Annotated in this window: 46 protein-coding genes and 1 pseudogene; 22 read left to right on the top strand and 25 right to left on the bottom strand. The window is 66.6% G+C overall.

Annotated features, from left to right (window positions below; genetic code table 11):
* Positions 1 to 13: 13 nt before the first annotated feature.
* Together MWU77_RS07775 and MWU77_RS07770 are read right to left on the bottom strand one after the other, a co-directional pair.
* Positions 14 to 829: an alpha/beta fold hydrolase gene (locus tag MWU77_RS07775; protein WP_247273346.1), complete on the bottom strand. Its 816-nt coding sequence runs from the start codon at positions 827 to 829 to the stop codon at positions 14 to 16.
* A complete protein-coding gene (locus MWU77_RS07770) occupies positions 826 to 2412 on the bottom strand; it encodes an ATP-binding cassette domain-containing protein (RefSeq protein WP_169687293.1) in 1587 nt (528 codons plus the stop codon). Before MWU77_RS07770 ends, MWU77_RS07775 begins: the two co-directional genes overlap by 4 nt.
* Positions 2413 to 2651: 239 nt before the next feature.
* Between MWU77_RS07770 and MWU77_RS07765 the strand changes: the two genes are divergently transcribed.
* The 3 genes from MWU77_RS07765 to MWU77_RS07755 all read left to right on the top strand — a co-directional run bounded on the left by MWU77_RS07765 (position 2652) and on the right by MWU77_RS07755 (position 7009).
* Entirely contained in the window at positions 2652 to 4451 is a 1800-nt protein-coding gene (locus tag MWU77_RS07765) for a penicillin-binding transpeptidase domain-containing protein (protein WP_374229825.1), read from the top strand.
* An 84-nt stretch (positions 4452 to 4535) separates the two neighbouring features.
* Positions 4536 to 6209 (top strand): NTF2-like N-terminal transpeptidase domain-containing protein, encoded by a 1674-nt coding sequence (locus tag MWU77_RS07760; protein ID WP_169687291.1) that lies wholly within the window; start codon positions 4536 to 4538, stop codon positions 6207 to 6209.
* A 62-nt stretch (positions 6210 to 6271) separates the two neighbouring features.
* On the top strand, positions 6272 to 7009 hold the full coding sequence (locus tag MWU77_RS07755; protein ID WP_169687290.1) for a sulfite exporter TauE/SafE family protein: 738 nt from the start codon (positions 6272 to 6274) through the stop codon (positions 7007 to 7009).
* Positions 7010 to 7026: 17 nt separating this feature from the next.
* Here MWU77_RS07755 and MWU77_RS07750 read toward each other — a convergent pair whose 3' ends face one another.
* The 5 genes from MWU77_RS07750 to MWU77_RS07730 all read right to left on the bottom strand — a co-directional run bounded on the left by MWU77_RS07750 (position 7027) and on the right by MWU77_RS07730 (position 12278).
* Positions 7027 to 8493, bottom strand: a complete 1467-nt coding sequence (locus MWU77_RS07750; protein ID WP_247273345.1) for a peptide MFS transporter — start codon at positions 8491 to 8493, stop codon at positions 7027 to 7029.
* Between the two features lie 108 nt (positions 8494 to 8601).
* Positions 8602 to 8982, bottom strand: a complete 381-nt coding sequence (locus MWU77_RS07745) for a DUF3054 domain-containing protein (RefSeq protein WP_247273344.1) — start codon at positions 8980 to 8982, stop codon at positions 8602 to 8604.
* A gap of 43 nt (positions 8983 to 9025) precedes the next feature.
* Positions 9026 to 9580, bottom strand: coding sequence for a YceI family protein (locus MWU77_RS07740; protein ID WP_169687287.1), 555 nt, complete (start codon positions 9578 to 9580; stop codon positions 9026 to 9028).
* A 103-nt stretch (positions 9581 to 9683) separates the two neighbouring features.
* The gene (locus MWU77_RS07735; RefSeq protein ID WP_374229824.1) at positions 9684 to 10688 is read right to left on the bottom strand and encodes a YbhN family protein; all 1005 of its coding nucleotides are present in this window, start codon (positions 10686 to 10688) and stop codon (positions 9684 to 9686) included.
* A 114-nt stretch (positions 10689 to 10802) separates the two neighbouring features.
* Positions 10803 to 12278 (bottom strand): adenylate/guanylate cyclase domain-containing protein, encoded by a 1476-nt coding sequence (locus MWU77_RS07730; RefSeq protein WP_169687471.1) that lies wholly within the window; start codon positions 12276 to 12278, stop codon positions 10803 to 10805.
* A 170-nt stretch (positions 12279 to 12448) separates the two neighbouring features.
* Here MWU77_RS07730 and macS point away from each other — a divergent pair, with 170 nt between their 5' ends.
* From macS to MWU77_RS07715, 3 genes are all read left to right on the top strand, one after another.
* A complete protein-coding gene (macS, locus tag MWU77_RS07725; protein WP_169687286.1) occupies positions 12449 to 13618 on the top strand; it encodes a MacS family sensor histidine kinase in 1170 nt (389 codons plus the stop codon).
* Positions 13619 to 13628: 10 nt separating this feature from the next.
* Positions 13629 to 14252: a response regulator transcription factor gene (locus tag MWU77_RS07720; RefSeq protein ID WP_169687470.1), complete on the top strand. Its 624-nt coding sequence runs from the start codon at positions 13629 to 13631 to the stop codon at positions 14250 to 14252.
* An 80-nt stretch (positions 14253 to 14332) separates the two neighbouring features.
* Positions 14333 to 14983, top strand: a complete 651-nt coding sequence (locus MWU77_RS07715; RefSeq protein ID WP_169687285.1) for a DUF1707 domain-containing protein — start codon at positions 14333 to 14335, stop codon at positions 14981 to 14983.
* Between the two features lie 7 nt (positions 14984 to 14990).
* Here MWU77_RS07715 and MWU77_RS07710 read toward each other — a convergent pair whose 3' ends face one another.
* From MWU77_RS07710 to trmB, 3 genes are read right to left on the bottom strand one after another with little or no spacing between them, the layout of a single operon-like run.
* Positions 14991 to 18176 carry an MMPL family transporter gene (locus MWU77_RS07710; RefSeq protein ID WP_247273343.1) on the bottom strand — a complete coding sequence of 1062 codons (3186 nt, stop codon included), beginning with the start codon at positions 18174 to 18176 and terminating at the stop codon, positions 14991 to 14993.
* Positions 18177 to 18185: 9 nt separating this feature from the next.
* Positions 18186 to 18878, bottom strand: a complete 693-nt coding sequence (locus MWU77_RS07705; protein WP_169687283.1) for an NYN domain-containing protein — start codon at positions 18876 to 18878, stop codon at positions 18186 to 18188.
* The gene (trmB, locus tag MWU77_RS07700) at positions 18875 to 19657 is read right to left on the bottom strand and encodes a tRNA (guanosine(46)-N7)-methyltransferase TrmB (protein ID WP_206039750.1); all 783 of its coding nucleotides are present in this window, start codon (positions 19655 to 19657) and stop codon (positions 18875 to 18877) included. Before trmB ends, MWU77_RS07705 begins: the two co-directional genes overlap by 4 nt.
* 113 nt (positions 19658 to 19770) lie before the next feature.
* Between trmB and MWU77_RS07695 the strand changes: the two genes are divergently transcribed.
* The 4 genes from MWU77_RS07695 to MWU77_RS07680 all read left to right on the top strand — a co-directional run bounded on the left by MWU77_RS07695 (position 19771) and on the right by MWU77_RS07680 (position 24282).
* Entirely contained in the window at positions 19771 to 20403 is a 633-nt protein-coding gene (locus tag MWU77_RS07695; protein WP_169687281.1) for a hypothetical protein, read from the top strand.
* A complete protein-coding gene (locus tag MWU77_RS07690; protein WP_169687280.1) occupies positions 20400 to 21785 on the top strand; it encodes a hypothetical protein in 1386 nt (461 codons plus the stop codon). The genes MWU77_RS07695 and MWU77_RS07690 overlap by 4 nt, the downstream gene beginning before the upstream one ends.
* A 41-nt stretch (positions 21786 to 21826) precedes the next feature.
* Positions 21827 to 22177 (top strand): DUF6802 family protein, encoded by a 351-nt coding sequence (locus tag MWU77_RS07685; protein ID WP_169687279.1) that lies wholly within the window; start codon positions 21827 to 21829, stop codon positions 22175 to 22177.
* A gap of 272 nt (positions 22178 to 22449) precedes the next feature.
* On the top strand, positions 22450 to 24282 hold the full coding sequence (locus tag MWU77_RS07680; RefSeq protein WP_169687278.1) for a phosphoenolpyruvate carboxykinase (GTP): 1833 nt from the start codon (positions 22450 to 22452) through the stop codon (positions 24280 to 24282).
* Positions 24283 to 24369: 87 nt separating this feature from the next.
* Here the strand turns inward: MWU77_RS07680 and MWU77_RS07675 are convergent, their stop codons facing one another.
* Positions 24370 to 24846 carry a VOC family protein gene (locus MWU77_RS07675; RefSeq protein WP_169687277.1) on the bottom strand — a complete coding sequence of 159 codons (477 nt, stop codon included), beginning with the start codon at positions 24844 to 24846 and terminating at the stop codon, positions 24370 to 24372.
* 130 nt (positions 24847 to 24976) lie between these two features.
* On the opposite strand from MWU77_RS07675, the gene cysK reads away from it, so the two are divergent.
* Both cysK and epsC read left to right on the top strand, forming a co-directional pair.
* On the top strand, positions 24977 to 25912 hold the full coding sequence (gene cysK / locus MWU77_RS07670; protein ID WP_169687276.1) for a cysteine synthase A: 936 nt from the start codon (positions 24977 to 24979) through the stop codon (positions 25910 to 25912).
* Between the two features lie 8 nt (positions 25913 to 25920).
* Entirely contained in the window at positions 25921 to 26499 is a 579-nt protein-coding gene (gene epsC, locus MWU77_RS07665) for a serine O-acetyltransferase EpsC (RefSeq protein WP_169687275.1), read from the top strand.
* A 119-nt stretch (positions 26500 to 26618) separates the two neighbouring features.
* Here epsC and MWU77_RS07660 read toward each other — a convergent pair whose 3' ends face one another.
* Positions 26619 to 28067, bottom strand: coding sequence for an aldehyde dehydrogenase (locus MWU77_RS07660; protein ID WP_169687469.1), 1449 nt, complete (start codon positions 28065 to 28067; stop codon positions 26619 to 26621).
* Positions 28068 to 28207: 140 nt separating this feature from the next.
* Between MWU77_RS07660 and MWU77_RS07655 the strand changes: the two genes are divergently transcribed.
* A complete protein-coding gene (locus MWU77_RS07655; protein WP_169687274.1) occupies positions 28208 to 28552 on the top strand; it encodes a hypothetical protein in 345 nt (114 codons plus the stop codon).
* Here MWU77_RS07655 and MWU77_RS07650 read toward each other — a convergent pair.
* The 3 genes from MWU77_RS07650 to MWU77_RS07640 all read right to left on the bottom strand — a co-directional run bounded on the left by MWU77_RS07650 (position 28543) and on the right by MWU77_RS07640 (position 30730).
* Positions 28543 to 28971 (bottom strand): CBS domain-containing protein, encoded by a 429-nt coding sequence (locus MWU77_RS07650; protein ID WP_169687273.1) that lies wholly within the window; start codon positions 28969 to 28971, stop codon positions 28543 to 28545. The genes MWU77_RS07655 and MWU77_RS07650 overlap by 10 nt on opposite strands.
* A gap of 98 nt (positions 28972 to 29069) precedes the next feature.
* The gene (locus MWU77_RS07645; RefSeq protein WP_169687272.1) at positions 29070 to 29957 is read right to left on the bottom strand and encodes an ROK family protein; all 888 of its coding nucleotides are present in this window, start codon (positions 29955 to 29957) and stop codon (positions 29070 to 29072) included.
* A complete protein-coding gene (locus tag MWU77_RS07640) occupies positions 29954 to 30730 on the bottom strand; it encodes a class I SAM-dependent methyltransferase (RefSeq protein WP_169687468.1) in 777 nt (258 codons plus the stop codon). The genes MWU77_RS07645 and MWU77_RS07640 overlap by 4 nt, the downstream gene beginning before the upstream one ends.
* 160 nt (positions 30731 to 30890) lie before the next feature.
* Between MWU77_RS07640 and MWU77_RS07635 the strand changes: the two genes are divergently transcribed.
* Positions 30891 to 32105, top strand: coding sequence for a glycosyltransferase family 4 protein (locus MWU77_RS07635; protein WP_247273342.1), 1215 nt, complete (start codon positions 30891 to 30893; stop codon positions 32103 to 32105).
* Here MWU77_RS07635 and MWU77_RS07630 read toward each other — a convergent pair.
* On the bottom strand, positions 32031 to 33848 hold the full coding sequence (locus tag MWU77_RS07630; RefSeq protein WP_247273341.1) for a hypothetical protein: 1818 nt from the start codon (positions 33846 to 33848) through the stop codon (positions 32031 to 32033). The genes MWU77_RS07635 and MWU77_RS07630 overlap by 75 nt on opposite strands.
* A gap of 40 nt (positions 33849 to 33888) precedes the next feature.
* Here MWU77_RS07630 and MWU77_RS07625 point away from each other — a divergent pair, with 40 nt between their 5' ends.
* Positions 33889 to 35154: a polysaccharide biosynthesis protein gene (locus MWU77_RS07625; RefSeq protein ID WP_247273340.1), complete on the top strand. Its 1266-nt coding sequence runs from the start codon at positions 33889 to 33891 to the stop codon at positions 35152 to 35154.
* 29 nt (positions 35155 to 35183) lie between these two features.
* Here the strand turns inward: MWU77_RS07625 and MWU77_RS07620 are convergent, their stop codons facing one another.
* Positions 35184 to 36434 carry a DUF3068 domain-containing protein gene (locus MWU77_RS07620; RefSeq protein ID WP_247273339.1) on the bottom strand — a complete coding sequence of 417 codons (1251 nt, stop codon included), beginning with the start codon at positions 36432 to 36434 and terminating at the stop codon, positions 35184 to 35186.
* Positions 36435 to 36625: 191 nt separating this feature from the next.
* Here MWU77_RS07620 and MWU77_RS07615 point away from each other — a divergent pair.
* A pseudogene (locus MWU77_RS07615) lies at positions 36626 to 37663 on the top strand (acyltransferase family protein); the annotation flags it as partial.
* A gap of 23 nt (positions 37664 to 37686) precedes the next feature.
* On the opposite strand, the gene MWU77_RS07610 reads toward MWU77_RS07615, so the two are convergent.
* The 4 genes from MWU77_RS07610 to MWU77_RS07595 all read right to left on the bottom strand — a co-directional run bounded on the left by MWU77_RS07610 (position 37687) and on the right by MWU77_RS07595 (position 43886).
* Positions 37687 to 42015: an alpha-(1->3)-arabinofuranosyltransferase gene (locus MWU77_RS07610; protein WP_247273338.1), complete on the bottom strand. Its 4329-nt coding sequence runs from the start codon at positions 42013 to 42015 to the stop codon at positions 37687 to 37689.
* Positions 41996 to 42169, bottom strand: coding sequence for a DUF2613 domain-containing protein (locus MWU77_RS07605; RefSeq protein WP_169687267.1), 174 nt, complete (start codon positions 42167 to 42169; stop codon positions 41996 to 41998). The genes MWU77_RS07610 and MWU77_RS07605 overlap by 20 nt, the downstream gene beginning before the upstream one ends.
* Before the next feature lie 98 nt (positions 42170 to 42267).
* A complete protein-coding gene (locus MWU77_RS07600; protein ID WP_247273337.1) occupies positions 42268 to 43350 on the bottom strand; it encodes an isochorismate synthase MenF in 1083 nt (360 codons plus the stop codon).
* A gap of 68 nt (positions 43351 to 43418) precedes the next feature.
* Positions 43419 to 43886 carry a universal stress protein gene (locus tag MWU77_RS07595; RefSeq protein WP_169687265.1) on the bottom strand — a complete coding sequence of 156 codons (468 nt, stop codon included), beginning with the start codon at positions 43884 to 43886 and terminating at the stop codon, positions 43419 to 43421.
* Between the two features lie 120 nt (positions 43887 to 44006).
* On the opposite strand from MWU77_RS07595, the gene MWU77_RS07590 reads away from it, so the two are divergent.
* Positions 44007 to 45200: a glycoside hydrolase family 3 N-terminal domain-containing protein gene (locus tag MWU77_RS07590; protein WP_247273336.1), complete on the top strand. Its 1194-nt coding sequence runs from the start codon at positions 44007 to 44009 to the stop codon at positions 45198 to 45200.
* Positions 45201 to 45278: 78 nt separating this feature from the next.
* Positions 45279 to 45887 (top strand): TetR/AcrR family transcriptional regulator, encoded by a 609-nt coding sequence (locus tag MWU77_RS07585; protein WP_169687263.1) that lies wholly within the window; start codon positions 45279 to 45281, stop codon positions 45885 to 45887.
* Between the two features lie 77 nt (positions 45888 to 45964).
* Here MWU77_RS07585 and MWU77_RS07580 read toward each other — a convergent pair whose 3' ends face one another.
* Together MWU77_RS07580 and MWU77_RS07575 are read right to left on the bottom strand one after the other, a co-directional pair.
* A complete protein-coding gene (locus MWU77_RS07580; protein WP_169687262.1) occupies positions 45965 to 46828 on the bottom strand; it encodes a MaoC/PaaZ C-terminal domain-containing protein in 864 nt (287 codons plus the stop codon).
* Positions 46828 to 48174 (bottom strand): 3-oxoacyl-ACP reductase, encoded by a 1347-nt coding sequence (locus MWU77_RS07575; protein WP_169687261.1) that lies wholly within the window; start codon positions 48172 to 48174, stop codon positions 46828 to 46830. Before MWU77_RS07575 ends, MWU77_RS07580 begins: the two co-directional genes overlap by 1 nt.
* A gap of 94 nt (positions 48175 to 48268) precedes the next feature.
* Between MWU77_RS07575 and MWU77_RS07570 the strand changes: the two genes are divergently transcribed.
* The 4 genes from MWU77_RS07570 to MWU77_RS07555 all read left to right on the top strand — a co-directional run bounded on the left by MWU77_RS07570 (position 48269) and on the right by MWU77_RS07555 (position 54987).
* Positions 48269 to 49624, top strand: coding sequence for an acetyl-CoA C-acetyltransferase (locus MWU77_RS07570; RefSeq protein ID WP_374229823.1), 1356 nt, complete (start codon positions 48269 to 48271; stop codon positions 49622 to 49624).
* A gap of 871 nt (positions 49625 to 50495) precedes the next feature.
* Entirely contained in the window at positions 50496 to 52364 is a 1869-nt protein-coding gene (locus MWU77_RS07565; RefSeq protein WP_169687465.1) for a VanW family protein, read from the top strand.
* A 77-nt stretch (positions 52365 to 52441) separates the two neighbouring features.
* Positions 52442 to 53875, top strand: coding sequence for an aldehyde dehydrogenase family protein (locus MWU77_RS07560; protein ID WP_247273335.1), 1434 nt, complete (start codon positions 52442 to 52444; stop codon positions 53873 to 53875).
* Positions 53872 to 54987, top strand: a complete 1116-nt coding sequence (locus MWU77_RS07555) for an NDMA-dependent alcohol dehydrogenase (RefSeq protein ID WP_169687259.1) — start codon at positions 53872 to 53874, stop codon at positions 54985 to 54987. The genes MWU77_RS07560 and MWU77_RS07555 overlap by 4 nt, the downstream gene beginning before the upstream one ends.
* 84 nt (positions 54988 to 55071) lie before the next feature.
* Here MWU77_RS07555 and MWU77_RS07550 read toward each other — a convergent pair whose 3' ends face one another.
* The gene (locus MWU77_RS07550) at positions 55072 to 56907 is read right to left on the bottom strand and encodes an acyl-CoA dehydrogenase (RefSeq protein ID WP_169687258.1); all 1836 of its coding nucleotides are present in this window, start codon (positions 56905 to 56907) and stop codon (positions 55072 to 55074) included.
* A 95-nt stretch (positions 56908 to 57002) separates the two neighbouring features.
* Positions 57003 to 57611 carry a bifunctional 2-polyprenyl-6-hydroxyphenol methylase/3-demethylubiquinol 3-O-methyltransferase UbiG gene (locus MWU77_RS07545; RefSeq protein WP_169687257.1) on the bottom strand — a complete coding sequence of 203 codons (609 nt, stop codon included), beginning with the start codon at positions 57609 to 57611 and terminating at the stop codon, positions 57003 to 57005.
* Positions 57612 to 57671 lie beyond the last annotated feature (60 nt).

Raw genomic sequence — 57671 nt, 5'->3', positions numbered from 1 at the left:
ACCGCGCGAAAGTTCACGGCCCGGCATGCGCCGCGAGGAACGGTCCGATGACCGACAACACCTCGGGCGCGGCCGCGACCGTGCCCGCATGGTCGCGGCCGCGCAGGATCGCCAGTCGCGCACCCGGAATCGTGCGCGACAAGAATCGGGTGTCGTCCACCCGTAGGTGATCCTCGGAACCGGCGACCGCCATCGTCGGCACTTCGACTTCGCCCAGTGTTGCGTCGTCGATTCCCGGTTCGCGGTCGGACCGGCGGAAATACGCGACGAGTGCCTCGGTGTCGTTGGCGCGGAACGCCGCAGCGGTGACAGGGTCGACCGGCACCTCTCGGTGGTTACTCCACTCCGCGAGAAAGCTGTCCATTCCCTTCTGTGCGAGCACCTCCACACAGCCAGGGAAGAACAACGAGTCCATCGCCCCGCGTTGCGGACTCGCACTCCCGCCGAGCGAGATCAAACTGTGAAGCCGTTGCGGCGCGGTCACCGCGAGCGCCAGGCCTGCCCGTGCTCCGAACGAATACCCGAGGTAGTGCACCTGTCGCACGCCGACGGCATCGAGAACGGCCACCAGATCGCCGACGATCGACTCCATCGCGTACGCGTCCTCGTCGTGCGGAGTGTCGCTGCGCCCGTGCCCGCGCAGGTCGGGCAGGAGCAGTCGGTAGTGCTCCCGCAACGCGGCCACGTACCCGAGGCCGCGCCATACTGCCGACGACAGTGCGCTGCCGTGCACGAGCATCAACGCCGGTGCGTTCTCGTCACCCGATCGGGCGGGCAGAGACGAGAACGCGATGCGCGTGCCGTCCGCAGGATTGGTCGCATAGCTCACTCCTCCACCTTCACACACTCCTCCGGGATCTCCGCGTCTTCCGGAGCAACGGACCGCGTCACACCGATCTCGCCGAGGAACCGCTCGTCGTGGGACACCACCACGAGTGCGCCCTCGAACGCCTGCAAAGCCTGGGTCAGATGCGCGAGGCTCGGCAGATCCAGGTTGTTGGTCGGTTCGTCCAGGATCAGCAACTGCGGGGCCGGATCGGCCGCAAGGAGGATGGCCAACGCTGCGCGGAGTCGCTCACCGCCCGAGAGGACCCCGACGGGCACGTCGGCATCGGTCCCGCGGAACAAGAAGCGCGCCAGGCGTGCCCGCACCTCCTGCGGAGGCAGGTGCGGTGCGCGCAGTTCGGCATTGGCCACCACTGATGCCGTGTCGTCGAAGATGTCGAGGCGTTGGGGGAGTAGCGCATACGGCACCAGTGGCCCGGCGTCGACGATCCGGTTCAGGAGCGTGGTCTTTCCCGAACCGTTGGGTCCGCGCACCGCAATGCGCTCCGGCCCCACGATTTCGAGCGGGCCCGCAGTGATCCGCTGCCCGGGGTGCACCGAAGTGCCGGGCAGATCCACTCGGATCTCACGGTCGTTGCGCACCGCATCCTGTGCCTGATCAAGTTGAGTCCGAGCGGATTCGAGGTTTCCCTCGTGTTCGCGCCGATACTTCCCCGCGGACTCCTGTGCCTGCCGCTTGCGCATGCCCATGATGATCTTCGGCTCGCGCTTGTTCTCGAACATCTTCCTGCCGTAGCGTGCTCGCCGGTCGAGCGTGACGTGCGCGGCTGCGAGCTCGCGGGCCTGCCGGCGAACGTCGCTGCGCGCGTCCCGCACCGCGGCCCGAGCGGCTTCCTGTTCGGCTTCGATGATCAGCTCGTAGTCGCTGAAGCCGCCGCCGAACATGCGGAGACTGCCGTCGCGCAGTTCGGCGATCGTGTCCATCCGATCGAGAAGATCGCGATCGTGACCTGCGACGATCACAGTCCCCGGGAAGCGGTCGAGGGCGTCCTGCAGGCGTTCGCGAGCGGCCGAGTCGAGATTGTTGGTCGGCTCGTCGAGTAGCAGCACTCCGGGTTCGGAGAGCAGCCGCGCGGTGAGTCCGAGCAGGACGGTCTCGCCGCCCGAGAGTGTCCCTACGGTGCGATCGAAATCATTCTCGTCGTGCAGGATTCGATCGAGCCCGAGTCGGTGCACGGTCGCGAGCGCACGTTCCTCGACGTCCCAGCGGTCGCCGACGGTGTCGAAGTCGTCCCCGGTGCCGTCTCCGGATTCTATTCGTCGCAACGCTGTTCGCACTGCCTCGATCCCGAGGACGGTCGAAACCGACACAGCGGGATCGAGGGTGATGTCCTGCGGCAGGTACGCGACCCGGCCGGAGGTCGTCACCGATCCGTGCACCGGTCTGAGATCTCCTGAAATAAGCTGCAACAGAGTGCTTTTGCCGCTTCCGTTGCGCCCGACGAGTCCGGTACGTCCGGCGGTGAAGGTCGCGTCGAGCCCTTCGAAGACGGCTGTGCCGTCGGGGTGCTCGAATGCGAGCGCGGACAGCGTGACACTGCTGGAGGAAGAAATGGGTGTAGACATACGAACTCCTGGAGGTGGAAGACGGCCCGCACGTACTGCGCGGTGGTCGAGAACCTCTACAGGAGCAATGCCTTCTCCGAACGCCGGGAACAAATTCGGTCTCCACGATAAGTGCAACGGAGCGGGGAGTGCAAGCGAATTGACGGCTGTCGGGTCGCAGGCTTCGGTTGTCGCACAGTTCACCGGCTCGTGACGTCGGCCGACGGCGCTGTTCTCCGATCTCCGGCATGATCGTGGCCATGCATACAGGTCGACGAACGATCACGCTCGTGACGGCGGCGTCCCTCGCTCTCGGCGTGGCGAGCTGCGCGACAGGGCCGGATCAGCCCGACACGGTCGCGCAGGAGTTCGCCGCTGCCCTGGATACCGGCGACTCGGCGTCGGCCGCTGCGCTGACCACGGACCCGGCTGTCGCGGAAAAGATGATCTCGGGTCTGTTCGAGGGTTTGGGCAACGACGATCCGACCGTGACGGTCGCGGGTACCGGAGAAGGTGACACCTTCGAGCTGGACGTGTCGTGGAACTTCGGGGAGGGGCGCGACTGGTCGTATCGCACCATCGGCTCCGCGACCCCGGACGGTGCCGACGAGTCGGATGACGACGACGGGTGGAGGATCCGGTGGGACCCGGCGCTGCTGGCGCCGGAGCTGAGCCAGGACACGTCACTGCGCTACACCCCGACGACGGGCACGCCGCCGACGATCTTCGACAGTGCGGGACAGCCGCTGATGAGTGAGCAGATCGTGACCCTCGTGAATCTCGATTCGTCCGCCGACCCCGCGGTGGTGGCGCCCCTGCTCGCCACGGCTGCACCGACGATCACCGCGGCGTCCCTCGCTGCCGACCTGGAGAAGGCGGACGGCGCACCGGTGACCGCGGTGGTTCTGAGAGACGCCGATCTTGCCCCCATCGAAGAGCAACTCTCCGCGACGCCCGGCGTCACGCTCGCACCGCAACCACGGCTGCTCACCGCCGACCGTGATCTGTCGTCCCCGGTGTGGTCGGGTCTGGACGAGATGTGGCACGAGAATCAGGCCGCGACCGCGGGCTGGGCAGTGCAGTCGGTGGCCGCCGACGGCACCGTTCGATCGATCGCAGGAGTGGCCCCCACCGAAGCTCCCGACATGTACACCACGATCGATCCCGGTCTGCAGGCTCGGGCGGAAAGCACGCTCGCGTCGTTCGACCGGCCGGCCGTGATCGTCGGGATCGACGCCGAGACCGGTGCGGTGCGCACCGTCGCGCAGAACGCCGCGGCAGATCGGGAAGGCCCGGTCGCGCTCACCGGTCTGTACCCTCCGGGTTCGACGTTCAAGACCGTGACCACGTCGGCGGCGTTGCAGGCGGGGCTCGCCGAGCCCGACACGGTGCTTCCGTGCCCCGGGGTCGCGACGATCGGCGACCGGACCATTCCGAACGACGAGAGTTTCGACCTCGGCGAGGTGCCGCTGCACACCGCCTTCGCACACTCGTGCAACACCACGATGGCCGCACTCGCCGTGGACATGCCTCCCACTGCCCTGACCGATGCCGCATTGCAGTTCGGACTCGGCGTCGACTACATCACCCCCGGCCTCGTGACCGTCACCGGAAACGTCCCACCGATGGAGTCGGGCGCGGCACGTGTCGAGGGCGCGATCGGGCAGGGAGAGGTGACGGCCTCACCGTTCGGTATGGCACTCGTGGCCGCGTCGATCGCGGGTGGGAAGACACCGTTGCCGATGATCGTCGAGGGCCAGCAGGCAACCGCCGACCAGGATGTCGCACCCGCTCCGGAAGGCACGATCGCTGCACTCCGAACGATGATGCGAGAGACGGTAACCGAGGGCACGGCGAGCGCGCTGAGCGACTTTCCCGAACTCATCGGCAAGACCGGAACTGCGGAGTACGGTGGCAACAACGGGGCAGCCGGAGATGTGAGCGGGGCACACGGCTGGTTCATCGGCGCGCAGGATAACCTGGCGTTCGCAGTGTTCGTTGCGGGTGCCGACAGTTCGGCTCCCGCCGTGGGGGCGGCCGGGCAGTGGCTGGGGAGGTGACCTTCTCGGATGTAGCGCAATCGTGATCGCATCGTAGACGACTCGTGCTTGTGACCGATGTTGCTGGAGTGAAGGTTGGGGAGTATGGGATTTCGAGAGTGGCAGCGTCGGCGCGGCGTTCGCGCTGTCGCCCTCGGTGCTGCCGTGGCTGTCGTTGCCGCGGTGGGTCTGAACACATTCGTGTTCGATGACCCGCGCAGCGATGCACAAATCCTGGTCGACGATTTCGTCGAAGCGCTCAACGATCGCGAACCCGACGTCGCCTCCGAACTCACCTCTTATCCCAACGCCGCCGAGCCAGTGCTGGCGCAGATGTTCGACGGACTCTCCGACGGCAGCGTCGACTACGACGTCGCCCAGCTCGTCGAACTCAACGAAGACTCCGGATACTTCACCCTCACCGCCGACTGGAACTTCGGAGAGGGCAAGGACTGGCACTACCAGGTTGACGGATCCGTTCGGAAGCTGGCCGTCGGCTGGCGTGTGTCGTGGAGCCCCAATGCGGTCGTCCCCGACCTCGCAGGCCGAACCGTCCACCACGTGCGTACGGACGCCGCACCACCGAAGATCTTCGACCGCACGGGCAAGCCGCTGATGGAGGAGCAGACCATCAATGCGGTCGTGCTCGATCCCGCATTCATGCCCGATCCCGTCGCCAGCACGACACGGCTTGCCGAAGTCCTCGCTCCCGTCGCTCCCGTCATCACCTCCGAGCTCATGCAGGGGCGGCTCGCCGCAGATCCCGGAGCTCGCATCACCGCGGTCAAACTCCGCGACCAGGACTATCAGTTCCTCGAAGAGGACATCGTTGCTGTGCCAGGCGTCGAAGTCATCAAGACGCCGACGCTGATCAGCTCCGACCGCCGGGTCTCGACCCCGCTACTCGATTCGCTCCGCTCGGCGTGGCAGCTCGAACGCGACCGCACCGCCGGTTGGGCCGTGACACTCGAAGATCCCCAGCAGGGGCCGATTCAGGTTGCGGGGTTCCAGGGACCCCCGCCACCGGATCTGACGGCCACCGTCGATTCGCACGTGCAGCTCGCGGCCAAGGAAGCGGTCGTCACCGTCGGTACCCCCGCGGCGCTCGTCGCGATCCAGCCCTCGACCGGCGGGATCCTTGCCGCAGACGTCAACAACCAGGCCATGGAACTCGGCCCCGTAGCCACCCGAGGTCTGTATTCGGCGGGCTCGGTCTTCGATCCGGTGCGGTTGGCGGCAGGTCTCGACCGCGGTGTTGCTCCCGATTCGGTGAACACCGACGATCTGGCCGATACCGCACGTCGCCTCGGGCTCGGCGTGGAGTACTCGGTGCCCGGGTTCGAATTCGAGACGGCACAGATCGGGCACGGGCGGTCCGGAGTAGTGCAGTTCACCGGAGACGACGGTGACGAAACGCTCGTGAGTCCGCTCGGCGCCGCGTTGCTGGCCGCATCGATCGCGCGCGGCGAAGCTCCCGCGCCCATGCTCGTGCAGGGGCAGCCCGCGTCGGTCGCCGATGCACCCGAGCCGCTGCCGTCGCATGTGACCGACGCTCTGCGCGGACTGATGATCGACAACGTGCAGAACGGTCCCGCGTCCTTCTTGAAGGGGCACCCGGGTCTGGCCGGCATCGCCGCCTCCGCCGGCGACGACCGCTGGTTCTTCGGTTACACCGGCGACGTGGCGTTCGCGGTGTTCGTTGCCGACGCCGACGGCGGCGACCGCGCGGTGAAGATGGCCGACCGGTTCCTCACCGAATTGGCGAAGCCGCCCGCCTGACCCTTCGCGCGCACGGCGCCCACCGGGGCTCCCTGGCGAGGGGACCGGTACGTTCGATCATCGTGACGATTGTCGATGTACTGCTGCTCGTCGTCGCAGGGTTCTTCGCCGGCGTCGTCGGGTTCGTCACCGGTCTCGCGTCACTTGTGTCCTACCCCGCATTACTTGCGGTGGGGTTGTCGCCCGTCGCCGCGAACGTCACCAATACGGTCGCGATGGTCGGTGTCGGCGTCGGTGCTCTCAGCAACTCCGCTCGTGAAGTGGTCGACACGGGACCGCGGGTGTGGCGGTGGACGGCATACGCGGCGCTCGGTGGTCTCACCGGCGCTGTCGTGCTCCTCGTCGCGCCACCGGGGTCGTTCGAGGCCACGGTGCCTTTTCTCGTCGCGTTCGCGTCGCTGGCCCTGCTTCTGCAGCCGAGGATTCGTGAACTGGCCGGTGGCCGCGATCTTCCCCGCGTGTTCGCCGCCGCGCTGTTCGTCGTCGCGGTGTACGGCGGCTACTTCGGGGCAGGCGCGGGCGTCATCTTCCTCGCACTCACGCTGATCTGTACCTCCGAGTCGATCTGGCGCGCGAGCATCCTCAAGAGCTATCTGCTCGGCGTCGCCAACCTGGTCGCGGCGATCGGTTTCGCGTTCTTCGGACCGGTCCACTGGATCGCTGCGGCGGCCATGGCGGTAGGTGCGTTCGCCGGCGGCTGGTGCGGTCCTCCACTGGTCAAGCGGATCCCTCCGACCCTGCTGCGGGTTGCGGTCGCAGTGGCAGGGTTCGGTCTCGCCGCGTGGCTCGGCTTCGGCTGACTCGGCGCGACGCGTCGCTAGTGCACGCCGTGCATGAGCTTCCGGATCCGCGGGGTGAGTGCGATCAGGATCAGGCCGACGGCGATCGAAGCGCCGCCGATCCACAGGTAGTACGGCACTTCGTTGTTCTGGTCGTAGTAACCGGCTAGGGTGCCCGCCATTGCACTGCCCAGCGCGACCGACAGGTAGAACAGAGCCACCATCTGGGTGTGGAAGTTCTTGGGTGCGAGCTTCGTCGACAGGGACAGGCCCACCGGTGACAAGAACAACTCTGCCAGCGTGAACAGCAGCAGGATGCCGATGAGCCCGAGCAGCGGTGCACTGTTGGCGCCGCCCCCGGACATCGGGATGAAGCACAGGAACGCAATGCCCATGATGATGGTGCCGCACGCGAACTTGACGGGGGACGACGGTTGCCGAGGCCCGAGTTTCGTCCAGGCGGCGGCGAACACGCCGGCGAACAGAATGATGAAGACGGGGTTGATGGACTGGACCCACGACGGTGGGAACTCCCAGCCGAACAGGTTGCGGTCCAGGCGTGAATCGGCGTACACCGCGACCATGGTGAACTGCTGTTGGAACAGCGACCAGAACACGGCGCTCGCAAGGAACATCGGGATGAACGACCAGACCCGGCTGCGCTCGGTCGTCGTGATCTGCTTGCTGCTCAGAATGACGAAGAAGTAGACGACCGCCGCGACGACAGTCAGCGCGACCACGATGTCGGACATGTTGCCCGAGGTGATGACGCCGGTCGCCGCGAGGAGGCCGACAACGACGACGGCTGCCACCGCGCCACCAGCGACTCGCAGTCGCAGATCGGCCGGGAGTGGATGCGGCGGTGTACTGCCGATGTCGCCGAACTGCTTGCGATAGAGCGTGTACTGCGCGAGACCGAGGAACATGCCGATTGCTGCGAGACCGAAGCCCCAGTGGAAGCCGTACCGGGTCTGCATGAAGCCGGTGAGCAGTGGACCGACGAGTGCACCGAGGTTGATGCCCATGTAGAAGATCGAGAATCCGGCGTCGCGACGATCGTCGTTCTCGTCGTACAGGTCGCCGACCATGGACGTCGCAGTCGCTTTGAGCCCGCCACTGCCGAACGCGACGCAGATCAAGCCCACGCCGACTCCGAAGAGTCCGGGCAGCAGCGCCAACGCGATGTGGCCGATCATGATGAGCACGGCACTGTAGAACAGTGTGCGTTCAGCGCCGAGCAGGCGGTCGGCGATCCATGCCCCGACAATCGTCGACAGGTAGACGGTGCCGCCGTACGCGCCGACGATCGAGGTGGCGGAGACCTGGCTCAGACCCAGCCCGCCCTCTGCCGCCGAGTAGTACAGGTAGTAGATCAGGATGCCCTGCATGCCGTAGAACGAGAACCGCTCCCACATCTCGACACCGAAGAGGTTGGCGAGGGGGAGCGGTTGTCCGAAGAACCGGTGATCGGTTCTCGATTCGGCTGGGGGCACAGTGTCGCTCATGAGTGTCACTGTTGCACCGAGGAGCGGATGGTGTGGGTGATTCAAATCATCGAATGCGCGATCACCCGGTTGTGTCGATCGCCGTTGTCGATCCCACTGGCGTGAGGTTCATTGCGTGGTGATCCGGCGGCGGATCATCACCTGAGCGATCACACGCCATCCGACGAGGACGACTCCGAGGGACAGTGTCGCGACGATGATGAATGCGGTCGCGGTGCCTTGGCCGGTCAGCGCTCGCAGCAGCATTCCGCCGACGAGGGCGCTCACCCACAGAATCACTCCTGTGGGGACTGCGGCGTAGGCGTCGAACTTGTCGCGGTAGAGCCATGCGGTGAGGAACCACCCGATGGTCAGTCCACCGAGGAACGGCCAGGCCGTTCCGGCCAGACCCACGAGGTCGAGGGCTTCGTCATGGCTGGATCGTCCGATTATGGCGAAGACGATGACCAGAATGACGTCGAGAACCAGCGCGGGTGCGTACTTTCTCACCCGTCCAGGGTATCCCCGACGCTCGTGGGCCGAGCCGACGGTGTCAGGCCTGAGCGAGGGCCTCGATCTCGATGTTCAGGGTGATCTTGTCGCCGACGACTGCTCCGCCGCCTTCGAGGGGCATCTCGATGCTGATGCCGAAGTCCTTGCGGTTGATCACGGTGGTGGCTTCGAAGCCGGCAACAGCGCCCTGGCCCATGCCGGGGTTCACGCCGTTGAACTCGAGCTTCAGCTCGATCGGGCGGGTGACACCGTGCAGCGTGAAGTCGCCTGCGAGGATCAGGTCGCCGTTCTCGGCCCGCACGCCCGTGGTGGCAAACGTCGCGACGGGGTGGTTCGCGGTGTCGAAGAAGTCGGCGGATTTGATGTGCGCGTCACGGTCGGCGTTCTTGGTGTTGATCGAGTCGACCTGGATCTCGGCGTTCGCGCTGGCAGTTCCGTCCTCGGCGACCACGATCGTGCCGGTGAAGTTCTCGAAGGTGCCGCGGACCTTGCTGACCATGAGGTGGCGGACCGAGAAACCGACGCTGGAGTGGACGGGGTCGATGGTCCAGGTACCTGCGGTCAGGCCGGGGAAGACGGTGGTGCTTGCGGTCATGAGGTGCTCCTTGGATGTCCGGGTCGTTTGTTGAAACTTCAACTGCTGACATATTGAGGATGGCACAATCTAGTTGAGTTCGCAACTACTTTCTCGAAGGAGATCAGTCCGGCTGGAGAACGGTCCGTTCGGCGACGGGGTCGATGTCGGCCCCGGCGCTCACACCGCGGTACAGGACCGCCACGGTGATCCACCCGATCGCCGCAACGAAGACGACGCTCACCGCTCGATAGACGAACACTGCGGCGAGAGACTGAGATGCGCTCAATCCTGCTGCGGTGAGGGTGGCGATCAGCGTGCCGTCGACGAATCCGAGACCCGCAGGGGCAAGCGGGACACTGCCGACCGCCTTCGCGGCGGTGAACGCGATGATCAGACCGGCCAACGACGGTGTGCCGCCTACCGCCCAGCACGCGAATCCGAGACAGATCATGTCGAGTACGCGATTCAGACCCGACCACGCCGCCGCGGCCAGCATGTCCCGTCGACGGAGGTGCACCGCTTCGAGCTGGGACAGGGCGCGTTCGAACGCCTCGATCCCGGCGTCGGCCGACCTCCTGATCAGGCGGTTGAATCGCTCCAGATTCCACGTGACGAAAGTCTTGATCGACGACGGATTCTGCGCGACATACCGGAGCCCGATCAGTAGCGCACCGGCCGCAGTGATCGACAGGAGCAACGTGACGGGACTGATCGACGAGCCGACAGCGAAAGCGCCGACGGCACCCATAGCGGCAAGTGCGGCGGTGGAGACGACCCCCGACACCGCGAGCTGCCAGGATGCGACCATCGGTGTTGCGCCCCAGCGGCGCGTCTGCCGGTAGGTGAAAGCGGTGGAGAAGACGAGACCTGCGGGGAGGGTCACTGCCATCGCGGTACTCCCGTAGACCACCGAGGTCGACCGGGACAGACTCACCCGGACTCCGCCCGCACGGAGCACCTTGCGGAGGAGTCCGGCGAACGCGCTCAGTGACAGCAGTTGTGCGACCACCGCCGCCGCGGCCCACCCCCAGTGCATCTCCGTCAGGGCTCGCCAGGATTCGCTCATCGATGGCCACAGGTAGATCCCCTCGACGACGAGGAGAGCGATCAGTGCGATCGCGGACACCCACTTGATCCACCTGAAACGGCCCCGTCGCGGTGTAGCGTCGGGGCCAGATCGGTCTTCATGCGGCTGCGCCACTCGGCCAGCGTATCGAACGCCGTCGAAACACTTGTATGGTTACCCGTTGGTAGAGGCCGGTTCGGGTGATCGAACGGGCCACGCCAGCTGTGTCATGCGCCCCCGCCCGCGCAGCTGAACCTCATCGCCCAACTCCCAGTGGCCGCGCTCCTCGTCGTCCGCGAAGTACAGCGCACTGGACGAGGCGAGCACCCGGCTCGGGCGCAGTTTCGCGAGTTCGGTCAGCCGCGACGCCTCGTTGACCGGATCGCCGATCACCGTGTACTCGAAGCGCTCCGCCGCACCGATGTTCCCGGCGACCGCCAGGCCGGCAGAGACTCCGATACCGATGTCGAGCCCGGTGATCTCGTCGAGCGCGAACCGCAACTCGCGTGCCGCCGCCAACGCCGCGGTAGGGGCGTCGGGACGGTCCAGCGGTGCACCGAAGATCACCAGTGCGGCGTCACCCATGAACTTGTTCACGAATCCGTTGTGCTTGTCGACGACGTCGACGACCACACGGAAGAATTCGTTGAGCAACTCCACTACCTCGTTCGGGGGCCGCTCCGCGGCAGTGGCCGTCGACCCCACCATGTCGACGAACAACACGGCGACATAGCGCGTCTCACCACCGAGCTCCGTGCCGTACTGCAGGGCTCGGCGCGCGACGTCCTCGCCGACGTGCTGACCGAACAGTTCCCGCAACCGTCGCCGCTCGTCCGATTCGGACATCATCCGGTTGAAGCCCACCTGCAGCCGACCGATCTCACTGCCGTCGAACACCTCGACCTGGACCCCGGAGGCGCCGCGCTGGACGCGCTCGATGGCCCACCGAAGCTGCTTGATGGGATCGGAGATCTGCGACGAGGTCAGCAGCGACAGGACGAGCGCGAGCCCGATCGACATCACCGCCAACGCCAGTACCGACCATGCGAGCGCATCGGAGCCGAATTCGTTGTCGGTGGTCAACTGGGTGACGCACAGCAACACGATCCCGGCGACCGGCATCAAGGTGCCCAGCCCCCACGTCATTGCGAGACGGGTACCGACACCGGGCGCCATGGTCCGATCGAAACGACCTTCACTCAGCGCCCGCGCGGCCACCGGGCGCAGGATGCGCTCGCCGAGCATGTAGGTGAAACCGAATGTGCTTGTCGCGGCCATCGCGACGGTGACGGCGACGGTCACCGCGAGCGACGGCATCTCTTCAGCGGTGAGGAAGACGAACAACACCCCACCGAGCAGCCACAGCGCGAGATGCACGATCGCCTGCCGCAACGGTGCGTGCAGGGCAGCCATCTGCTCCGACCGTGTCGGCGGGCCCCCGCGCAACTGCCACCGCACCACGGACCGCAGCATCAACGCTGCCGCACTCAGGCTCACGACCCCCGCGAACCCCAGGTAGACGGCGAAGACGGCAAAATTGCGGACCCTGTCCGCGATGATGTTCTCCGACTCCTCGATCGGCAGCCCGTAACGAACGAACGCGAACACCAGCATGGCGCCGAACAGATTCGAAGCACCCATCGAGACCATGTAGAGCGGCCAGCGACTTCGCAAAGTCGCTGCGACTGCTCGATATGACCTCAACACGACTTCAAATCAAACCACTGTGTGGACGGTCACATGACCTTGTGGTCGCACTTGGGGGCCACCGAATGGTTGGATTCACCGCAAAAGCGACGACGAAGGCGAGGAGCGCGGAGATGGGGGGATCCATATCCGGGCTCTCACGCACGGCAGACCCGGACGCCCCGCTGTGGCGTGCTGCGCAGGTGTTCCGGCTGGTAACGGTTGTCTACGCGGTCAGCTCCCACGTCTCCACCGTCCCGAATTACACCGACGAGGCATTGAGCTGGTTCCTCATCGGCGTCCTCGTGGCGTGGTCGCTGACCTCGGCGCTACTGCTCTCACGCGGACCTCGGGGGCGTCGGGTGGTCGTTGCCGTCGACCAGATCACAGCCGTCGCACTGATGGCGTCGACCCGATTGATCTCCGATCACGACTGGTACAGCCACCATCAGACGATGCCGACCACGTTGTGGGTCGCCAACGCTGTCATCTCGGCCGCACTCTTCGCCGGCCCGCTCGCAGGAATCGCTTCGGCGATCGTGATGGCCGCCGTCAGCGCAGTGGTGCGCGACCAGGTCAACCTCGACCTGTGGTCCGACGCGACCGCGCCTGTTCTGGTCGCCTGCGGTGTCGCGATGGGATTCGCGATGAGGACGGCCCGGACCGCTCACCGCCGGCTCGAGGAAGCGGTGCGGATCGCCGCGGCGACGGAGGAACGCGACAGGCTCGCCCGGCAGGTTCACGACGGCGTGCTGCAGGTACTCGCGCTCGTACAGCGAGGAACCGGCGAGAACTCCGGAGTCGGTATCGACCGTGCCGAGCTCGCCCGGCTGGCCGGTGAACAAGAGGAGGCATTGCGCCGCCTGATCTCCGACCAGGACACCGAGGTCGATCGGGGTGGGCAACATGTCGACCTGACCGCGATGCTGCGAATGCGGGTCGACGGCGATGTCACCGTGGCCGCGCCCGCGGATCCCATCGTGATGGAGCGGCCACGCGCCGGGGAACTTGTGGCGCTTGCGACCACCGCGCTCGACAATGTCGAGCATCATGCCGGTCGCGACGCACGAGCGTTCGTGCTGCTCGAAGACCTCGGCGACGAGATAATCCTCTCCATCCGTGACGACGGCGTCGGTATCGCCCCCGGACGGCTGGCCGAAGCCTGTGTGCAGGGACGTCTCGGCGTATCGAAATCGATCATCGGCCGGGCACAGTGGCTCGGCGGGACAGCAGAGCTCGAGACAGCACCCGGCGAAGGCACTGAGTGGGAGATACGCGTGCCCAAGGAGGCAACACATGGCTGAGATCACCGTGATGGTGGTCGACGACCATCCCATCTGGCGCACCGCCGTGGCCCGCGATCTCACGGACGCCGGTTTCCGCGTGGTGGCGGAGGCCGACAGCATGCGAACGGCTCGAACGCGGGCCGTGGTCGAGCCGGATGTCGTGCTCATGGACATGTCGTTGACCGACGGCAGCGGAACGGATGCGACCAGGGCCGTGCTGGAGGTGTCGCCACGGTCGCGGGTACTTGTGTTGTCGGCGTCGTCCGAACGCGCCGATGTGCTCGGTGCGGTGAAAGCAGGGGCGTCCGGTTATCTGGTGAAGAGCGCGTCCGCCGTCGAACTCGTCGAAGCCGTAGTGAAGACCGCTGCGGGTCAGGCCGTGTTCACCCCCGGTCTGGCGGGGCTCGTGCTCGGCGAGTATCGGAAACTGTCGGTGTCGAAACTGAGTGAATCGTCTGCGCCGACCCTCACCGACCGCGAAACCGAGGTCCTACGACTCGTCGCGAAGGGAATGTCGGCGAAACAGATCGCGTCGCGCCTGGTGCTGAGTCACCGCACCGTCGAGAATCACGTGCAGGCGACGCTGCGCAAACTGCAGCTGGCCAATCGGGTGGAACTGACCAGGTATGCAATCGAACAGGGCCTGGACTGATTCTGGGCAGCGGCGTGTTCTGAACCTCGCGTCGTGCACGGAAGCCTGCATGGTGCTCGGACGACTCTAAAGTGGTCGGCATGGACCCGAAGGATCTGAGAGTCTCGGACGCAGAACGTGAACACGTGGGTGAGCTGCTGCAGCGCGCAGTCGGCCAGGGCATGCTGTCACTCGGTGAATTCACCGAACGAATGGACACCGTGCTCGCCGCGAAGACCCGTGGAGATCTGAACCAGGTACTCGTCGATCTGCCTGGTATCCAGATGCGACCGGAACTCCAGCAGCAGCCGCAGTTTCCGCCCGCTCGGGCGTACGAGCCCCAGGTCGCCGCGGTGACTCCGTCGATGTACCCCGCGGGCACCGGGACGGTACTCAAGGGCCGGATGTCGACGATCGCGCGTAAGGGTCGCTGGGAGGTGCCGCCGGTGCTGCAACTCGACACCGTGGCGTCGTCGGTGTCGCTGGACTTCACCGAGGCGGTGATGCAGACGCAGGTCGTGCGGATCGAGATCAGCGACTACCTCAGTTCGATCAGCATCGTCGTTCCGATGGAGGCGACAGCGGACATCAACGGACTGGAGGCCATGGCCTCGTCGGCGACCTCGAAGGTGGGCGCGGGCGCCCCGTACGGCCCGCTGCACCTGGTGGTGACAGGCAAAATGCGTGCCGGAAGCCTGACAGTCGCGCACCCGATGGGTGCGCGACTGCGCAAGTTTCTCCGGGGTACCTGACCAGTTCTCACTGGCGGCGTTGCCGGGCGATCAGCTCACTGACACTGATCGTCTGGGCATCGTCCTCGCGGTGCCGCCGGCCCTGCGTGTCGGGACCGCGCGAAGCTCGGTTCTCTGCTTCGGGACCGCTCGAAGCTCGGTCTGCGGGCGGTCGGCGATGGTCGTCGCGCTCGGGTGATTCCGGCCTGTCGGGCGCGTTCGCGACGGGGTCGTTCGGGCCCTGCCCTTCGCGCTGTTGCTGGGACCCGGGTGCCCGGTCGGAGGTCGATGGAGTCCTCCGCATCTGCGAAAGCCAGCTTTCGATGGCCTGTGGATCACGAGCCTGAGCCCGGGGAGCCTGCCCCTGCTCAGGGACGGGGCGACCCACGGATGCAGCCTGGGTGTTGTCGCCGGGGTTGCCCGTCGGCGGCTGGGGACGCACGTCGGTCCGGGGCAGTGGCGGAGGTACCGATCCACGCTGTCTCCGTGGCAGCGGCGGCATCGCTGAGCTGGGCGGTTGCTGCTGCGGAGACCCGGCCTGCTGTGCCGGGCCCTGCTGCCGTGGCGCAACCGGCTGCTGCGGACCTGCCGTCCCGCGGCGGGGGAGCGGACCGCTCGCGTTGCCGGGCGCAGGCATTCCGCGAGTCGGCAGTGGACCCTGCTGCGGCGGACCCTGCTGCGGCGGCGAACCCTGGTGGGGCGGAACGGGCCGATGATCCGGTCGGTCACGACGGATCGGCGCGGAAACCTGGTCGCCTCGGCGAGGCGGAAGTCCGGAGCCGCCGCGCGGTGCCGGGCCCCCCGGCTGCCCGGGCTGTCCCGGCTGGCGCGAGGCCGGCGGACGTCCCTGCGATCGGCGCGGTGGAGGAAGGTCGCGTGTCCGTCGCTGCTCGGACGCCGGGCGTGGCGCGGCGATCGTGGGCATCGGCTGCGTCATCATGTCGCTCTCGCCCCCGGCATCGCCGAACATGCCCTTCGGGAACCGGTGCGATCCCGTTGCCGTGATCGTGGAAGGTCCGAACATGCCGACTGTGATGAGCTCGGGAACATCCTCGGGCATCAGCTCGTCGGGCAGGATCGGCTCGGCGAGGCCGACCTTCTCCTGGATCCGCTTCATCCATGCAGGCGCCCACCAGCAGTCGTCGCCGAGCAGTTTCATCACCGCTGGAACGAGGAACATGCGGATCACGGTTGCGTCGATGATCAGCGCCGCGATCATGCCGTACGAGATGTACTTCATCATCACGAGCTCGGAGAACGCGAACGCTCCGGTGACGACGATGAGGATCAGCGCTGCGGCCGTGATGATGCGACCGGTGTGGGAAGTGCCGATACGGATCGATTCGGTGGTGCTCGCTCCCTGCGATCTGGCTTCGACCATGCGCGAGAGCAGAAACACCTCGTAGTCGGTCGAGAGACCGTAGATGATCGCGATGATCAGCACCAGTACCGGCGACATGATGGGACCGGGGGTGAAATTCAGCAGGCTCGCACCGTGACCGTCGATGAATATCCAGGTGAGGATGCCCAGGGTCGAGCCGAGCCCGAGCGCACTCATCAACGCGGCCTTGATCGGTAGCACCAGCGACCCGAATGCCAGGAACATCAGCAGTGTCGTCAGTACGACGACGAAGACGACCATCAGCGGCAAGGTGTCCAGCAGTGCCGCGATCGAGTCCTGCTCGATCGCAGGCGTGCCACCCACATAGACCTCGACGCCGTCGGGCCACGACGCGGAATGCAGGTAGTCGATCGTGTCGGAGGTCATGTTGCGGTCGACGAGCCCGGCTTTGAGGACGCGGACACCGTCCTTCGCGGGACCTTCGATGGAGAACTTCTCGACCAGCCCCGGCGCAGCGCTACCGGTTTCGATGATCTTGTTGAGGTCGCCGCCCTCGGCGCCTCGGATCACGAGCTTGACCGGCTCGGTTCGCTGGCCGGGGAACAATTCGTCGAACTGCGCCTGCGCGGCCCGTGTCGGGTGATCCGGTGGAAGGTACGTCTCGTTGATGCCGCCGAATTTGATACCGGTCAGCGGAGTGATGAGCAGCAGCAGACCGATGACCGTGGGGATGGTCACCTTCATCGGGTTGAGCATCACCCAACGGGTCAGACGACCGATGAAGCTGTTCTCGATCTGCTCGTTCGACTGGATCTGACCGAACCGCTTCATGCCGAATTTGTCGATCCGTCTGCCGAGGATCGCCAGGATGGCGGGGAGCACCGTCACCGATGTGAGCGCAGCCAGCGACACGGTCGCGATCGCACCGTAGGCGACGGACTTGAGGAAGCCTTGCGGGAACAGCAGGAGCCCACCGAGGCTGGTGATCACCATCGTCGCCGAGAACACGACGGTGCGACCGGACGTGATCACCGTGCGGCGCACCGCGGCGGCCGTCTCGTAGCCTTCGGCAAGTTCTTCGCGGAACCGCGACACCATGAACAGGCCGTAGTCGATGGCCAGACCGAGCCCGATCAACGACACTACGGGTGCGACGAACGAGTTGACCTCGGTGAAGTTGGTGATCAGACGGACGATGCCGTTGGCAGCGACAACCGTCAGGCCACCGGTGATCAGCGGTAGTGCCGCAGCGATCACACCACCGAACACGAAGAAGAGCAGCACACCGACCGCGGGGATCGCGAGGATCTCCATGCGTTTGATGTCGTTGGCCATCGTGTCGTTGAGCGCGTTGGTGACCGGCTGGAGTCCGGCGAGCTTGACGTCCACGCCCTCGATCCGGAGCGAATCCTTGACGTCGCGGAAGTTGTTCGCAATTTCGGTGTCGTTGTCACCGGCGATCGCGATGGAGGCCACACCGTGCTGTTTGGAATCGTCGGCGAGAGCGGGCAGCGCCGGAGCGCTGTCGGTACGCCAATACGAACCGTTGATCTTGAGAATCTGGTCGGGGTTGTCGGCGAGCCACGAGTTCAGGCCCGCGGTGACGGTCGCCGTGAACTCGGGGTCGTCGACGGTCTTGCCCTCGGGTGCGGTGATGAGTGCCAGAACATCGCCGTTGGTGTCTCGCCCGAATGTGCCGTCGGCCAGCTTCGCGGCCGTGACGGACTCCGAGCCGGGGTCGTCCCAGCCGCTCTGACTGAGATGGTCGTTCAGGCTCAGGCCGTACCCGGCGAGCCCGAGCAGCGCCGCGACCATCACCGCAATGACGGTGAAACGAGCGCGGACGACGAGCTCTCCCCAACGGTCGAACACGTAAATCTCCTATTCGGCGACGCTCTTGCGCCCCGCAAGAAGGGCTGAAAGCGGTCGGAACGGCTGCAGCCACGCACCCTCGTCCGGCAGCGTTTCGAGGCTGACTCGCGGCAGCGGCTCACGGAACACGCCGGGGATGTCCTCGAGATCGACGAAGTCGAGGATCTCCGAGGTCACCGCCCAGCTTGCATGCTCACGGAAGCCGAGCACCTGCACTGCGACGCCTGCTGCGGCAAGTTCCTCGAGGGGTTCCCGGAAAGCCTGCCCGTCGGCGGATGCAACCATCACACCGGCGAGGCCTTCGCCGCGCCGCAGCTCGATGTGCTCGAGCATATCGGAGTCGACGTCGCTGTCCTCGTCGATCTTGGGCTTCGCGAACACCGCGAAACCCACGTTACGCAGAGCTTCCACCCACGGACGCACGACGTCGGCGCTGCCGGGTGCGATATTCGTGAAGACTGTCGCCTCGGCCTCCAGCGGCGACACGCGGTGACGCGACAGGTCGGCCGTGCGGCCGAGGAGCCAACGGCCCAGCGCGTCGAATCTCGGCCGGTACGCGGCAGTCGGGCGGCCACCGAGGATCGCCCCGAGGCCCATATCGAGGTTCGGTGCGTCCCACACGAGCAGGACGCGCCCGGGCCGCTCGGTGCTCTCGATCACGGCGGTGTCGGTCGCACCGGGCACTTCTTCATGGACGCTCATGCTCCGATCTTCCCCCAGATCATCTCGGCGATGTGGCTGCCCACCTGGTGAGCCTTGTCCTCGAACTTCGTGACCGGACGATCGTGGCTGACGGGGGACTCCCACGTCACATCTGTGAGCTGGGGTTCAGCGTTACCGGCTTCCAGGATCCACTCCGCATATTCGGCGTGGTCGGTTGCGACATGCAACACTCCGCCCGGCTTCAACCGACTCGCGATGAGCGCGAAGGTCCCGGGCTGCAGCAGCCGGCGCTTGTGATGCCGTGCCTTCGGCCACGGGTCCGGGAAGAAGACCCGGACGGCGGTCAGCGATTCGGGCGCGACCATGTGTTCGAGGACCTCGACGGCGTCACCACGCAGGATCCGCAGATTGGACACCGGCGCGTCGGTGTCTGCGGTGCGCTCGATCCGCTGCAGTGTCTGCGCGATACCCGGGCGGTAGACCTCGATGGCGATCAGGTTGATGTGGGGTTCGGCCTGTGCCATCGCGACGGCGGCGGTGCCGGTGCCGGAACCGATCTCGAGCACCAGGGGGGCCGAACGGCCGAACCATGCGTCGGTGTCGAGCTGGTCATCGCCCACATCGCGACCGAGTTCGGGCCAACGGCGGTCCCATGCGTCCTGCTGCGGATCGGTGAGAGATCCGCGGCGAGAGCGGAAACTCGTCACCCGCGGGTACAGGCGGTTGCCCCTGGACTGCCGCTCGTCGAGCGTGTCGGTCGTGTCCTGATCGGAGTGGTTCACCCGACCATTGTCACGTATCGGGAGAGTGCGTGGCAGGAGTGACCGGTGTGACCACAGGGTTTTCTCAGGATGAGGACCCCGGACAGCGCGCTCGGGCAGTGTCGGAACGTGGTCTCTGACACAATTCGTTCGCGACGATCGGGGGGATCATGACGGGGGAATCGAGCACGAGGTATCCGGGGGCCGATCCGTGGCGCCGGATCGCGGACGAGGTGGATCGGCTGGATCCGGACGCCGGCCGCACGCTGCATTCTGCGCTCGCCCGGTGCACCGCACCGCTGCGGATCCAGGTCGCGGGACGCGCAGGTGTCGGACGCGCAGATGTGCAGCGAGCATTGGCCGGGTTGCCCGCCTCCCCGGAATCCGCCGTCATCGACGTTCCCGGAACGCCCGATCCTGTTCTCGACGCCGATGTGGTGATCTATGTGCTTCCCTCCAGGCTCGATCCGGTCACGGTGCATCCCGCCGACCGTCGCGCCCTCGCAGCGCTCGATTCCCGGCGCGTCATCGTGGTGGTCGCGGGCGACACGCCGGTCCGGGGTCTCGGGGCATCCGTGTTCACGCGGGACGACCCGAATCTGGAGGCGGTGATACTCGATCAACTCGACCGCGCTCACTCCGGACGGTTCGAGGATTTCGTGACGTCGGTGGCGGGGATCGCGGCGTCGCCGCAGGCAAGGGACGTCATCGAGGCTGCACTCGAGAGTCCTGCCGAGCCCGGATCGTCGCTATCCGGGTTTTCGGGGCCCGACGTTCCGACGTCGAATGTTCCGGTCCCGTGAACGGCGCCGACGATGTCCTACGTCGCTGGAACCCGCGCGGTTGGGCACGGATGCACCGATCTCCGGTCCCGGACCGCGGTGTTGCGGTAGTTCGGGTCGCGGGGGTCGCGGGTTCGGGCCGCACCACGCTCACCGCCGAACTCGCAGAGCTCGGCGGCATCGAATACGTCGAGGACGGGGATGCTCCCGTGGTGCTCATGGTGCTCGATGCATCCTCGGTTCTCGGCCGCACAGAACTCGCCGTGCTCGACGCAGCGGCGCGTGACGCGGCCGACGTGGTGTTCGCGTTGACCGGAATCGACCGATATCCGCGATGGCGGGCGATCAGCGAGCGCGACATCGAACTGTTGCATCGGCACATGCCGAGGCTCACGCGGGTCGTGCTGATTCCGGTGTCCGTCGTCGCAGCGGCCCGGGCCAGGAAGCTCGGAGGCGATGTCGGTCGGGTGCTCGCGCTCGAATCGGGGCTGGTGGGCGTGCACGACGCGCTCCTCGCCGCGGCGAAGACATCCGTGCAGGGCCGGTCGACACGCACCGCGGTGGTCGCACAGACGAGCAGCATGATCGTCGAGGAGATCGCTGTGCTCTCGGCCGCCGACGACACCGCTGATCTTCGTGCCGAGCGCGAACGTCTCGTGACGCGACGGATCGGCCCCGGACATCGCCCGGACTCCCATCGAGTCCGAGCGGAACTGAGGCGGGACCTCGCGGTGCGCGTGCGGGAGGCATCGGCGGAACTGCACGTCGTCCTCGACGAGGGTTCGGTCGATACGTGTGGCGTCGAGATCCTGCTGAACACGCATTCGCAGCGAATCCGACGGGAGGTCGCGGTAGCGGTCGAACGCGGCCTGGGAATCCTGTCGCAGTTGCCGAATACAGAACCGGCTCCCGCCCCGCGGGTCCCCGGTCGTCGTCTCGACGATCGCCTCGCGCTCGTGTTGGGGGCCTCTGCGGGTGCGGGCCTCGGCCGTCTGGTGGCCACCCTGCTCGGAGCGATACCGGTGGCGGTCTCGGTGCTGGTGACGGTTGTGTGCGGGGCAGCAGCCGCGTGGTGGCTCGTTCGTCTGCGCAGACAGTTGGCGCACCGCGAGCTGATGCGACGGTGGGTCGTCGACGAACTGACCTCGCTTCGCGTGGACCTCGAGGCGTGGATCCGGGCGATGGCCCTCGACGCCGAATCGAAGCACGCGCGCGACACCGCCGCGCGGGAGCTCGCACGCGCCACCGAATTGCGCGAGCAGGTCGCAGCAATCGACGACCGGATTCGTCGACGCCTCGGTGAACAGCGCGCCCGCATCGCGGCCTGTGAGCGGGACCTGGCGATGTTGAGGCAGGTGGAACCGTTGTCGGCTGCGGTGCGTCCAATCAGAGGGACGGCGTAGGAGAGACCGAACAACGCACAACAAGATCTCAGGGGGCAGGCATGGCCGACACATTTCTCGGCACAGGCGGGTTCGACGACCACGGCCTCGGCGGTTTCGACGTGTTCGACCCAGCGAGCACCGCAGCGTGGGCGGACTCCGTCGGCGCCACGACCGACCTCGACGGGGACGGGCTCCGCGACACCGTCGCCTTCGACAACGGCCACGGTGCCCTGGTCGTTGCCACCGACAGCAATCTGGACGGTTCCACCGACCGGCTCACAGCCGTCGCCGACGATGGAGAATACGGTGTGTGGGAGTTCCGGCGAACTGCGGACGGCGCACCGGATTGGGTCCGGATCGATGCGGGTACTCTAGGCAGAGACGAATGCCACATTCCGGAAGGTAAGTGAGCCGTATCGCCTGTACGAACAGGAAGGACGGAGGTAGTCTCCACGTCTCTGAATCGTTTCTGTGACATTTCCGACCGGCCCCGATTGTTCCCGGTCCGACGTCCGGCGTTAACCTCTATGAATAGGACATCCGGCGCCCGCGTCCTCCGTACGGCCACGGACGAAGCGGGTGGTACCCCTGCCGAGAGGGGAAGGCCCGGGTTCGCCTCTGATCAAGCATAACCATGCAGGTCGGGGCAGACCCGGTTCCGGGCACACCCCAGGAGAGTTTGATGACCTCAGCAACCATTCCCGGCTTGAACGGGACCGACGACAAGCTCCCGACCCAGCATGCCGAGCTGCTTGCGTGGGTCCAGGAGGTTGCCGAGCTCACTCAGCCCGATCGCGTCGTGTGGGCCGACGGATCCGACGAGGAATGGGATCGGCTGACTGCCCAGCTCGTCGAATCCGGCACTTTCACTCGTCTGAACGACGAGAAGAAGCCGAACTCGTTCCTCGCGAACTCCGACCCGTCGGACGTCGCGCGCGTCGAATCCCGCACCTACATCTGCAGCGAGAACGAGATCGACGCGGGCCCGACCAACAACTGGATGGCGCCCGACGAGATGCGCGCCACCATGACCGACCTGTACCGCGGCAGCATGCGCGGACGCACCCTCTTCGTGGTGCCGTTCTGCATGGGCCCCCTCGGCGCCGACGATCCGAAGCTCGGTGTCGAGCTCACCGATTCCGAGTACGTCGTCGTCTCCATGCGCATCATGACCCGCATGGGTGCCGCTGCCCTCGAGAAGCTGGGCACCGACCGTCCCTTCGTCAAGGCCCTGCATTCGGTGGGCGCGCCGCTCGAAGCCGGTCAGCAGGACGTCGCGTGGCCGTGCAACGACACGAAGTACATCACTCACTTCCCCGAGACCCGGGAGATCTGGAGCTACGGTTCCGGTTACGGCGGCAATGCACTGCTCGGCAAGAAGTGCTACTCGCTGCGTATCGCCTCGGCAATGGCCCACGACGAGGGCTGGCTCGCCGAGCACATGCTCATCCTCAAGCTGATCTCGCCCGAGAACAAGCCGTACTACATCGCCGCGGCATTCCCGTCGGCGTGCGGTAAGACCAACCTCGCGATGATCCAGCCGACCATCCCGGGCTGGCGCGCCGAGACCCTCGGTGACGACATCGCATGGATGCGGTTCGGTGAGGACGGCCGACTCTACGCCGTGAACCCGGAGTTCGGTTTCTTCGGTGTCGCCCCGGGCACCAGTGCCGATTCGAACCCGAACGCGATGCACACCATCGAGGCAGGCAACACCATCTACACCAACGTCGCCAAGACCGACGACGGTGATGTGTGGTGGGAGGGCATCGGTGGCGACAAGCCCGCTCACCTGACCGACTGGCTCGGCAACGACTGGACTCCCGAGTCCGACACGAAGGCTGCTCACCCGAACTCGCGTTACTGCACGCCGATGTCGCAGTGCCCGATCCTCGCCCCCGAGTGGGACGACCCGCAGGGTGTGCCGATCTCCGCGATTCTGTTCGGTGGACGTCGTAAGACGACGGTCCCGCTGGTCAGCGAGTCGTTCGACTGGCAGCACGGCACCTTCCTCGGTTCGACGCTGTCGTCCGAGCAGACCGCCGCAGCCGAAGGCAAGGTCGGCAATGTTCGCCGCGACCCGATGGCGATGCTGCCGTTCCTCGGTTACAACGCCGGCGACTACCTCAACCACTGGATCAATCTCGGCAAGAATGCCGATGAGTCCAAGCTCCCGAAGATCTTCTACGTCAACTGGTTCCGCCGTGGCGACGACGGCCGCTTCCTGTGGCCCGGCTTCGGCGAGAACTCCCGCGTGCTGAAGTGGATCGTCGACCGCATCGAGCACAAGGCAGACGCACAGTCCACGGCCATCGGCTACGTACCGACCGCAGCCGACCTGACCCTCGACGGCCTGGACGTCGACGCCGCGGACGTCGACGAGGCCCTGAAGGTCGACGTCGACGAGTGGAAGGCCGAGATCGACGGCATCGCCGAGTGGTTCGAGTTCCTCGGTGAGAAGGTGCCCTCCGGCATCCGCGACGAGTTCGAGGCACTGAAGCAGCGCCTCGGCTGAGTCCGACCCGCCTGTAGCCGAATGCCCCGTGTAGGTCAGTTGAACTGACCAGCACGGGGCATTCGGTGTCTGCGGAGATCGGCGTGTTCAGGCGTTCTGTGTAGCCACCCACTCATCGAGTCGACGTTTCGCCTCCTCCGGCGGAACATCCTCGACGCGCGTCATGACGGCCCAGCGATGCCCGAACGGATCGAGGAGGGAAGCGAAGCGATCGCCGGTGACGAACGTCGACGGTTCCTCGAAGACCTGTGCACCCAGCGACACCGCGCGAGCGAACGTCGCATCGACATCCGCGCAGTACAGCACGTACGAATGGTTGACGTTGTTCGTGCCATCGGGGGCGTGCAGCCCCATCGACGGATGCGGGTCGCTCAGCTGCATGCGGCCGTGGCCGAAATCGAGTTCGGCATGCATGACAGCTCCGTCGGGGCCGTCCTGGCGGTCGACGAGTTTCGCGCCGAACGCGTCGGTGTAGAACTCGATCGCTTTCGCCCCGCCGTCCACGACGAGGAACGGTGTCAATGCGGTGTAACCGTCGGGAATGGGATTCACGGAATTCGTCATGCTGCCCAGTGTTGGACCTGAGGGCGGCACCTGTATTGAAGGAACCCGACATGGTGCGTCGTGGGCAACATGATGCAATAGGTATATCGCACACCACAGCCGGTCCCTGGTGGCCGGGAGAGGATCAGCTATGAGCGGGATCTACAACAATGTCACCGAGCTCGTCGGTCGTACCCCGATCGTCAAGCTCAATCGGCTGACCGAGGGCCTCGGCGCAACCGTCGCTGCCAAGCTCGAGTTCTACAACCCGGCCAACAGCGTCAAGGACCGCATCGGCGTGGCGATCATCGACGCCGCCGAGAAGTCCGGTGAGCTGAAGCCCGGCGGCACGATCGTCGAGGGCACCTCCGGCAACACCGGCATCGCGCTCGCCATGGTCGGCGCAGCCCGCGGCTACAAGGTGATCCTGACGATGCCCGAGACGATGTCGACCGAGCGTCGTGTCATGCTCCGTGCCTACGGTGCCGAGATCGTCCTTACTCCGGGTTCCGAGGGTATGGCCGGTGCAGTCGCGAAGGCGAAGGAAATCGTCGAGTCGACCGAGAACGCGGTGTCGGCGAGCCAGTTCGCGAACCCGGCCAACCCGCAGATCCACCACGACACCACCGGCGAAGAGGTCTGGAACGACACCGCCGGCGAGATCGACATCTTCGTCGCAGGCATCGGCACGGGTGGCACACTCACCGGTGTCGGCCGCAACCTCAAGGCACGCAAGCCGGGTGTGAAGATCATCGGTGTCGAGCCCGCCGATTCGCCGATCCTCACGGGCGGCAACCCCGGCCCGCACAAGATCCAGGGGCTCGGCGCCAACTTCGTTCCCGAGGTCCTCGACCGGGAGATCTACGACGAGATCATCGACGTCCAGTTCGACGACGCCGTGAAGACGGGTCGTGCGCTCGGCACCGACGAGGGAATCCTCGGCGGCGTGTCGGCCGGAGCGAACGTGTGGGCCGCTCTCGAGGTCGCAAAGCGCCCCGAGAACGCAGGCAAGCTGATCGTCGTGGTCGTGCCCGACTTCGGCGAGCGTTACATCTCGACGCCGCTCTTCGAGCACATCCGGGACTGACCGTCGCTGTGAGCATTCTCCGTACTCTCCGTGAGGACCTGCAGGCTGCGCGCGGCAACGATCCCGCCGCGCGCAGCGATGTGGAGAACGCGGTCGTGTACTCCGGTCTGCACGCGATCTGGTCGCACCGTGTCGCGCACCGGATGTGGCTGGTACCCGCATTGAAGGGGCCGGCGCGGGTCCTCTCGCAGTTCACTCGGTTCCTCACCGGAATCGAGATCCATCCCGGGGCGACGATCGGCCGGCGTTTCTTCATCGACCACGGCATGGGCGTGGTCATCGGTGAAACAGCGGAGATCGGTGACGACGTCATGCTGTATCACGGTGTGACGCTCGGTGGCCGGTCGCTCGCGAAGGAGAAGCGGCATCCGACGCTCGGTGATCGCGTCACCGTCGGTGCGGGAGCAAAGATTCTCGGGCCGGTCGTGATCGGCGCCGACAGTGCGATCGGCGCGAATGCGGTCGTCACACGAGATGTCCCGGCCGACTCGATCGCCACGGGTATCCCCGCGACTGTGCGGTCGCGGAAGAAGCATGAGCCGCTGGTGGATCCGACCACCTACATCGATCCGGCGATGTACATCTGAAGATGCAGCACCCTGGTTCGGCCCGCAAAAACTGTGTCGCCGAACGGCATCGAGGGGGCTGTTGTGTGTGCTTCATCGAAAGAAAGCGCACACAACCGCCCCCTCGGCGGGGCCTGCGGTCAGTCCTGGTAGCCGGGCGGGTACAGCACCGACTTGGTCTCGCAGAACGCCTCGAGCCCTTCCGGTCCGTTCTCCCTGCCGATGCCGGAGTTCTTGAAGCCGCCGAACGGTGATCCGGGATCGAAGGCGTACCAGTTGATTCCGTAGGTGCCCGTGCGGACACGCGAAGCGACGTCGAGGCCCTTCTCCACGTCTGTGGTGTACACCGATCCCGCCAGTCCGTAGTCGGAATCGTTCGCGATCTTGATGGCGTCGTCGACGCTGTCGTACGGGAGCACCGACAGGACCGGCCCGAAGATCTCTTCCCGGGCGATGGTCATCGAGTTGTCGACGTCGGCGAAGACCGTGGGTTCGACGAAGTAACCCTTGTCGAGGCCCGAAGGACGGCCGCCACCGAGTACGAGGCGTGCCCCCTCTTCCACGCCCTTCTTGATGTAGTCCTCCACGCGGTCGCGTTGCTTCGCGGAGATCAGGGGGCCGAGCTGGGCGTTCTCGTCGGACGGCGGGCCGACGGGGAAGAACGCGGCGGTGGCGACGATCTTCTCGACCACCTCGTCGTACCGCGACCGCGGTGCGAGAATGCGGGTCTGACCGACGCAGGCCTGCCCGGTATTCATCAGACCGGACATGACGAGCATTGCGATGGTGGAGTCGAGATCGGCGTCCTCGAGGATGATTGCGGCAGACTTGCCGCCGAGTTCGAGCGAGCAGCGCTTGAGGTTGCGTGCGGCGATCTCACCGATGTGCTTGCCCACGGCAGTGGATCCGGTGAAGGTGATCTTGTCGAGGCCCGGGTGCGACACGAGGTGCTCGCCGGTCTCGGCGCCACCGGGCACCACCGACAGCACCCCTTCGGGGAGGCCTGCCTCGGCGAAGATCTCGGCGATCACGTTGACGGCAAGGGGAGATTCGGGTGCGGGCTTGAGGACCACGGTGCAACCGGCGAGCAGTGCGGGACCGAGTTTGTTGGCGCACAGGAACAGCGGCACATTCCACGCGATGACCGCGCCGACCACGCCGACGGGTTCGCGGGTGACTCGGGTGCGGCCGAACGAGCCGTTGCGTTCGTCGACCCAGGGAAACGAATCTGCCAGTCCTGCATAGAAATTCAGTGTCGCGAGTGAGGGGGTCATCTGCATCATCTGCACGGATGCGGCGGGCTGCCCCATCTCGGACGAAACGAGCTCGGCGATCTGCGCGCCGCGCTCTTCGATGATCTTCGCGGCCTTGCCGATCACTGCTGCGCGCTCTGCCGGGCTCATCCGCGGCCACGGTCCGTCGTCGAACGCGGTGCGTGCCGCGGCGACTGCGGCGTCGACGTCCTTCGGTCCGGCGACGGGTACCGAGCCGACCCGTTCCTCCGTGGCCGGGGAGAACACCTCGAGCCTCTCGTCGGTCGACGGCGCCACCCACGTGCCGCCGATGAACACCTTGTCGTAGTCGGTCATCATTCGCCCCTCTTCGTTCACGCCGGATCACCCCGACACTAGAACACGTTCCACATTTTCGAAAGGGTCGATTCACGCTCGCGGTGGCGCGGCGGCGCAGCGATGCCCACACTGGAAGATGCCGACCGTCAGGAGCAGACATGGCAGAGAACAATCCGTTCGGATTCGATCCCGACGACATCGACCGGGTGGTCCGTGAGGCAGGGGAAGAACTGCGCGAACTCAAAGACCGGATCTTCGCATTTCTCGACCAGCCTGCCGCGCCGACGTCACGGCAGCATCCGCAGCCGGAAACCACCGGCGAGGCAGGGGACGGCGTATGGGTCATCTACACCGCCGACGCCGACGGTGTGGCTCGCATCGACCAGGTGTATCCGTCGGAGCTCGAAGCGCTCCGCAGTCTCAAGGGCAACACCGACCCGGCCCGGTCGGCGCGGTTCCTGCCGTTCGGGATGAGCGTGAGCGTGCTCGACCGTCAGCCGTGATGAATGTACGACCGGAGCTGATCGCGTTCGGCCTGTAGTTCGTCGATATGGCTCTTGACCACGTCGCCGATACTGACGATCCCCAACAGCTTGCCGTCGACGACGACCGGCAGGTGCCGGATGCGCCGCTCGGTCATGGTCGCGGCCAGGCTGTCCACGCTGTCGGCGGGCCGGCATATTGCCATATCGACCGTCATGACCTCGGACGCCGTGGCGACGAGTATCGATGGACCTCGTTCGTGGAGCTGCCGGACGATGTCGCGCTCGGTGACAATTCCGACGACGTCGGTGCCGTCGACGACGACCACCGCGCCGATGTTGTGGCGCGCGAAGTCTCCGATCAGCTCACAGACCGTGGTTCCTGGGGGAACCGTCTGCACCGCCGAACCCTTGTTCCGCAAAATTTCGGCAATCCTCATCGGATACCACCGATCCGTCCCACCGTGCCGGGCTTGTCGAGGTAGCGCTGGTCCAGTCAGGGTAGGTCCTCGGGACTCGTACGCAGCCGTTTGGTTACCTACTCGTGACCATGGGCGAGCGCAGCGGCACCGGCGAGCGTTCCCAGTGCGCCCAACGACGCAGGCACGATGCGCAGCTCCTCGATGAACTCCAGCCGGGCCTGTCGCGCAGCAGACGCCAGCATCGGACGCCACAGCGGTCTTCCCGACTCCGCGAAGCCACCGCCGACGACGACGAGTGACACGTCTGTCAGTGCTGCCGCCGACGCGATGACCTGCCCCAGCGCCGTTCCTGCGCGTTCGAGCGCAGCTGCCGCGATTCCGTTGCCGTCCTGCGCTGCTGCCGCCAGCGCAGCGCCGTCCCGCCCCTGCCAGCCGCGTGCCCTCGCCCACCTCACTGCAGCAGTGCCGCTCGCCACCGTCTCGATGCAGCCCGCGCCACCGCACGTGCATTTCTCGAATCCGTAGGCCGACACGATGTGGCCGATGTGGCCGGCGTTCCCCGTGCGGCCGGATACGAGGCGACCGTCGAGGACGATGCCGCCGCCGATCCCGGTGCCGAGCACCACCCCGAGCAGATCGTTCGTTCCGCGCCCAGCGCCGAATCGATGCTCGGCCAATGTGGCGGCAGCGCCGTCCATCGCCAACGTGACACGTGCGCCGGGGAACACGCTGCGCACAGCCTCCACCAGCGGAAACTTCGAAGACCACTCGGGGATGTTGATGGGGGAGACGGTGCCGCGGCGTGTGTCGACGGGCCCTGCCGCCGCGATCCCCACCGAGGTGATCGGCTCGGCCCCGGCCACCTCGCGCAGCACTGCGGCGCAGGCATCCCATACGGAAGCCTCGGGTACGGGCACCGTCTTCGGCTCGACGGGTGTTCCGTCGTCCGCGACGAATGCGGCCGCGAACTTCGTACCGCCGACATCGAGAGCCAAGCCGGTCATGACGCGACTTCGGCCGATCCGCGGCGTCGCAGCACGAGCACCAGGTTGCTCACCAGGAACTCGCGTACGCCCGGCACCCGAACGAGCGGCCACGCCCACCGCGGGTGGTATCGGGGGAACGCGGCGAGCAGCTCACCGTCGGGGGTGGAGCGGGCCCACCCGAGTCCGTCGGTGCAGCCCACTTCGAACAGCGACACACCGTATCGGTTCTTCGGTTCCTTCCCGTGCTTCCTGGCGTAGCGGCGCGCCGCGTACTCGCCGCCGAACGCGTGCCACGGGCCGGTCTCGTGCCCACCGAACGGGCCCCACCACAGCGTGTACGAGAGCACCATCAGCCCTCCGGGTCGTGTGACCCGCAGCATCTCGTCGGCCATCACCCACGGCTGCGAAACATGTTCTGCGACATTCGACGACAAGCACACGTCCACCGACCCGGTGCGCAGTGGAAGCGCGAGGCCCGACCCGCGGACGGCGCCACCGACCTGCAGGCCGGCCGCGTGCATCTCGGACGGATCGGGCTCGATCGGCACGTAGCGCGACCCCACGTCGGCGAAGGCGTCGGCGAAGTACCCGGGCCCGCCTCCGACATCGACGACGGTGGTGCCCGCGAGATTGTTTCCGGTCAGACCGGTGTAGAGGTCGTCGACGAGGTCGACGGTGTCGCGGGCCAGACCGCCGTAGAACTTGTCGGGTGCGGTCTGCTCGAAACGGAAACTACCGAGCAGACCGATGGAGCGCCGCAGGGTGGCACGGCGTTCGAACAGCCGGGTCACACGGGGAGCGATCGTGGTCTTCGAGGGCACGTCGAACCACAGTAGTGCCCGTAGCAGGCGCCGTCGTGCACCTGCATCCCGTGCGCACCCGCTAGTGTGTCCGTGACATCCACAGCGTCCGTACGGGCGTGCGGTCAGCTATCACCGGGGGGTAATCCGCGTGCGGGAGGTTCTCTTGCTCTGCTGGCGCGACAGCGGGCACCCACAGGGAGGTGGCAGCGAGCGCTATCTCGAGCAGGTCGGCGCACAACTCGCTGCACGCGGTATCAAAGTCACCCTGCGCACCGCGTCGTATCCGGGCGCGAGCAAGCGCGACACCATCGACGGTATCGACGTCAGCCGCGGAGGCGGCCGTCTCGGTGTGTACCCGCGCGCTCTCGCTGCCATCGTCGCCGGGCGTCTCGGCTTCGGCCCCCTCAGGGGCATCCGCCCCGATGCTGTCATCGACACCCAGAACGGCATCCCCTTCTTCTCTCGGTTCGTTGCAGGCGCACCCGTCACCGTGCTCGTGCACCATTGTCATCGCGAGCAGTGGCCCGTCGCAGGCCGTGCGATGGCGAAGCTGGGATGGTGGATCGAATCCACCTTGTCGCCGCGAGTGCACCGCAGCAACCAATACCTGACGGTGTCGCTGCCGTCGTCCGACGAACTCCGGATGCTCGGTGTCGACCACGAGCGCATCGCGGTGGTCCGCAACGGCGCCGATGCCATCCCGGCGGGTGTGACCCCGGGTGGCGATCACACCCGCACTGCCCACCCGAGCGTGTGCGTGCTGTCTCGGCTCGTGCCGCACAAACAGATCGAGGACGCACTCGGTGCGGTCGCAGCCTTGCGCGACCGCATTCCCGGCCTGCACCTCGACGTAGTCGGTGGTGGCTGGTGGGAACAGAACCTGCGCGACGTCGCCGCCGAGCTGGGGATGGACGATGCCGTCACCTTCCACGGCCACGTCTCGGAAGACCGCAAGCACGAGGTGCTTTCACGGTCCTGGCTCCATGTGATGCCCTCCCGCAAGGAGGGATGGGGGCTTGCGGTGATCGAAGCTGCGCAGCACGGTGTCCCGACGATCGGATACCGCAGCTCGAAGGGCCTGACGGATTCGATCGTCGACGGTGTCACGGGTGTCCTCGTCGATTGCGCCGACGACCTCACCGCGGCCGTTGCGGAACTGCTCGGGAATTCCGAGCGTCGCACCGAGCTGGGCGACAAGGCCCGGATCCGGGCGGGCGAGTTCTCGTGGGAGGCCACCGGATCCGGTGTGCTCGCAGTGCTGACCGCCGTCGCATCACGGCAGCGGGCTTCAGGCCTGTTTCCCCGGATCACGCCGGAGGAGATCGGCGAGGACGCCCAGCAACTTCGATATGCGGGCACGTAGACGAACCCCCAGCATGCCGGCAGCCCCGACAACCATCACCAGTATCAGCAGCAGGTGCGCGAGGATCACCACGCTCCGACCGGACGTCTCCCGAACCCAGGCTCCGTCGACCTGATAGAGGGACAGGTCGTTGTCGCTGTAGACCTGCGTGAGCCGGTCGAGGGTCTTCTCGGAGCGGCCGTGGTCGCCGGGAGTGCCGTGCTGGACCAGGACCCAGCCGACGCCCCGAGCCGCCAGATCGGACGGATCCGCACCGCCTTGCAGGAGTCGTTCGACGTCGACGGCACGTGCGCCCTCTCCCTCCACCGCACCACCTTCGACGATGAGGGTTCCGGTCTGCAGCACGTCGGCACGCAGCATGCGGGGCGTCGGGTCGAGGACCGCCACGGGGCCCGAATAGTCGAACCGGCGGAACATGCCCGTGGGCATCACCGCGACGTCACCTTCGTTCGCAGTGACGATGCCCGCCACCTGTTGCCACCCGTCCGGATACCGTACCGGTCGCACGTGGCCGCCGACACCCCATGCGAGGTCGGGGAGCGCCCCGACCACGACGACGACCGCCAGCGCCGCCCACGCGATATCGCTGCGGGCCCGGTCGGGAGTGAAGTGCCGTCGCAATGCCCCGACTCCGGCGGCCGCGGCCACCGCGTAGAGCGGCATCGCGAGTGCCACCCACTTCTGGGTGTCGCGCAGCAATCCGGCCCCGGGGACGTGCACCATCGCCCACTCTCCGAGTTGCAGACCCGCCGCGGTGGCGCCGAGAGCCGTGCCGAGCACGGCGACGACCGCGACGACAGCTAGAGCGACGATCACCGGGTTGCGGCGCCTGCGCCACAGTGAGGGGAGTCCGGATGCGACGACGACGAGCAGTAGCAGGGTCCCTACGAGTGCCCACGGCGTCGTGCGCGAGCCGGGCACCGCCTCGGCATTCCAGATCCCGCCGAGGCCGGCGACCGAACCGATCGTGCCCAGCAGAGGCTCCGCCCTGGCCGCGAATGCGCTCACACCTGCCGGATCGGCCTCGGTGCCGCCACCGGACAGGGCTGTTGCGACGAGCCATGGCGCCGATACCGCCACTGTCAGGGCGACGGCACCTGCGAGCCGCCCTACCCGAGGCGCGCGGCCCCCGGGCATTGCGAGGACCACGACCGTGGTGGTCGCAGCGAGGAGCACACCGGTGGGCGTCAGTCCCGCCACCGCGAGCCAGAACGCGAGGGCCCACCAGCCGCCCCCCGAACGTCGGCGTACCGCGACGGCCGCGCACACGACCCACGGCAGCGCTGCGTAGCCCGCGAGGAGACTCCAATGTCCCTGCAGCAACCGTTCACCGACATACGGGTTCCAGATCGCGACGGTCGCCGCCACCACCTGCGGGGGCACTCCGGCGCCGGGCAGTAGAACCGAAACGAGCCGCGCCGCGCCGACTCCCGCGGCCCACAGTGATGCAGCGAGTAGAGCCGTGACGGCGACACCACCGTCGACGACGGTCGTCACCCAGGCGAGCAACGCATCCTGGGGGACTGCTCGGGCCGCGGCGTCGGACAACCCGAGCGCCGAATCCGTCAGATAAGAGCGGGGCGTGCTCACAGCGTCGCGTAGTAGCAGATAGCCGTGCGAGGTGAACAGCGGACCGAGCACCACGACGGTGAGCGCCAGCGACCACAGCGCAGGCACGAACGTCGGTGCGAGAGCCGACGGAGACGTCGTCGTGCGCTCGCGATGCAAACCCCGTATGGACATGGCCGCAGACTACGGTGCGCACGGGTGCGAGGATGGGCGGATGCCGCCACAGAACACGCTTCGCCGTTCCGGGACCGGAACCGCGGTGGCCGGGATGACGATGGTGACCGCGGGCGCCATGACCGCCAACATCGCGTCCTACCTGCTGCATCTGCCCGCCGGACGGTGGCTCGGCCCCGCAGGCTACGGGGAGTTCGCGAGCCTGCTGGCAGCCCAGCTGGTGCTCGCGGTGCCTGCGCTGGCGTTGCAGACCGTCATTGCGCGTGAAGCCGTGCACGGCACGGGCACCGCGGTGCTACGTCGACTCGGCCACCGATGCGCACTGATCGCCGCCGCAGTCGCTGTTGTTCTCGTACCGGTGGTGTCGTGGGCACTGGAGACGAGCATTGCGGGCGCATTCGGGTCGCTGGTGACGGCGCCGCTGCTGGTGCTCCTCGCGACCGAACAGGGACTGTTGCAGGGGCGTGCCCGGTTCGCGGCGCTGAGCGTCGTTCTCGCTGCTGCCGGAATCGCGAAGGTCGTGCCTGCCGTCGCGGTGCTTGCCGGTGGCGGCGGACCGGGTGCTGCGCTGCTCGCAGGCGCGGCGGGTACGGGCATCGTGGCGGTGGCCACCGCGGTGTTCGTCGGTCGCGGCGAGCCTGCATCCGCCGGTGGGGCCGCGGAGGCGCCGACCCACGTACCCGGAGCGGCTGCGGTGCTGCGCGCCTCGCAGGTCCAGCTCGCGTTGATCGCGTTGACATCGCTCGATCTGATGCTCGCACGGATACTGCTCGATGCCGACTCGGCCGGCCTGTACGCGCTCGGAGCGGTCGCGACGAAGGTCGCGTTCTGGCTGCCGCAGGCCGTGGGGGTGGTGTTGTACCCGCGGATGGCGAACCCGGCGGAGTCGGCTTCTGCCGTGCGTTCGGCGCTCGCGGTCCTCGTCGGTCTCGGCGCGGTGCTCGTCGCGGCAGCAGCGATCTGCGCGCCCATCGTGCCGATTCTCGTCGGCGACGCCTACGAGCCCGTCCAGTCCCTACTGTGGTTGTTCGCGCTGCAGGGTGCGTGCCTCGCGGTGCTGCAGGGCGCATTGCTGTCCGCGATTGCCGGGGATCGCACCGCGCTGGCCGGTGTCGCGTGGGTGGGTCTCGCGGTCGAGGCCGTGCTGATGGCGACGATCGCGTCGACGGTGGAGCAGTTCGTCGCGGTGGCCGTCGGTGTCGCAGCCGTCACGGCAGCGGTGGTGTCGGTGCTTGCTGTCCGCGGGGCATCCGCGGCGACCGAGTCGTCTCGGCTCGGACATGCGGAACGCCGCCCCGCACCGTGAGGTGTGAGGCGGCGTTCGTTCGGCCTTGATCAGTCCTGAGTGGGGGGCTTGTTCAGGTCTGTGCGGGGAATTTCCTGCGTCTGGTCGGTCGTCCAGTCCCGCTGCTCCGGCTCCTGCGGAAGATCGGAGCGGGGAATGACCTCGGTGCGATCTTCCGTGAAGTCGCGCTGCGTGTCGGCCGCGTGGGCACCACCTGCACCCGCTGCTGCGGCCGAGGCCGGACCGGCGGGAGCCGGGCTGCCTGCCGCGGCGGCACGCCGACCGCCGTTTCCGCCACCGCGGAGACCGAGGACGAAGCCGACGATCAGCAGGATGATGCCGAGGACGGCGGCGATGATCGGCAGGGTCCTACCGAAGAGCGACAGCTGGTCCTGGCCGTCGCGGGCCTGCTCGAGCTGGAATTCGATGGTCGGTTCGTCGAACGGCAGCGTCACGTTGAGGACGGTCACCTCGGGGGTGTTCGCCTCGCGTGCGTAGTACTGGTCCTGCTGTTCCTGACCCTTGACGACGACACCGGTGATCGGGTCGACCCACAGGTCTCGGACGTTGTTGTACCAGCGGGTCATCTCGACGGGCTCGTCGCCTTCACCGACGCCCCACGTCGAAGCGGGAAGCTCCAGCTTGTAGGTCGGAGCGCTCGGGTCGGCCTCCGACAAGTCGATCGGGCCGATCTCGTGCTGGAAGTGGTAGACGGGCATGCCGTTGATCTCTTCCTCACCGATGAAGTCGATGGGGAAGGTCTCACGGGCATTGATGTCGTAGTACGGGTACGACTCCTGCTTGACGTCGAAGGGGAACTTGTACTGAAGGCCTTCGCGGTTGTCGATCTCCTCGCCCGGTGAATCCGCAGACGTCTGGATCGTGCTCACCCGATCGGGGTACTCCTCCTTCGACACCGGCATCGATGACACCCGGTCGATGGTGAGCCGGTCGACGGTCGCGGACACGAGTCCGGTGTCGCCCTGCATGTCGAGGCGGCGCACCGTCTGACCGGCCTGGAGCGTCATGATCTCGCTGTCGGCCGGATCCTCGACGGTCACGAAGCGCTGCGCCACGATCGGGACGTCGGTATCGACCTGAGCGTTACCGGCGAGCAGCGCACGCGAATTCAGAATGTCGCCGGTGCCTTCGGCGACCGTCGTCACCTCGAGGTCGAGCGGCGTCTTCTTCAGCTTCCCGACGGTGTACGTCGGGATCAGAATTGCGATGGCCAGGAGGAATGCTCCCAGGCCCACCAGAATCATCGCCAGTATCCGGCCCGAGCTGGAACGCTCAGCCATGCTGTTTCTCCTCACTCAACGGTTTCATCGAGTACCCCCACCGGCAGCAGGGCTGCACGGATCGCCTGGCATCCGACCCGCGAACACCACGTGAGCCCAGACACTAACAGCCCGGGGTTGGGTGATGCGCGCCCGCACGCCGGGGTGCCCACACTTCTCGTATCGGGCACTACACGGCACACTGTTCGACGATGACCGCTCTCAACATTCCGTCCCGCTCCGCGTCGGGCTTTCTCCCCGCGTTGGAAGGTATGCGAGGTATCGCCGCCGTAGGCGTGCTCATCACTCATGTCGCATTCCAGACCGGGGCGGTTCACGATCCGTGGCTCGGCAGGGTGTGGGGCCGATTGGATCTCGCGGTGGCTTTGTTCTTCGCGCTGTCGGGTTTCCTGTTGTGGCGCCCGCATGCGGCTGCGGCACGCGAGGAGACCGATCCACCGTCGACTCGCCGGTACTTCGTCTCACGCGCGACCCGAATCCTGCCGGCCTACTGGGTCGCGGTGATCCTCATCCTGTGGCTGCTGCCCGGCGCGGGGGGTGGGCCGACGGTGTGGTGGGCCAATCTCGCGCTGGTGCAGGTGTTCGTTCCGCTGACGCTCACCGAAGGGCTGACCCAGATGTGGAGTCTGTCGGTGGAGGTGGCCTTCTATCTCGTGTTGCCGTTGCTCGCGTGGTCGGTCAGCGGTCTGCGCGGTCACGCAGCCCGCTTCCGGATTCCGGTCCTGCTGGGCGCGGCCGCGTTGTCGCTGGCGTGGGCGTGGGTACCCGTGCCCACGCAGGACCACATCAACCACGACAACTGGCTGCCCGGTTACCTGCCGTGGTTCGCGGCGGGCATGCTTCTCGCCGAACTTGCTGCGCACCCCCCGACCTGGATGCATCGCCTCGCCGCGAAGCGGCACATCATGGCGATCGCGGCACTCGTTGCGTTCGGTCTCGCGACGACACCGCTCGCAGGCCCGGCAACCCTCACCACCCTCGAACCGTGGGAGTACAACGGCAAGATCGTGCTGGGCGCGCTGGTGAGTTTCGCGTTGCTGGCTCCACTCGTACTCGCGCCGCGCACCGAACATCGCATCCTCGCAAGTCCCCTCGCGCTCACGATCGGCCGCTGGTCCTACGGAATCTTCATCTGGCATCTCGCCGTGCTCGCCGTCGTCCTTCCGGTGTTCGGCATTCCCGCGTTCCAGGGACGCTTCTGGTTCGTGCTGATCGTGACGGTCGTGCTGAGCGTCGCGGTGGCATCCATGAGCTACGCGTTCGTCGAAGAACCTGCGCGACGGATGTTTCGTCGCTGGGAACGCCGCCGCCAGAACTCGGGTACCTCCACAGCGCGAGCCGCCGCGACACCGACTGCGACCAATCCGACCAGCGCCGCGAACTGAATCAGGTACGAATGTCCGACGTAGCCGTCGGGTGAGCGCCACGGCCCCGTCGACAGTAAGGCCATCGCGAGCATCGTCGACCCACCCGCGATGCCGACGAGCATCCGCGACGCGGTCGTCGAACCCCGCCGTGCGGCCACGGTGATGGCACCTGCCGCGCCGACGGCCGTCACCGCGACCCCCGCAGCGCCCGCGACGACGAAGGAGGCGAGTGCGACCCCGATGAGCGCAGCGGTCATCGAATGCCACGTCCGCGGTGCGGGACCGGGGTCGGGTACCGGGCGGCGGCGGCGGGGCAGGAACGCGAGTGCGAACAACGGAATCAGCAGCAGAAGACCCCCGAAGATCCCCAGGCGATACCAGCGATCGGTCGCGAATTCGAGGGTGACGGTGCCTTCCGTTCCCGCGGGCACGATCCAGCCCTGTTGCCATCCGTCCGCGATGAGCGGCGTCAGCTCGGTGCCGTCCGGCGCGGAGGCAACCCATCCGACGTTCGTGCTCTCCGGCACCACGATCAGCTGATCGGAGTCGGATGCGGGCACGTGCAGTTCACGCAGGTTCTCCGTCCACGTCCCCATCTCGAGTTCCACGGGGTCGGTACGTGGGGGTTCCGTCCCCACCAGAGGCAACTGCATACTCGACGCCACGAACGCGGTGCCCGGCTCGACGTCCACATCGACCCGGCCCGCACGCATCCCCGCCGCGTCCGTGTCGCACAGGGTCGCAGGAATTTCCGCGCCTTCCGCGAGGTCGCGGACCGTCCCGGTCACCGAGGTGTGGTAGTCGCGGCCGTCGATCGTGATCACCGGTCCGGTGTCGCACCCGATCGTGACAACGCGGTTGTAGATCGGATCCTGCGCGCCGATCGGACCATTTTCACCGAGAATGGTGATCTCGGCGAGTCCCGGGGGCGTCTCTTTCGAGAACCCGAGGATCGTGCGATCGATCGTGTCGACGTGATCGACGAGGGTGATCTGCACTTCGTCGGTGAAATGCGGGGTCACCTCGATCTCGCCGGAATCTTCGTCGACTTCCCGGACCTGCGGGCCGTTCCCGAGGTTCACCGAGACCCGGGTGGGCGCGGCGGGGAGCGCCCCCAGCGAGGTTGCGAGCTCGAGACCCGTCACCACCTGCGGTGACGGCAATTCGAGGGTCAGGGTGGGATGCGGCGCCCCGGACTCGAGCGAACTCTCCTCCGCGGTCCACGACGTGCGCGGGTCACCGTCGGTGGCGGCGAATGCCGAACCTTGCAGGTCCACCACGTCGGCAGCACCGCGGGCGACGACCCGATCGGATCGGTCGATCACGTCGTCCAGTGCTGGCCCGGGGCGGGCGCGTACCCACAACTGCGGCGTCACCCACGACTCGGTCGGAACGTTCAAGGTGCGGGTGAACAGGTTCGGTTCCTCCGGCGCGGTTGCCAGGCCGAACGCGCACCGCACCCGGTCGGGGGTGTCGACGCAACTACCGCGACCCGGGAACTCCTGCCGGAGATCCCATCCGCGCACAGCGGTCCCGTCGGAGGGGCCGGGCACGACGATGCGCCGCCGGATGTCGAGGAACTGCGGGTCGGAGCGGTCGGTGTGGTCTTCGAGCGCGACCTCGGACAGTCCGAACTGGTTGCCGCGGCTACCTCCCTCGGCGTACGTCGCGGTGATCCGGATCCAGGTAGTCGTGCCCAGCGGCAACGCCACGGTCTGGGGAGTGCCGGGCTTCTCGACACGGACGGCGGTGCTTCCCCGGTCCGTGGTCACCTCGAGCCACTTCACGGGTGCACCCAATGCACCCGAACTCGTCGTCAGGTGCAGGATGCCGGCGTCGATCGGGGTGTCGAGGTCGAGTTGCAGCCATTGCCCGATCGCGGATTCGAGTCCGTTGCTGTGCCAGCCGGTGGTGGGGTCACCATCGATCGCGGCGGCAGGACCACTGCCGACCGATGTCCCGCCGAGCTGCGTGGCGTCCGACGCGGCACTCGACACACTGATCCGTGCGCCTTCCCATTCGGCCTGCACGAGTTCGGTGTCGGGCACGGGATAGTCGGGTACCAGATTGTGGGTGCGTCGCTCGTCGCCCTCGGCGCGGATCGTCGACGAATGGTGATCGACCTGCCCGTAGTCGGTTTCCCGATCGGTGGGGGTGTCGGTCACGGTGAGGGCGTCCGGCTCGCGTCCAGCGCGTGCACTGTCGGCCGCGAACACCCGTGGACCCACATGGCCGGGGTCGGTGGTGTTCAGGCTCAGTAGCGACTCGGGTCCGCCCTGCACGACGGGCACCGCCGCGGCGTCCACCGTGTACGGCCCGACAGGCGCGTCCGCCGGTTCGGCGACCCGGTAGATCTCGACCGCCCGATACACCGGACGCAGATCGGCGTCGGCGACGACGCCGTCGGGCTGGACGCGTTCGATCTCCGAGCCGAACTCGGCGACCCGCTCGATGCCCGGCGACCCCTCGACGGCCCGGTGCACCAGCGCCGGACGTGCCGCGGGGGAGGTGTCGGGATCGAGATCGTTGCGCACCACGAGGTAGCCGATTCCCATGCTGCGCAGCGTTGCCGCGAGCCCGGGCGACGGGCGGCCGTCGGCGATGAGTCGCTGCACCGAATCGAGGGCACGGATCGCGCCCGGCGGCACCAACGGAACCGCGTCGCGTGAGGCCCACGGTGTGGACGCGAGTGCCTGGATCGGTTCGTCGCGGGTCAGACCCCAGATCTGGCTTCCGAACGGTGCTCCGGGCAGGATCAGGGCGCGCTCGCCGCGTTCGTCGGTGTGCTCGTCGAGCCACTGTGCGGTCTCGTGCCAGTATTCGGGCACCTCGTCGTATGCCCCGCGCGGTGCGAGTTTCCCGGTCCACGCCAGCGACGTCGCGAGGGTGGCAGCGACGAGCACCAGGGTGGAGAAGGCGAGCATCGGGTTGCGTTCGGGATGTGCGAATGCGCTGCGGGCGCGGCGCCACGGCACCGAACCGGGCAACGGCACCCACCGCAGCAGATGCGCCAGTCCGAGGACGAGCGGAAGCCGCACGAGCGGCTCGAGTTTGTGCACGTTGCGTAGCGGCGCGCCCGTGGAATCGAGGAACAGCCGGACCTGTTCGGCAAACGGGGAACTCAACTCGCCGACGTACCCCGCGCCGAGGCCCGCGACACCGACGAACAGGATCAGTGTCCACCGGCCGCGCCCAGGCATCGTGCGCATTGCCAGCCCTGCGAGACCGGCGGCGGCGAGCAGTCCGGTGACGAGCACCGCGGCGGGCTGGGTGACCAGCACGGCCCCGGCGATGCGTTCCGGCGACACGAACGGCGTCCAGCTACTGGTGCCGCGCAGCACCTCGGCCAGCGACGTCCATTCGGTCGTCACCCCGGACGACTCGATGAAATCCAGGAAAGGAGGACTGACCTTGCCCAGTAGCAGCAGCGGCACCATCCACCACGTCACAGCGACCACACACAGCGGCAGCCACCACACGGTGAAACGCCACCAGCGTCGATTCGGCCGGTGCGCGATCCACCACAGGGCCGCGACTAGGCATGCCGCAGCGGTTGCGACGGCATTGATCGCGCCCATCAGCGCGACGGCGACGGCGGACTGCGCAGCGAGAACACGGTGCGAGCGCGCCCCCCGACCGTTCAGATAGCGCACCACGGGCAGCAGCACCCACGGCGCGAGCATCAGCGGGTGTGCTTCCGACGAGATGGATCCGAGGGTCGTCAGGACGCGCGGCGACAACACGAACACGGTCGCCGCGATCACGCGCGAGCTACGGCTGCCGATTCCGAGGGCTTCGGCGAGCCGGACAAGACCCCAGAAACCGGCCACGAGCAACAGCGCCCACCACAGACGCTGCGTGATCCACGGAGGGATGTGCAGAACCTGCCCGAGAGCGAAGAACGAACCGTGCGGGAAGAAATACCCGTACGCCTGGTTCTGTACCTGTCCGAGCGGTGCCACACTGCTCCACTGGTGAGCGGCGCGCGTGAGGAAACCGACCGGGTTCTGCGTCAGGTCGTATTTGGTGTCGGCAACGATCAGGCCGGGGACTTGCGCGAACGAAAGGACGAACGCGACGGCGGTGACAACATACAGCCACCGCCGCGACAGTGGTTCCGCGTTCGGTGAAGACTCGGCGGCGGAAGGTTCCGCAGCGCCGCGCGTACGTGAACTCGAAGCGTTCCCGGCGCCGTCAGCGGCTGCCGTACTCAACCTGGTTCAAGAGGGACGAATCAGCGTTGCCGCTGCGATCGATCTCGGGACGAGAGTTCTCGGATACCGCAGCAGTGACTCCGAAGACTGCGACGGCGCCGACGACGACACCGGCCACCGCACTGATCAAGCCTGGTCCCAGGAACTTCCCCATGCCCAACTCCCCATCATCGATCGACTCTCGTCGTTTGTTTCCGCGTCAAGGTATCACCCCGGATGGCGGGGACGGTGCCAGCGCACCGCCTCGACCTCTCACAGGCCGATGGTGCCCAGCAGTGTGCGCAGCTTCGCGGTGGTCTCGGCCAGTTCGTCGTCGGGGTCCGACCCCGCGACGATGCCGCCACCGGCCCATGCGACGGCGCGCAGCCCGTCGGCGCTGATCTCGGCGCAGCGGATCGCGACGAGCCAGTCGCCGTCGCCGTTCGAGTCGCACCAGCCGACCGCGCCGCCGTAGAAGCGGCGGTCGCCTTCCGTCGCCCTGATCGTCGCGAGAGCCGCCTCGGTGGGTGTTCCCGCGACCGCAGGTGTCGGGTGGAGGGCTGCGGCAACGGAGATCGCGTCGGTGCCCGGATCGCGCAGTGTTCCGGTGATCGGGGTGGCGAGGTGCCACACATCCGGCGTCGAAGTCAGTTCGGGCCCGGCGGGGATGTCGAGGTCGCGGCACAACGGGCCGAGCCGCGCCCGGATCCAGTCGATGACGAATGCGTGCTCGGCTCGGTTCTTCGATGACGCCAGCAATTCGTCACCGGCCTTGCGGTCGGTCTCCGGATCGGTGTGACGCGCGGCGGTGCCGGCGAGTGGACGACACGTCACGGTCTCGCCGCGCACGCTGACCAGCAGTTCCGGTGTTGCGCCGACGAGAGTGTGGCCCCAGTAACGTTCTTCTGCGGCACTGAGATCGAGTGCGTAGGTCGTTGCGTCCGGGTGACGGTCGATCATCCGCGCGGCCAACGCCAACGGGTCGATCGGTTCGTCGGCCTCCAGCGCCACGCGGCGGGCGGCGACCACCTTGTCGAACTCGCCGAGTTCGAGCCGCTCGATGAGTGACCGCACCCGCGCGACATGAACGCGGGGTAGGGGGATCTGCGCAGTCATCCGCACCGCGGGCAGATCGGGGAGGTCTGCGGGGGCCTGCCATGGCCCGTCGGTGATGTCGACGGTCTCGGGTTCGGTCAGCGCGGCCGCCCGGTCCGGGTTGAACGGCAGGGCTCCGGCGATCAGATCGGCATTGCCCCGACGCAGAGCCGTCGACGCCGCGGTGACATCGGAGAACAGACGCCGCGTCCCGATGGCGTGTACAGAGCGATCGGCGCGCGAGAGTAGGAATCCGTCCATGGTGAGACGACGATATCGCCCGCGCATCGTTGTCGATGTAGTGCGGGGCGATTTCTGTGATGTGAGCGTCAGCGGCCGGGCGGGACGATCAGGACCGGCCGGTGGCTGTGGCGGAGTACGTGATCGGCGACCGAGGACTGCAACAGCGAACGGAGCCCTGTCGTGCCGCGAGTGCCGGTGACGATGATGTCGACGTCCAACTCGTCGGCGGCCTCGATGATCGCCGACCACACCGCGTTGACGACCTCGACGGTGCGGCCCTCGGCATGCAGGCCGAGCGAGTTGGCGAGTTCGAGGCCTTCCCGGTTGGTCACCTTCGCGTCGGAGAGGGCAACGTCTTCGTTCTCTTCGTCGGGCACCCACTCGGGCTGCATCACACCCGACAGCCCCGACATCCGCGCGGCCTGGCGGACCATCGGCTCCCACGCGGTGACGACGATGGCACGGCACGATTCGAGGAAGCGACCCGCGTATTGCACGGCGCGCTTGGAATTCTCGGATCCGTCGTAGGCGATGAGGATCAGGTCTGCGGCCAACGTGCACTCCTCCAGGTCGTGTACGTGAAAAGCTCTCGTTCGGCGGTGGTTGGCTGCACGATACCCCGGTCAGCGGGTGGTGGGGAGGCCCCTCACACGAGTCGACTACCGTCGAGGATCATGCGGATCCGACACAGCCTCGCCGTCGCGCTCACCTCGGCACTTGCGGTCACGGCCTGCGGTGCAGGCGACACCGCCGACGCTCCGTCAGCGGAGCCGTCCGCGACCCTGGAATCGACGGCAGCCGGGTCGACGACCGCGTCGTCATCGACGGAGGCCGGCCCGGCGACATCATCCGCCCGGCCCGAGGCCTGCGGCGACGAACTGCTCGCGTCACTGTCGCTGCGTCAGAAGCTTGCACAGCTGCTCAACGTCGGTGTCACCGGTGCTGACGATGCACTCGCGATGATCCAGGCAGAACAGATCGGCGGAATTTTCGTTGGCAGCTGGACCGACCCGGCAATGCTCGCCGAGCGCCAGATCCCGGGGGTGGCGGCGCAGAGCCCGCTGCCGCTGATGGTGACGATCGACGAAGAAGGCGGACGCGTGTCGCGGGTCGGGGAACTGCTCGGTCCCGATCCGTCGGCGCGTGTCACCGCGCAGACCATGACTGTCGACGAGACGTATCGGATGGCGCTCGAACGGGGGCAGGAACTGCGTGAGCTCGGCATCACGGTGGACTACGCCCCCGACGTCGACGTGAGCAGTCAGCCCGACAACTCCGTGATCGGCGACCGTTCCTTCTCCGACGACCCGGCCGTGGTGACCGACTACGCCGGGGCGTATGCGCGAGGGCTCCAGGACGCGGGCATCATGCCGGTGCTCAAGCATTTCCCCGGACACGGCTCGGCGTCGGGTGATTCGCACACCGGTGCCGTGACCACTCCACCGCTCGATGAACTCGTCGCGAAAGATCTCGTTCCTTATCGGGAACTGGTCTCGCCCGATGTCGCGGTGATGCTCGGCCATCTCGATGTTCCCGGCCTGACCGACGGTCTGCCCGCGAGTATCAGCCCCGCGGCAGTGGAGTTGTTGCGCACGGGCACCGGTTACGGCGGCTCGCCGTTCGACGGCATGATCTTCACCGACGATCTCTCGGGGATGCAGGCGATCACCGACTCCTACCCGATCACCGAGGCGGTCGAGGCCGCATTGGTCGCAGGTGTCGACCAGGCGTTGTGGCTGACCACCGATCAGGTTCCGGCGGTTCTCGGCCATCTCGAACAAGCGGTCGCCTCGGGTGATCTGCCTTCGACTCAGGTCGACGAGTCGGTGCGCACGGTCGCGCGTGCCAAGGGTGCGCTCGACTGCTGAACGCTTCGATCGCGCGGTGGATTCCGATTCCCTACCGTAGAGTAAGAAACAGTTCGTCACGTAGGTGTTGGAGGAGTCATGGCCGGCGGTACCAAGCGACTGCCCCGTGCGGTGCGGGAGCAGCAGATGCTCGACGCCGCGGTGGATGTGTTCTCCGAGAACGGTTTTCACGATACGTCGATGGATGCGATCGCGGCGCGCGCAGCGATCTCGAAGCCAATGCTCTACCTCTACTACGGGTCGAAGGACGAACTGTTCGCCGCGTGCATCAGCCGGGAGGGGCAGGCGTTCGTCGAGGCTCTCAAGCCCGCGGGCGACCTGTCGCTGTCGCCGCGCGAACAATTGCGCGTGGCGCTGGAGTCGTTCCTCGGATTCGTCGACGCCCACCGCAACTCGTGGATGGTGCTCTATCGCCAGGCATTCGGACAGCAGGCGTTCGCGGGGCAGGTGCAGAACAGCCGCGACCAGCTGATCGAGCTCACCGCGCATCTCCTCGAATCCAGCACACGCGACCCGGAGCCCGGAACCGACTTCCAGATCATGGCGGTCGCGCTCGTCGGTGCGGGTGAAGCCGTCGCCGATCGTGTCGCAGGTGGTGAGATCGAGGTCGAGAAGGCCGCCGACCTGCTCGAGAACCTCGCGTGGCGCGGTCTCGCAGGAAAGAAGAGGTCCGACCAGCAGGGCTGATCGGACCTCTTCTTTCGGACTGTGTGCCGGGACGCCCCCATCGCGCCCCGGCACACAGAGTCTCAGCGCACCGAAACTCAGCGCAGGGTCGCGGTGAGGTGCGGGTACTGCTTCTTCGGGTGCCGTACCGCCAGATCCCATCCGCCGGTATCTCCGTCATGTTGCGCGTAGACGCTCAGCGACGACGGCAGGAGTACCGGCTTACCGAACCGCACCGAATAGGTGACCTTTCCGGGGATTCGGCCCTCCACTGCCGACAGTGTGGCTGCAGCCGTCCACATACCGTGCGCAATGGACTTCGGAAACCCGAATGCCTTGGCACCCAGCGACGATACGTGGATCGGATTGCGGTCACCCGATACCGACGCGTACTTGTCGATCGTCTTCTGGTCGACGCGCAGCGTGGAGGTGGGAACGGCGGGGATCTCCTCGGCCTTCGGTTCCGGCTTCGGCTCGCCCGAGAGTGACGTGCGCTGCTGGTGCAAGAACGTCGACGTCTGACGCCACACCGTCTCGCGTCCCACATTGACGACAGTGACGAGATCGACGAGCAGGCCCTTGCGATGTTCACGCATGTTCTCGGCGTGCACACGCAGATCGAGAGGCTCGGTCGCCGAGATCGGCCGCATCTGCTCGATCACGTTCTCGGCGTGGACCGAGCCGATCGCGGCGAACGGAAATCCCTTCGACACCATCAGTTTCATCACGAGCGGGAACGTGAGAATGAACGGGTACGTCAGCGGCAGCGTGTCGCCGAAGCGCAGTCCGCACACTTTCGCGTACTCGGCGAGGTTGTCGGGATCGACGCGCAGTCCGCGGAGGACGAGCGTGTCGTCGGGCAACGTGTCGCCGGAGGCTCCCACGACCGGCAGCGCCGACAGCACGGCGCGTCCGTAGACGTCGAGGATCGACGGGCTCGCCGTGAGTTCGATCTCGCTCATCAAGCCCCCAGCATGGACTGGCCGCAGACGCGCACGACCTGCCCGGTGACGGCGCTCGACGCAGGACTCGCGAACCACGCCACGGTCTCCGCGACGTCGACGGTCTCGCCGCCCTGGCTCAGCGAACTCATCAGGCGGCCGCCTTCGCGGGTTGCGAGCGGAATCGCGGCGGTCATCGCGGTCTCGATGAATCCCGGCGCGACAGCGTTGATGGTGATGTTCTTCTTCGCGAGCACGGGGGCGGTGGCCTGGACGAGGCCGATGACGCCCGCCTTCGATGCGCCGTAGTTGGTCTGGCCGCGGTTGCCCGCGATGCCTGCGATCGACGACACGTCGATCACGCGACCGCCCTCCGAGAGTGCACCCTTCTCGACGAGGACCTCGGTGATCTTCTGCGGGGCAATGAGATTCACGGCCATCACGGAGTTCCACCTGCTGTCGTCCATGTTGGCGAGCAGCTTGTCGCGAGTGATGCCTGCGTTGTGCACGATGATGTCGGCGCCGCCGTGCCGCTCGAGCAGGTGCGCGGCGAGCTTGTCGCCCGCGTCGGGAGCGGTGACATCGAGTGGGAAGGACGTGCCACCCACACGGTTGGCGGTCTGCGACAGCGCCTCACCGGCAGCCGGGACATCCGCGGCGATGACCGTTGCGCCGTCGCGGGCGAGGACCTCGGCGATCGTTGCGCCGATGCCACGCGCTGCGCCGGTGACGACAGCGACCTTGCCTGCGAGCGGCTTGTCCCACGACTCGGGAGCAGTGGCGTCACCGTCACCGACACGGACGACCTGGCCGTCGACGAACGCAGACTTGGCGGACAGCAGGAATCGGAGTGTCGACTCGACACCGGACAGGCCGGTCGAGGCCTTCGGTGAGACGTAGACGAGTTGGATCGTGGCGCCGCGACGGAGTTCCTTGCCGAGGCTGCGGGTGAAGCCTTCGAGGGCGCGCTGCGCGATCTGCTCGTCGACGGACGCCGCGTCCTCGGGCGTGGTACCGAGAACGACGACACGCCCGCTGGGGGCGAGGCCGCGGATGGCCGGCTGGAAGAACGTGAAGAGCTGTTCGAGACCCGCGGCGTCGCTGATGCCGGTAGCGTCGAACACGAGAGCACCGAACTCGGTGTCGGCAGGGTCGGCGAGCGGGTAGTCGTGCAGCAGCGCGCGGATCGGTTCCACCAGGCGGCCGTTGCCGCCGAGGAGGACGGGCCCCGGCAATGCGGGTTCACCGGGCTGGTAGCGGCGAAGCTTCTCGGGCTGTGGCAGACCGAACTGCTTCGCGAGGAAAGAGCCGGGTGCGGACGAGATGAGCTGGGAATAGAGCTTGGGGGCGCCCTTGGCGTCAGCCACGTTTCCACCTTCTTCGAATTCGGTCGTCGATGCTGTGGTCGACAACTAACTTACTCCTGAGTAAGAATAGTAGCCACAGTACGAGTCCATCCGAATGCGGGAGATACCAGTGACCACCAATGCCCGATCCACGCAGCTGCGTCCTACCGCTCGTTCCACGCAGCAGCGTCGTGTCGCCGTCCTCGGTGGCAACCGGATCCCGTTCGCGCGTTCCGACCGCAAGTACGCACGCGCCTCCAACCAGGACATGTTCACCGCGACCCTCGACGGTCTCGTCAGCCGATTCAACCTGCAGGGCGAGCGCCTCGGCGCCGTCGTGGGCGGGGCGGTACTCAAGCACAGCCGCGACTTCAACCTGGTCCGGGAGAGCGTGCTCGGCAGTGCCCTGAGCCCCTACACCCCCGCCTGGGACCTGCAGCAGGCATGCGGCACCGGCCTGCAGTCGATCGTCTCGGTCGGCGACGCGATCGCCGCCGGACGCATCGAAGCCGGCATCGGTGGCGGCGTCGACACCACCTCGGACGCCCCGATCGCGGTGAGCAACCCACTGCGCGAATTCCTGCTCTCACTCAACCGCGCACGTACGACCGCAGATCGGGTCAAGCTGCTCGGCAACGTGCGTCCGTCGATGCTCGGCATCGAGATTCCGCGCAACGGCGAGCCGCGCACCGGCCTGTCGATGGGTGAGCACGCTGCCATCACCGCCAAGGAATTCGGTGTCCGTCGTGAAGACCAGGACGAACTCGCCGTCGCGAGCCACCGCAACATGGCCGCCGCCTACGATCGCGGATTCTTCGACGACCTCATCACCCCGTTCCTAGGGCTCACCCGCGACGACAACCTGCGCCCTGATTCGTCGGTCGAGAAGCTGTCGACGTTGAAGCCGGTGTTCGGCAACAAGCTCGGCGACGCCACGATGACGGCGGGTAACTCGACTCCGCTCACCGATGGTGCGTCGGCGGCCCTGCTGTCGACCGAGGAATGGGCGGCCGAGCGCAACCTGCCGGTCCTCGCGTACCTCGTCGACTCCGAGACCGCCGCCGTCGACTACGTGCACGGCGGCGACGGACTGCTCATGGCACCTACCTACGCCATCCCGCGGCTGCTCGAGCGCAACGGCCTCACCTTGCAGGACTTCGATTTCTACGAGATCCACGAGGCCTTCGCGTCGGTGGTCCTCGCCACACTGCAGGCGTTCGAATCGAAGGAGTACTGCACGCAGCGACTCGGCCTCGACGCTCCGCTCGGCTCGATCGACCGCAGCAAGCTCAACGTCAATGGATCCTCACTCGCGGCGGGCCACCCGTTCGCCGCGACCGGCGGCCGTATCGTTGCTGCTCTCGCAAAGATGCTGCACGAGAAGAAGCAGGAGACGGGCAAGCCCGTTCGCGGCCTCATCTCGATCTGTGCTGCCGGTGGCCAGGGCGTGACGGCCATCCTCGAAGCGTGACCGTGCAGGACGCCGGACACATTCGGATTCTTTTCTTCCGATGCGTGTAACGCCTCTGCCGGCGCAGCGATAGAACATACGACCCTGCTGGGCTACCTGACCCCCGACCTGGTAGCCCAGCAGGGTCTTTTGCGCATTCCGCCCGTCGACCGTTCAAGTCCGGGCGTTACCCTGGAGAACCGGTATCCGGCGCGCGGTCTACGAGCGTGCCCTGTCTGAAGGGACATCGGTGAGCGGCAACAACGGGACGAACGAGCCCGAGGCTACACACGACGACGTTCGCCCGACCGAACCGCAATCGCAGGCGGCGTCCTCGGCCGATGCTGCGCCGCCGGTCGATGCTGTCGCAGAGCACGGTGACGCGGCGACACTGGACACGAGCGAAGCGGCGTCGACGGGAGACGTCGAGCCCGGACCGGAAGATCGGACCCCGGAGACGAGTGTCCCCGCCGGCGAAGCCGATTTCGACGGATCCGAGGCGGCAACGACGCCTGTTTTCCGTGCTGCGCCTACCGCACCGGCTGCTGAACCGTCCGATGAATCCGAAGCGTTCGAGCCCACTGAGACTTCTGACGCAGTTGAGGCAGTTGAGGTAGCTGACGCTCCCACCGCGGTCATTCCGGTGACGAAGGTGCCGTCCGAGCAGAACCCGCCTCCCTCGGACGCTCCCACCGAACAGATGTCGCAGATCGAGGTTCCGCCCGCCCCGACCGCCGCGATGCCGCCCGCATCACCCACCGGCGCTACCCCGCCCCCCGCAGGACCGCCGCCGGTCGCGCCTCCGCCCGGGGACGGTCCGGGTGGCCCGTCGGGTCCTGACAAGCCGTGGTCGAACCTCCCGAAGCGCACGATCGCGCTCGCCCTCGGCGGTGTGGCAGCGGTCCTCGTCCTCCTCTACGCCGCGGATGTCGCTATGAGCTCGGGCGAGGTGCCCCGTGGCGTGACCGTGGCCGGTGTCGAGATCGGCGGCGAATCGCTCGACGACGCCGAAACAACTCTTCGCGACGAACTGGGTCCGCGGCTCGACGCTCCGGTGGCGGTGACCGCCGGTGACACCAGCGGTGAGATCGTGCCGTCGGAAGCGGGGCTGGGTATCGATTGGGATGCGACCCTCGCCCGGGTGGGCGAGCAGCCTCTCAATCCGTTCGTACGTCTGGCGTCGTTCTTCGGCAACGACGAAGTCGGTGTGGCCTCCACCCGCGACGACGCTGCTCTCGCCGCGTCGATCGATCTGGTGACCGCCGCCGCAGCGCACGAGCCGCGTGAAGGCAACATCGTGTTCGAGGACGGCACCCCCGTCCCCGTGACCCCGCAGCCCGGCCAGCGTCTCGACGCGGAAGCAGCGTCGGACGTGTTCGCCGAGCGGTGGCCCTTCGGTGATGTGTCGCTACCGGTCGAGAGTGTGGAAGTCACCGTCACCCGTGAGGGCCTCGATCGTGCACTCGCCGAGATCGCGGTGCCCGCGGTCGCATCGGACCTCGTGGTCACCGGACTGGACGGCGCGGTCGCGACATTGCCACGCCAGGACATCGGCGCGGTGCTCTCGTTCGCACCCGACGGTGACGGCGGACTCGATCCGCAGTACCACCCCGAAGCTGCCATCGGGATCCTCGGGCCGCAGCTCGCCGACACGGAGACAGAACCGAAGGACGCACAGATCGTGCTCGACGGCGGTCGTCCCGCAGTTGTTCCGGGCACGAAGGGCAACCTCGTCGATTGGGAGAAGACCCTCGAATCGCTGCCGCAGCTGCTTGCAACGGAGAACGGACGATCCGTCGAAGCCCTGTACAAGTCGGCCGATCCGGAGCTCACCACGGAAGCCGCCGAGAAGCTCGGAATCAACGAGGTGATCGGTGAGTTCAGCTCCGGTGGGTTCGAGTACGCGTCCGGTGTGAACATTCGGATCGCTGCCTCCGAGATCAACGGCGCGCTCGTGAAGCCTGGAGAGACGTTCTCACTCAACGGATACACGGGCCCGCGCGGTGCAGCGGAAGGCTATGTCGAGTCCGGCATCATCGAGGCGGGCCGGCCGGGTAAAGCCGTCGGCGGCGGTATCAGCCAGCTCGCGACGACCCTGTACAACGCGTCGTACTTCGCGGGTATGGAGGACGTCGACCACACCGAGCACAGCTACTACATCTCTCGATATCCGGCTGCGCGTGAAGCGACGGTCTACGAGGGCGCAATCGATCTGGCGTTCCGCAACCCGTCGGAGACGACCGGAGTGCTGATCCAGACGATCTGGACCAACTCCGACATCACGGTGCGCCTGTGGGGCACGAAGACGGTCAACGTGCAGTCCATCACCGGCGATCGCACCAATTACACGTCGCCGAATACGATCACGCTGCCCGCGGGTGAGTCTTGCATCGCCTCCAGTGGTGCGCAGGGATTCACCGTGACGGACACGCGAATCGTCACCGACGTGAACACCGGTGCCCAGATCTCGAACAAGACCCGCACCGTTCGCTACGACCCGGTACCCATCGTCAAGTGTGTGAGCCCGGAGCCGGAACCCGGCGACGAGCCGTCCGGTGGCGACGGTCCGTCGACGCCTTCATCCGCGCCGGGGGACGACACCGCACCGGCACCTGCGCCGGCCGAACCCGAATCCGACACACCGCAGACCGACGCACCGCAGACCGACACACCACAGGCAGGGCAGCCCGCCGCGGCGCGTCCGTCTGCGGGTGATTTCGTGCCGGACTTCTCGGGTTTTCCGGGCGTCGACGACCAGTAGAAGGGCTCGCGGAGAGGCGATCTCGCTGAGCGGGAACTCGCCGTGGGTGCTGTGACAGAGCTCATAGCATCCCTGCAATGACCAATGTGATCAGTACGGATTCCGACACGAGCGAGTTGCTCGGGAATCAGCAGCAGAAGAACCGGGCGCAACGGGTGAGTTCTGCCGACGAGCGTCGTGCACGGATCCAGCGAGTGATCGACATGCTCGTAGCTCGGCACGACGCGATCGTCGACGCGATCGACGAAGACTTCGGCGGCCGGCACCCGGGCTACTCGACCGTCAACGACGTACTCGGATCGCTGACGGCCCTGAAGTACGCCCGCGACCACCTCGAACAGTGGATGCAGCCCGAGCCGCGTGCAATGTTCGCCCCGTACGATCAGCTCGGTGCCACCGCGTCGGTGCAGTACCAGCCGAAGGGCTCCGTGCTGATCATCGGGACCTGGAACGCCCCGGTCTACACGCTCATGAGCCCCCTCGCCGGAGTGCTCGCGGCGGGGAACCGGGCGGTGCTGAAGCCTTCCGAGATCGCACCGCGCACCGCGCAGGTATTGGCCGACGCAGCCGAGGAGTTCCTCGATCCCACCGATATCGCCGTCGTCACCGGTGGTGTGGAGACCGCGCAGGCGCTCACAGCTCTGCCGTTCGACCACATCGTCTTCACGGGTGGCCAGGCTGCAGGTCGATCGGTGCTCGAGAACGCCGCCCGCAACCTGGTGCCGGTCACCTTGGAACTCGGCGGTAAGTCACCGGTGATCGTCGGCCGCTCCGCCGATCTCGCAACGGCAGCGTTTCGCATCGCGATCGGTAAGGCCACCAACGGCGGCCAGATCTGTGTCAGCGCCGACACCGTGTACGTACCGGTCGAGTCTCTCGAAGCATTCGTCGACGCGATTCGTGCGTCGTACGGCGAGTTGCTGCCCACGGCCACGGGTAATCGTGACGTGACGGCAATCGTCGACGATCGGCATGTCGCGCGCATCGACGAGTATGTCCGCGAGGCAACGAAGCTGGGTGCGCGCATCGAGACGGTTCCCGATGAACCGATCGGTACCGCCGATCGTCGCCGTCCACTGCGACTGGTGATCGATCCACCGCTGTCGGCAGCGATCTCACAGGAGGAGATCTTCGGTCCCGCCATGGTGGTCCGGACCTACAGCGACCTCGAGCAGGTGCTCGGGCAGATCAATGCCGGGCCGAAGCCTTTGGCCTTGTACTACTTCGGGCAGGACGAGCGGGAACAGCGCGTCGTCGTCGAATCCACCACGTCCGGTGGCGTCACGATCAACGAAGTGATGATGCATCCGGGGCTGCTCGATGCGCCCTTCGGTGGTGTCGGGGCATCCGGCATCGGGCATTACAACGGCCGCGAGGGCTTCCTCGAGTTCAGTCATGCCCGAACGGTGTTCGTGGCATCGGAGCAGGATCCTCGTCGTGAGTGGGGAATGCTTCCCCCGCACGCCGACGGGTACCGCGCGGCAATGTCTGCGCAGGTGACGGCGGAATGAGAACTCGCGGAGCGATCATCCGGCAAGCGCCCGGTACCTACGAGATCGCCGAACTCGATCTGGACGAACCGCGGCGCGGTGAGCTGATGGTCCAGATGGTCGCGGCCGGGTTGTGTCATTCCGACGACCACATCTCCTCCGGCGATCATGCTGTGGGTAGCTACCCGATCTGCGGTGGGCACGAGGGCGCGGGCATCGTCGTGCAGGTCGGGCCCGAGACGTACGGCTGGAGTGAGGGCGACCATGTGGTGTTCTCCTTCCTTGCCGCGTGCGGGCGGTGCCGGTGGTGTGCGAAGGGCTTGCAGAATCTGTGCGATCGCGGCGCCGCGATCATGACCGGAACCCGGCCGGACGATCCGACAAGTTTCCGCATGAGTCTCGACGGCGCGCCCGTCGCGCAGACGTGCGGGCTGTCCACCTTCAGTGAATACACCACTGTCAGTGTCGATTCGGTGATAAAGGTCGAGAAGGATCTACCGCTCGACAAGCTGTGTCTACTCGGGTGTGGCGTGGGCACGGGCTGGGGAGCTGCCGTCAATTCCGCTGAGGTGTATCCCGGACAGACGATCATCGTGCAGGGTATCGGCGGGATCGGTATCAACGCGGTCCAGGGCGCAGCACATGCGGGCGCTGCCAGGATCATCGCTGTGGATCCCGTGCCGTTCAAGCGCGAGAGTGCCCTGAAGTTCGGTGCCACGCACGCTGTCTCGGGCATGGCGGAGGCAACCGAGATCGCACGGTCGTTCACGAACGGGCAGGGCGCCGACGCGGCGATCGTCACGGTGGGCGTCACGACAGGGGAACACATCGCGGAAGCGTTCTCGTCGATTCGCAAGGCCGGCACCTGCGTGGTCACCGGACTGGGATCGATGACCGACGTCGGAATCCCCATCAGCCCCATGGAATTGGTGCTGTATCAGAAGCGGTTGCAAGGTTCGTTGTTCGGCGCATCTGCGCCGACCGCCGATATCCCGTGGTTGATCGACCTGTACACCTCGGGTGCATTGAAGCTCGACGAGCTGATCACGTCCACATACAAGTTCGACGACATCGCTCAGGGCTTCACCGACATGCACGAGGGGCGGAACCTGCGCGGGGTCGTCCTGTTCTGACCGCGCTACGACGACAGTGGCTCCCGCCGATTTCGGCGGGAGCCACTGTCGTGTTCTGTGCTGTCGTGTCGATCTACGCGGTCATCAGAACGCGGCTTCGTCGAGCTCCATGATGTCGAGGTCGACGTCGGTGATGATGCCTCGCGACGTGGTCAGGGTGGGCAGCACGTTCTTCGCGAAGAACGATGCTGCTGCGACCTTGCCCTCGTAGAACGCCTTGTCCTTCGCGTCCGGTCCTGCGTCGAGAGCGGTGAGCGCGACCTCGGCGTGCTCGAGGAGCAGCCAGCCGATGAGCAGGTCGCCGAACGACTCGAGGAAGCGGACCGAGCCGAGACCGACCTTGTACAGCTCGGTGGGCTGCTCCTGCGCGCCCATGAGGAACTGGGTGAGGGTCGCGACCATCGACTGTGCATCTTCGAGTGCCGTGGCCAGCAGCGCGCGCTCCGGCTTGAGGCGCTGGTCGGCGGTGTCGGAATCGAGGAACTTCTTGACCTGCCCTGCCACGTGTGCGAGAGCGACGCCGCGGTCGCGGGCGATCTTGCGGAAGAAGAAGTCCTGCGCCTGGATCGCGGTGGTGCCCTCGTACAGGGAGTCGATCTTCGCGTCGCGGATGTACTGCTCGATCGGGTAGTCCTGCAGGAAGCCCGAACCACCGAAGGTCTGGAGCGAATCAGTGAGGTACTGGTAGGCCCGCTCGGAGCCGCAGCCCTTGACGACCGGCAGGAGCAGGTCGTTGATGCGGTGTGCGAGCGCGGCATCGGCGCCCGAGACCTGCTCGGCGACGACGTCGTCCTGATGTGCGGCGGTGTAGAGGTACACGGCGCGCAGGCCTTCCGAGTAGGCCTTCTGCATGGCGAGCGACCGGCGGACATCCGGGTGGTGCATGATCGACACGCGCGGCGCGGTCTTGTCGGACATCTGGGTCAGGTCGGCGCCCTGGATGCGTTCCTTGGCGTAGTCGAGCGCGTTGAGGTAGCCGGTCGACAGCGTCGCGATGGCCTTGGTGCCCACCATCATGCGGGCGTGTTCGATGACGTCGAACATCTGCGCGATGCCGTTGTGGACCTCGCCGACGAGCCAGCCCTGGGCGGGAACACCGTGGCCGCCGAAGGTGACCTCGCAGGTCGCGGAGGCCTTGAGACCCATCTTGTGTTCGACGTTGGTGACGAACACGCCGTTGCGTTCGCCCATCTCGTTCTTCTCGAAGTCGAAGTGGGTCTTCGGGACGAAGAACAGGGACAGGCCCTTGGTGCCCGGTCCGGCGCCCTCGGGGCGCGCGAGCACGAGGTGGAAGATGTTCTCGAACAGGTCGTCGGAGTCGGCCGAGGTGATGAACCGCTTGACGCCCTCGATGTGCCAGGAGCCGTCGTCCTGCTTGATGGCCTTGGTGCGGCCCGCTCCCACATCGGAGCCGGCGTCGGGTTCGGTGAGGACCATTGTGGCGCCCCAGCCGCGTTCGACGCAGGTGGTCGCCCACTTCTTCTGCTCGTCGGTGCCGTTGTCGAAGAGCACGCCGGCGAATGCCGGGCCTGCCGCATACATGAAGGCGGCGGGCTGCGCACCTAGCATCATCTCGTTGACCGCCCACAGGAGGCTGCGCGGCGACTCGGTGCCGCCGATTTCCTCGGGGATGCCCATGGACCAGTATCCGGCGTCCCACCAGGCGCGGAAGGCCTTCTTGAACGGCTCGGGGAGGGATACCGAGTGGGTGTCGGGATCGAAGGTCGGGGGGGTGCGGTCGGCGTCGGCGAAACCTTCGGCGGCCGGGCCCTCGGCGAGGGCTTTGACCTCGGTGAGGATGCCGCGTGCGGTCTCTTCGTCGAGGTCGCCGAACTTGCCGGCTTCGAGGACCTTCTGAATCTTCAGGAACTCGAAGAGGTTGAATTCGAGGTCGCGGAGGTTGCTCTTGTAATGGCCCATGTCTGTGCTCTGTCTCCCAGTGCGGTCCGGTGTCTGCCTAGTACCGCCCAAGTTTATTACTCGTCGGTAACATCTCTATGTTACTCGCCAGGCAACTAACTGCCAAGGCCGATTTTACGGGCAACCACGAGTGCGTCGATGGCAGTTCCGGAAACTGTTTCTCGGAATCTCCGTTCTGCTACCCGGATTTCCAGCCTGCCGTCGATTTCTTCGACGATATCGGCTGGGGTGTAAAGGATTTCACTGTCCTGAGGCCCGCCGACTCCCTCGTCGATATTCGTCCTGTCATGTCCCAGAAATATGAGGATTCCGTCATGTTCGAGTGAATTGATCGCATTGTCGATCAGTGTTCTGCGCTGCGCCGGAGGGAAGTGCAGGAATGCGGCGAGGATCAGATCATAGGGGCCCTCGAATGAGCCCTGCGTCACATCCGACTTTGTGTACCGCAAGCGGTCACGCGACCGTTTCGGCGCCTGCGTCGCGACCTGCCGTGCCTTGTCGAGGGCCACCTCGGAGAAATCCGTACCCAGTACTTCCCAGCCGCGCGTCGCGAGCCAGAGGGAGTGCCTGCCCTCGCCGCACCCCAGGTCGAGCGCGCGACCATGCGGAAGAGCGGTGGCGAACTCGACGACGACGGGGTTCGGCGGTGCCCCCCATACCAGTTCGGCAGCCTGATACTTCTCATCCCACTCACGTGCATCCATGAGGGGAAAGGTAGTCGTCCGCGACCTCGGCCCGCTTGTACTGGAACGAGTTCCAACCGG

This window comes from Rhodococcus sp. F64268, from assembly GCF_023015605.1.
Classification (GTDB): domain Bacteria; phylum Actinomycetota; class Actinomycetes; order Mycobacteriales; family Mycobacteriaceae; genus Rhodococcus.
This window is presented reverse-complemented; position numbering and strand designations above follow the sequence as displayed.

Bases quoted from the DNA above. Each gene is read 5' to 3' on its own strand.
- MWU77_RS07770 (WP_169687293.1), bottom strand. From the start codon at position 2,412: ATGTCTACACCCATTTCTTCCTCCAGCAGTGTCACGCTGTCCGCGCTC.
- MWU77_RS07765 (WP_374229825.1), top strand. From the start codon at position 2,652: ATGCATACAGGTCGACGAACGATCACGCTCGTGACGGCGGCGTCCCTC.
- MWU77_RS07760 (WP_169687291.1), top strand. From the start codon at position 4,536: ATGGGATTTCGAGAGTGGCAGCGTCGGCGCGGCGTTCGCGCTGTCGCC.
- MWU77_RS07750 (WP_247273345.1), bottom strand. From the start codon at position 8,493: ATGAGCGACACTGTGCCCCCAGCCGAATCGAGAACCGATCACCGGTTC.
- MWU77_RS07740 (WP_169687287.1), bottom strand. From the start codon at position 9,580: ATGACCGCAAGCACCACCGTCTTCCCCGGCCTGACCGCAGGTACCTGG.
- MWU77_RS07730 (WP_169687471.1), bottom strand. From the start codon at position 12,278: ATGGTCTCGATGGGTGCTTCGAATCTGTTCGGCGCCATGCTGGTGTTC.
- macS (WP_169687286.1), top strand. From the start codon at position 12,449: ATGGGGGGATCCATATCCGGGCTCTCACGCACGGCAGACCCGGACGCC.
- MWU77_RS07720 (WP_169687470.1), top strand. From the start codon at position 13,629: ATGGTGGTCGACGACCATCCCATCTGGCGCACCGCCGTGGCCCGCGAT.
- MWU77_RS07715 (WP_169687285.1), top strand. From the start codon at position 14,333: ATGGACCCGAAGGATCTGAGAGTCTCGGACGCAGAACGTGAACACGTG.
- MWU77_RS07705 (WP_169687283.1), bottom strand. From the start codon at position 18,878: ATGAGCGTCCATGAAGAAGTGCCCGGTGCGACCGACACCGCCGTGATC.
- MWU77_RS07695 (WP_169687281.1), top strand. From the start codon at position 19,771: ATGACGGGGGAATCGAGCACGAGGTATCCGGGGGCCGATCCGTGGCGC.
- MWU77_RS07685 (WP_169687279.1), top strand. From the start codon at position 21,827: ATGGCCGACACATTTCTCGGCACAGGCGGGTTCGACGACCACGGCCTC.
- MWU77_RS07680 (WP_169687278.1), top strand. From the start codon at position 22,450: ATGACCTCAGCAACCATTCCCGGCTTGAACGGGACCGACGACAAGCTC.
- MWU77_RS07675 (WP_169687277.1), bottom strand. From the start codon at position 24,846: ATGACGAATTCCGTGAATCCCATTCCCGACGGTTACACCGCATTGACA.
- cysK (WP_169687276.1), top strand. From the start codon at position 24,977: ATGAGCGGGATCTACAACAATGTCACCGAGCTCGTCGGTCGTACCCCG.
- MWU77_RS07660 (WP_169687469.1), bottom strand. From the start codon at position 28,067: ATGACCGACTACGACAAGGTGTTCATCGGCGGCACGTGGGTGGCGCCG.
- MWU77_RS07655 (WP_169687274.1), top strand. From the start codon at position 28,208: ATGGCAGAGAACAATCCGTTCGGATTCGATCCCGACGACATCGACCGG.
- MWU77_RS07650 (WP_169687273.1), bottom strand. From the start codon at position 28,971: ATGAGGATTGCCGAAATTTTGCGGAACAAGGGTTCGGCGGTGCAGACG.
- MWU77_RS07645 (WP_169687272.1), bottom strand. From the start codon at position 29,957: ATGACCGGCTTGGCTCTCGATGTCGGCGGTACGAAGTTCGCGGCCGCA.
- MWU77_RS07630 (WP_247273341.1), bottom strand. From the start codon at position 33,848: ATGTCCATACGGGGTTTGCATCGCGAGCGCACGACGACGTCTCCGTCG.
- MWU77_RS07625 (WP_247273340.1), top strand. From the start codon at position 33,889: ATGCCGCCACAGAACACGCTTCGCCGTTCCGGGACCGGAACCGCGGTG.
- MWU77_RS07620 (WP_247273339.1), bottom strand. From the start codon at position 36,434: ATGGCTGAGCGTTCCAGCTCGGGCCGGATACTGGCGATGATTCTGGTG.
- MWU77_RS07605 (WP_169687267.1), bottom strand. From the start codon at position 42,169: ATGGGGAAGTTCCTGGGACCAGGCTTGATCAGTGCGGTGGCCGGTGTC.
- MWU77_RS07600 (WP_247273337.1), bottom strand. From the start codon at position 43,350: ATGGACGGATTCCTACTCTCGCGCGCCGATCGCTCTGTACACGCCATC.
- MWU77_RS07590 (WP_247273336.1), top strand. From the start codon at position 44,007: ATGCGGATCCGACACAGCCTCGCCGTCGCGCTCACCTCGGCACTTGCG.
- MWU77_RS07585 (WP_169687263.1), top strand. From the start codon at position 45,279: ATGGCCGGCGGTACCAAGCGACTGCCCCGTGCGGTGCGGGAGCAGCAG.
- MWU77_RS07580 (WP_169687262.1), bottom strand. From the start codon at position 46,828: ATGAGCGAGATCGAACTCACGGCGAGCCCGTCGATCCTCGACGTCTAC.
- MWU77_RS07570 (WP_374229823.1), top strand. From the start codon at position 48,269: ATGCGGGAGATACCAGTGACCACCAATGCCCGATCCACGCAGCTGCGT.
- MWU77_RS07560 (WP_247273335.1), top strand. From the start codon at position 52,442: ATGACCAATGTGATCAGTACGGATTCCGACACGAGCGAGTTGCTCGGG.
- MWU77_RS07555 (WP_169687259.1), top strand. From the start codon at position 53,872: ATGAGAACTCGCGGAGCGATCATCCGGCAAGCGCCCGGTACCTACGAG.
- MWU77_RS07550 (WP_169687258.1), bottom strand. From the start codon at position 56,907: ATGGGCCATTACAAGAGCAACCTCCGCGACCTCGAATTCAACCTCTTC.
- MWU77_RS07545 (WP_169687257.1), bottom strand. From the start codon at position 57,611: ATGGATGCACGTGAGTGGGATGAGAAGTATCAGGCTGCCGAACTGGTA.